The following is a 53,350-nucleotide window of genomic DNA, read 5'->3' as shown; positions in this document are numbered from 1 at the left end:
GCGACTCTGTCGCCGGCTTGTGTTGGCGTTAGGAGATACCAACCGCATGATGGGTGGTTGTGGTGACGATGTAGCCATTGGTGTCGGACGCGAGAACGTAGTCTACACCGGACGTGGTAACGATATTGCGCTGATGGTTGGCGCGAAGAATATCTGGCGTGACGACTACGGCTCCAATGTGGCGCTCGCGATTGGTACTGAAAATACCTTAGCTGGTGGCTTCGATAATGATGTGATGCTGGCAATTGGTAATGAGAACAACCTAGCTGGTGGCACTGGTGAAAACTTGATGGCAGCGATCGGTAACAAAAATACTATTAAAGGCGATACTGCACCCGGCCTTCCGGGGGTGACCTCGAAGAACGTCATTTTCGCTCTAGGTAATGAAAATACCGTGAAAGGTGGTTTTGCCGTAACAACCGCCGTTGTTGTGGGTCGTAAAAATAATGTCAGTACGACGTTTGAAAATGACTACGTGGTGTCCATAGGTGTGGAAAATACAGTCTCCTTACATAAAGGTAGTGACGTTGCTTTCGTGATGGGTATTGATAACAAAGTATATGGTGACTATGTCGATGAGTTTGGATCAGCAAGTGATGTGTTGTTTGCCGCAGGCGTACGTAACCTAGTCGATGGTGGTGGAGGTAATGACGGTATCTTTGTTGGTGGCCTGTTCAACCATGTTGTAGGTGGTAATGGTGATGACCTCATAGTTGCCATGGGCAGTAAGTCGGTTGTCAGCGGCGGTAGTGGTAATGATGTGATTGCTACTATTGGTGGTGCTAACACGGTGACCGCAGGACTAGGTGATGACTTTGCGATTAACATGGGACTGGCCAATGTGGTGTCCATGGGAGATGGCAATGACACCGTACTTAATATCGGTTTAGCTGGTGTTAGTTCTGGTGGTGAAGGTAATGATGTCTTCCTCAACCTAGGTTGGGAGACCTTCGACTTACTAACCTCAAGCGGCGCAACAATCATCAATAATGTGTTAGGTGGTATTACCGACTTTATGGGTAACGTTGTGAGCACCTTTGGTGGTGATAAGCACGATAGTATCGCTTCTCTGTTCAGCTTTGATGATCAGTCGGTATCTTTAGGGAACTCAGGAAATGACGTGTTCGTATCTGGATTCGGTAGTGCTCAAGTAACTGGTGGCGAAGGCAATGACAGCTATCGGTTTACATTGGGAAGCGGCCGTTTTGATATTTATGAGTCGGATATTGTGTCTGAAGTTGACTCGTTATTTATCAACAGCAACAACACTCAGAATGACCTGAATTTTACCTTGGATAACCTCGTTCTTTCTGAAGATCACTCTCAGGTCGATATTGTTTTTGGCAATGAGTCGCTTGGCGAAATTGGCTTAAACAACTGGGGCGATAACGACGTATTTGAAGTCGAAGGATTGTCCAGCCTAACCTTCGCACAGCTAAAACAGCACTGGGATAGTATGGATGCGTCGGCATCTGAACAGCTGCGTGGCTTTGCTGCTTTTGATTCAGTTGCAGCGTTAGAGGCAGGAGCTGAAGCAACGGTAGCTTGGTTACAAGATGGAGAGGCAAATAAGGTTGACTTTGGAGATGTAAACAACGAGCTGTCGAGCGTTGTGGAAACAATACTTGGCGACATGCACGATTCTAAATCGAAAATTGATAGCGCAGTAAGTCTTGCGTAATCGGGAGCCTGACTCAGTGATTGAGTCAGGCCTTTTTTTTCTAAATAAGGAAAGCAAAATCATGGCAGATCAACATTACATTGATGGTATTGAAAACGTCGCAATTATCGCGGGCAATATTCGCATGGATTTCTACACCTTTGCGGTGGATCCAGAGACTAGCGGTAAAGAGCCTCCAAAGGAGCATAACTTGCGATTGGTGATGTCTCCCGATGCGTTTTTACGAAGCTGGCAAACCCACACTCAGCTACTCGAAGAATTGAAAAGTAGAGGTTTGATTACTGAGAAGCCGGCCGAAGGTACAAGCAGCGACCAAGAGAAAAGCACATTAGCGCCAAGTTTTAGCTAATTGCATCATCACTGAAAATAGTAGGAATAGATTTGAACACAGCATTGGAGGCGTACGTTCTTATCGCTAGGTATTATCAGGTTTATCACTCTGTCGATACTTTAAAGCGGGATCATGAAATCAAGGAAGATGACATGAGTTCGCTTGATTTAACGCTGCTGATTAATCAAACTGGGCTTAATGCCAAATGCGAAAAACTGCGTTGGCGACAACTATCGAAGTTGGGTGCTGCGTTCCCAGTGATTCTTAAATTGAAGCACGGTGACTTTGTCATCGCTGCGGGCGTGCAGTCTACGTCTGAAGGCAAACTAGAAGTTCTGATTCAAGATCCTAAGGCGGAATCAACAGAATTGTTGTCGGTTGATGAAGCTACCTTTCGTCGCTGTTGGAAAGGAGATGTGATTTTTGTTAGACCTCTCGGTGTGGATGTTGGCATCGAACAACCCTTCGGTTTTGGCTGGCTGTTCCACGAAGCACTTAAGCAGCCAAGCTTACTTTACACTATAGGAGCAGTGTCTCTTTTTCTGCATATCATCGCCTTTGTCGTGCCGTTATTTTCCATGATTGTTTTCGACAAGGTTATTGGTTATTCCGGCTACGCCACTTTACACGTGCTGTTCATCGCTGCTATTGCCGCTCTTGCAATCAGTGGTGTATTGGCGTTCATCCGCAACCTGATCGTATTACACTCAGTGGCACGATTGGATATCGAAATAGCACACTTGACTTGTCGTAGGCTGTTTCGGCTACCGCTGGCTTTTTTCCACAAGGTGGCATCCGGCAAACTCGCCAAGCAAGTTCAAGAAGCCAGTGGCATTCGTGAGTTTATCACTGGCAACCTATTGTTTACTCTGATTGAACTCACGTCAGTGGTGGTGTTACTTCCTGTGATGTGGTTTTTCAGTCCTACGCTCACTTGGGTTGTGGTTGGGTTTTGCTGCGTCATTATGATGGCATTATTCGCAATTCTTCGGCCTTATCGACGCCAGCTAGAGGCGCTTTATCTCTCGGAAGCAGAGCGACAATCCATAGTGGTTGAAAATGTGAAAGGCATGGAAACCATAAAAAGTATGGCGATAGAAAAACGTCAGCAACAAGAGTGGCTGGATGTCACAGCTGATGTAGTGTCTCGTCAGCACACCGTTGGCCGTTGGAGTGGTTACATCAATGAGATCAGTGGCTTTTTGCAGAAAGTGATGTCATTGGTGATCATTTGGCTTGGTGCTCAGTTGGTATTAGCAGGGGAGCTGACGATTGGTACTTTAATTGCCTTTAATATCATGGCGAGCCGTATTGCAGGGCCTTTGGTGCAACTCATTGGACTGACGAGCAAGTTTCAACAGATATCCATTAGTGTTGATATGCTAGGTCGAGTGCTCAATAGTCCTCCAGAGCGGGTGAGAGAAGGAGGAGTGACGTCGCCAATCAAAGGGGAAATCGCCATCAGTCAGTTGGGATTTCATTACGCACCTGATTTACCTGCCGCAATTAATCAGCTCAGCGTACATATTCATCAAGGCCAGAAAATAGGCATTGTAGGCCCTAGTGGTTCAGGAAAGAGTACATTAACTCGCTTGCTACTCGGATTTTATCGACCGAATCAAGGCTCGATTCGTATTGATAACAATGAACTACGCGAATACGAACCGGGATATCTTCGCTCCCAAATCGGCATTGTATTGCAAGACAGCTTCCTGTTTCGAGGGACGATAAAAGACAATATCGCTAAAGCCAATCCGAGCAAATCGTTGGAAGAGATCATCGATGTTGCCAGACTCACTGGCGCCGATAGCTTTATCGATAAACTCCCTATGGGTTACGACACGGTGTTGGAAGAAAATGGCAGCAATTTGTCGGGAGGTCAGCGGCAGCGACTCAACTTTGCGCGTGCGTTACTAAACAGCCCTCCAATATTGTTAATGGATGAAGCAACGAGTGCACTTGATGCCGACAGTGAGCAGCACATACTTAACAACCTTCATGCGCTTGCTCGTGGGCGAACGCTAATTAACATTTCTCATCGTTTATCTTCCATGGTTTACATGGACAAAATCCTTGTTCTCAATGATGGAAAACTAGTAGATTTTGCACCTCATCAGGAGCTGTTAGCACGATGCGATTTGTATCAGCAATTGTGGCATAAACAGCATGCGTCCGTTGAGCATAGGTCTACACAACCCAGCTTCGATCTGCCTGAGGAGAGAGTGACCTCATGAATATTAAGCACAAGGATGAACTGTTAAAACATGCTCCCTTATGGCAACAAATTCGTCATTCTTACCCTAATCGGCTGGTTTCGCTTTCTGTTTGGGTGATTCTAGGCGCCTTATTTCTACTGATTATTTGGGCCAGTGTATCTCAGGTAAACACCTTTGTTGTTGCTCGTGGCCACGTTAAACCTATGGCACAAAATATAGTCATTCAAAGTCAAGCCGAGGGTGTTTTAGAGCAGTTTGTCGCTCAAGTTGGCGACCAAGTAACAAAAGGTGATCTTATTGCTGTTATCGATGGTCGAGCGATCGATTCGGATATTCACGTGACTCGATATCAAATGACGCGCCTTAAAGAACGCATTCGTCGCTTGGAAGCAGAGCTTGCCGAGACGCCTTACTTAATAGAAAACCCGCCTCGCTCAGCGCAGAAATTAGAAATGACTCTGTTTGACGCGAGAAAAGGGGCATACGGTGCCACAATTGCGGCCAAAAAAGAGACCTTGCTGTCGCTGGATGAACGAATCCAAAGCTTGCATCAAGAGCAATCGGTGGTTATCGAACAAATCAGTTTGCAAACGTCGCTAGTTAAAGAGAGGCGACGTTTATATGAGCAGGAAAAGGACAAGTACAGACGCACGGGACCAAAGCGCGAGGCATTCCTAGATTCTCAAAAGCAACTCCTGGAACTACAAAGAAAAAAGACGTCACTTCTCAGTGGCATTACCTCTCTGACTACTGAAGCAAAAACGACGCTTAGTGATCTTAAACGCTACATCAGTCAGCACAAAGTGGACGTTTCCGATCAACTGGTTAGTGCAACGCGAGAGTACATTGCGTTGAAGCAGCAATTAGTGTCGGCGCAAAGTCAGCAGAGACTTTCAAAAATCCATGCTCCCATTGACGGTATCATCCTCAAAGTCGCAGATAAGACTTCGGGAACCTATGTGGCAACAAATGAATTCCTATATGAGATTGTGCCTATTAACACGCGAATGGAAATCGTAGTTGATTTGAATCCAGCCGATATTAACCAAGTTACATTGGGGGATGAGGTGACTGTTAAGCTGGATTCGTTACCTTTTACCAAATACGGCACCATGCAAGGCAAGCTGCGTCAAGTAAGTGAGGATGTGTTAACTGATGATGTTTATGGGAAAGAAGGGTTAGCGTATCGAGGTTGGATTGATATCACTAGTGTTGAAGGTATTCGTAATAAACCAGATGAGTTTCGATTACAGCCTGGTCTGTCGCTTGAGGCTAATATCCAAACCGACAGAAGAACATTGATCTCGTACATTTTGTTCCCGATTGCGAGAGCGCTCGATGAGAGCTTTAGGGAGCCATAAATGAATAGATTATTGGTGGTAATGGTTGTGTTGCTTGCCGGGTGCTCAGTAACGCCAGACAAAGTATCTGATGAACAAATAGAGTTGCGAGTACTGCAGCAACTTAACTGGATTCAAAACACTCAGATAGAAATTAATAAGCCTCTCACACTGTCGGATGCGGTGATTTTGGCGCTGAAAAATAATCTGGAGATTGAGCAAGCGAGGTACAAGAATTTAATCGGTCAATCAGCGTTAAATAACGCCATGTTTGGCTTTTTACCCAAGCTAGATTCGAACTCCAATCGCTATGTGCGCAACAACGATGGTGGTGCAGTAGACGTACTTCCTCCTGCCCGAGACAAAAATACGTCATCCAATACTATTTCTTGGTCCTCTTTAGACCTCGGTCAAGCGTATTTACGTGCGCAGCAAGCCGGCAATGATCTATTAATGGAACAGCAACAACAAAGAAGAGTGATGAGCCGTATTGTTAGAGAAGTACTAAGTGCCTACCTAGTGGTTTCTGCCATGGAACAGGAAGTGTCGATCTCTCGCCAAACGTTGCAGACATTAGGTGAGATGTTAAAGCAAGCAAAAGCGCTGGAGCAGACAGAGTTGGTTGACCCCTTAGTCCTATTGCAATATCAAGAGCAAATATTAAGCCTTAGGGTACAGCTGCAAGATGTAGAGCAGGAATTTCTGAGCGCCAAGCAAGACCTCATGGTACTGATAAGTGCGCCAAGCCTAGATATTCCTCTTGAGCACAAAGGTGTCAACACGTTGGGGCTGAACATTGAGGATATTGCCCTTCCGGAGCTTGAACGATTCGCGCTCTATCATCGTTCTGACTTAATGGAGTCGATGTATCAAGTTCGCAACGCCGGTCTTGAGATCAAAAGAGCTTGGCTTGAGGCTCTGCCAAATTTCTCAGTGGGTTATTCTAGTTACTACGACTCTGATCCTAACTTGCGTAATAATGAGTGGTTTCAGGTAGATCTAAATTTAGCGATTAAGGTTATCGAGTTGCTGACATTGCCTGCAAAACTGGACGAGTTGGAGCAAAAACAAGCATTAGAGAAGTTAACCTCGTTAGCCAATGCGGTAGCGATCATCGGGCAAGTTCGTGCGGCGAATATTGATTACCAATCAGATAGGCTGCGATTGCAGATTCAATCTCAACGCGAAAAAACGTTAAAGGAAATAGTGCAGCTTCGTTCAGATCGTTTGAGTTATGAGTTAATGGATGAACTAGAAGTGTACAAAGCCAAGGTACAGCTGATCATCGCAAGAGTGAAAAAGGCACAAGCACATAGTAAATATCAAAGCTCGACTCTCAAAATGTTGGAGCAAGTTGGTGTCGACCTATTTCCCACCACATCCAATGTGGCAAGCAATGAACAGTTCAAACAAACCGTCGAGGCATGGCTCCATGACCTGCCAGTTCGAGTCTCAGCTATGCTCTCACAACGTACTCCACCTCTTACTTAAACACCAAACAATAGGATGTAACTTCAGAGGCGAAATGTTTTTTTGAATTTGTGGCTAGTTGAGTCACGGCCCTTTTTACTATTGAATAGAGCCGAGATAATTTAAATCATTCGAATCTGAGATAAATATTTATCAGTAAGCTAAATAATCACATTCCATATATTATCTTTATTTTCAATGTATGCCGAATGACAATCGCGTTCCTATATGAGGGATGTGTATGAAAAATAAATTATTAATAACAATGTTAGGCAGTGCGGTTAGTTTGGTTGGTTGTAATTACAGCGATGATGGGTACTTTGATACCCATAACAATCAAGGTGGTCAACACTCTAATTCTCATACGGGGCGAGCGATAAATGAAAAAAGTTTCAGCACTCAATATGAAGTTAGCCCTACTCAACTTCAGCGAGTGGATATAACTCCACGAGATATCATACCAATTGCTACACCTGATACGTTCGCATTCTCCGAGATGAAAATAGAGCAAAAAGGCGTAGATGCCCTATTGACGAACAGCACTCCGCAGCCGGTAAACCGCTTCATAGCAAGGATAGGCGACGACCAGCGTCTTGTCACAATTGTTTTGGACCAAGAAATTCCTGCGTATAGCCAAGCGAGACTGACCTCTGGAACGACGACACTAGAACATATCAAGGTTGTGAACCAAATGCGACTGTTTACACCTGAAGTGACCATGATCGGTGAAGATTGTTCTTTAAAGGGGCCTGGCCAGGCATGTTATGCCACGCCAACGAAAGAGCAAAGACAAGTTTATGAAACCATGCTAACGAATATGCATAATGCATTTAATCGTAAGAGCTTTTTAGACAACTTGAACAAATATTTCGCCACTCCAGAGGAGTGCCAGAAATATGATTGTAAGTCATGGACAGACAAAAAACTTAGCTATTCAGAAATGGCATTTTTAAAGTATGGCTCTAAAGGCCATCGCCTATCAATGCGTGTGATGACCGCTCACTATGCTGCTCACGGTATGGGCGGAGGAACGTCACCTGATATAACCAAAGCCTTGTCAAATGGGGGGGGATGGGCATCAGCTTGGTGGGAGGTAGTGGATCCAAAGTTTGATTCTAATCGACCTTATACGAATGAAGCTTACAATGTTATATGGCATGAAGTAGCTCATGCTTATGGTTTCAGTCATGAGTCTGGAATGACCTATGGCGCCCAAGCTTCATGGGCATGGAGTGCCATTACGGGAGATAAGTATGGGAAAGGCGAGTCTTATATGGAAACTCATGTTACAGAGCATGATAGAAAGAACGTAACCGAAATGAAGTTGCCTTCCGTTCTTATAGAGAAAAAGACGCTAGCAAAGAACGAAGTGATGCTAACCTTTTATCGACCAGTAGGTGAAGATGAGGATGACACAATTGATGTGGACTTTTTATCAGCGTCTGAAGTAAGTTTTCAATCTTCGTATTCCAAAGGAACTAACTCAGTAGTGCTCAAGTTCTCCAAACTACCGGAGGCTCCTTTGTATGTTAGAGCGAAAGGTAAGGAAGATGATTATATGGGGACTATTCTTATACAGAAAGATGACCTTATACCTTCTAAGACATACCTAATTGGAGATACAAACTATAAGGTTCTGGCCGATGAACTTTTGAATTATAAAGCCAATGCTTGGGACATTCGAAATACATGTAAGAGTTATGGTGGAATTCTCGCAGAGAAGGCTGAGTATCAAAAGCTATGGGACTTCCTAGAGGCTCATCAGTTAATTGCAGAACTCCCCAAAAACGTATTCTTATCTCGAGACGAGCCTCATGGGTATCGAGTTTGGCAATTGACTTTCGGTGATAACGCCATGGACGCAGTAGAGGTTCCTATGGGAGATCAATTAGGACAGAGTCGAGGTATTGTTTGTTTGTCCAAACGATTCAATTAGGCTCAGGCACACACTCCAGCTTTTCTTAAACATCAACCACTACTTGGTAATCACTTCTACAATTTACCAGACTCAGGGTACGTAAGGTTCGTACCCTGAAAACCCATTCTGTCCCCAATACTTGTTATTCGATTTTGCGTTAAGGACTAAAGCCTGAATGGTTTCCACGCGACAGCCTAGCTGTTGTGCTAATTCAAAGACACTGCCCCGAATCACCTCAGAAGTAGAAGTGTTAATTAAGCAATGTTCTTGCTGGTAATGGTTTGATTGTAAATCCATACATGCTCTCCTCTACGTTTGTGGTTCTGGGCGTGAGATCTGACGTTACAAGTATTGGATCTCGCATGGGAAGTTGTATAAATAACATACTATTAAATTATAAAAAATGAAACAAAATATTCCATTAAGTTAAATATTGGCTTAATTTGAGTGTGTTGATACGATGTAGATTAAACTGTATCAGTAAGGACTTCATGAAAAAGCCCGAGTGTATGAACTGTACGCTCGGGCTTTGTTTGTTGGCTGGCTTACTAATATCCCATCAACTGCAAGAGATTCTCAGCGGTGCTGATTGCTTCCTTACGATTTGCGATATTGAGCTTCTGATACAAATTACGGATATGTGTTTTAATAGTTGTACCTGCGACGTCCAGCTCTTGAGCAATCTGCTCGTTACTGAACCCGGAATATATCAAACCAAGAACCTGCCATTCTCTTTGTGTTAGAGGGCTAGTGCGCACTAACTCAGGGATATTTGGGTGGTTGATTAACTTTTCCACAAACTCTTCGTTAAAGTGGACGGAACGGCTACGCTGCGTGGTATTGATGTCTTTCATCAATAGTTGTGCGCGATGACGCTCCAAATCACCTAATTCAGACTTAGAAACCAGTTTCTCAAGCAGATGGCCGATGGTTGCACCGTCGACTAAGAAATTGCCAATCATGCCAGTTTGGTTCGTTAAGACTAACGCTTCTTTTAGCAGAGCTTTGGCGGTCTCTTCATCTTGGTTTTGCACATTGAGTACCGCTTCCACAATCAAGTTGCGGTTGCGATCGGTCACTAATTGATGGGCTTCTGCCTTGTCATTAAGATAGTTCAGGGTTTGCTGAGCTTGCTCGAATTGGCCTAGGTTGATTTGGGCACGAGCGATGTTTCGCCACTGAAGCTGCTCGAAGTGGTTACAAGCGTTGTCTGGTCGAATCGCAGTTTCTAGCCATTGTTCAATGGAGTCCACGTCACCGCGTGCTTGCCAGTAGAGGAGCAGTGATAATGAGGCGTTTGCGGTCCAATCAACATGGTAAGTTGACTGTTTCATCAGATGTTGGATCTGCTCAATGAACTTAGCGGCTTTATCGAGCTCCCCGCGACCAATTGCGATGCGTGCAATCATTGAGTAGCTATGAAGGTGCTTGCTCGGTGAATGGTTGCCAAGTACATCAAGCCCTTTATAAGCACACTCCTCAGCTTCATCCAATCGGTTCCAGCACCATAATACTTGCGCACGAACACGCAGTAAGAACTCATGCAATGGGACTTGATGTAGCTGCTGTTCTTCGATGAGTTTCAGTGCGCTATCCTGAATTTCGAACGCGGCTTGTACGTAGCCTTGTGCAATCAGAATTTCACTCTGCTGAAGCTGGGCCCACAGTGCTTGGTGATAGACATGGTACTGACGCGCGAGCTTTTCAGTCTGCTGCATCATCGACAAAGCACGGCTAAGCTGACCGATGACATGATTCACTTCACCCACCACCGAAGTTGCCACGATACGGCTGCGATAAACAGAATGGTCGAGTTCACTCAATGCTTGCTCGGCAAGCTCAAGCGCTTTTTCTGGTGAGTTTTGGTTAATGGCAACTTGAGCTAGCAGCGCGTGGAATTCACCTTCTTGCTTCTTCGAGCGCTCAACGTTGCGCGTTTCCATTTCTTTGTCGGCTTTAGCAATCAGCTCGCCAACATCGTTGTAGCGGTGCTGACTTTGCGCCAACCACGCCTGCAACATACACAGCTTTGGCTGGCTATATAATTGGTCTTGGGTCAGGACCGCAATGGCTCCTTCCAGAGTCGCAAGCTCACCTTGGTTGAACATTTTCCAGCCAAACTCGCTTAAGATTTTTGCAACCAACTCACTGTTATTGGCCAGTTGAGCATGACGCAGTGCTTGGTGCGGCACTTTTTGCTCTAGCCAAGCTTCGGCTGCTGCCAAATGAAGCTCGTGTTCCTGCTGAGGAATACGCGCTTTGCGCTCATGGGATAAGAACTCGGCAAACAAATTGTGGAATCTAAACCAGTTATTTTCTCCCTCGAGCGGGTAGATAAATAGGCCGAATCGGTTAAGAGATTCAATCATGCTTAGTGCATCGTCGCGTTTGGTTAAGGCGATAACCAGACTGTCATTGAAGTGATCGAGTACTGAACACTGCATCAAGAACTTGCGGGTATCTTTATCTAACAGGTCAAACACTTCCTCAACCAAATAGTCCCAAAGGTGTGCATGGTTGAATTGAGAAATAGTCTCGACCGATTGGGCAAGAGTACGTTTTTGGTGCTGTGCTTGTAGTGCAAATAACTGCAATGCAGATGGCCAGCCTTCAACGTAAGTACGCAATGAATCGGCGGTCTCATTATCGATATCGCTAGCGAGTCGTTGGCTAAAGAAACGCGTGGTCTCTTCGGTATCAAAAGCGAGTAGCTCGTTGCCAATCTCGATCATTAAGTCACGCACACGGAGGTTTGCTGTGCCTAAAGGAGGGTTGCCTCGACTGGTAACCACGAGAGTAACATTATCTGGCATGTGCTTAAGGAAAAAGCGCATCGCTTCGTGAATCTCTTCGTCAGTGATTAAATGGTAGTCATCAAGGACGATATAGCACTCGTTATGATAGCTCGTCAGTTCTGCAAACACTTCACTAAACAGGGAGTGGAGTGAAGAGAATTGACGACGCTCTGCCAAGGTTTGTGCATTTGGACACGTGTTATTCGTGGCTTTGTTGATGGCCTGCAATAGGTAGTTGACGAAGCGGAACGGGTCGTTGTCACTTTCATCGATGCTGTACCAGCCAACGTTTGGTTTATCTGATAGCCATTGAGCTGCCATCGTTGTTTTGCCGTAACCGGCGGGCGAGCGAAAAAGTACAAGCTTATAAAATGGAGCCTGTGCTAGCAGGTCCAATACTCGTGGACGCACAATCGCGTTATGTAAGCGTCCAGGTCGAGTTAGTTTTGAAGGAATCCACATAGATATTTCCTACCAATTTATTATGTTCTACTCCGTCGGGGAGTAGGGAGCGAGTCACCAAAGCTTTTTATTGCACGTTCGATGGTATGAGAGAGTGAGCTCTACATTTATTGATCGAGGGCTATATTTTGATTTTTAAGCTTTTTTCACAGCTACTACGCCTTATAAATGTGATTGATGTCACTTTTACTGCTTAGTGTGGAGTGTGAATGGCCTGTCATGTATACAAAAAAACCTTGTGATTTGCGGCTTTTTTCGAGGCTAATTGTGATCTGAACAGCAGAATTTGTATTTAGTCCGATAAGGGATAGCAAATGTTTCTTAATTAACGCTTAGAGTGAAATGTGAGCTTGGCGTGATCGTTATCACCAGAAAAAACAGAATGGTTAACCGGAATGGGAGATCGATCACTAAGTGGAGGGGAGTACGCCCTCTACGCCCTCCTCACTCATCCTCCATGGAGTCGGAACTAGGAGGATGTTTATGGAAACGTCACCATGCACGATATGGGACAGATGGATAAAAACTTAAAGTGAGATTTCTTAATGAAACCTACTCAGCAAAAACAATTTGATAAAGCTTCTTTCCAAGAAAGTGTTAAAAAGCACCTGTCTGCTACTTACGCAACGACTGTTGAGGCTGCTTCTGAGCGCCAATGGTATCTAGCAATGGGTCGAGCGTTAGCGGAATTAACTACGTTTGACCTTCTTGCCACTGAAGCGGACGAGCGCATCAAAAAAGCAAAAAGTGTTAACTACCTATCTCTTGAGTTCTTGATTGGTCGTTTGACGGGTAACAACCTGATCAGCATGGGCTTGTATGAGCAGATCACTGAAGCAATGGCTGAGCTAGGTCATAATCTTACCGATCTTCTTGAAGAAGAGCGCGACCCATCACTTGGTAACGGTGGTCTTGGGCGTCTAGCGGCATGTTTCATGGATTCATGCGCCGCTCAAGAATACCCAACGGTAGGCTACGGTCTGCACTATGAATACGGCCTATTTAAGCAGTCATTCAAAGATGGCCGTCAACAAGAAGCACCAGACGCATGGCGCGGTGTAGAAGGTTATCCATGGGAAGTGGCGCGTCCAGAACTTGCGCAAGAAATTGGCTTTTACGGTCACGTTGAAGTTGTCAACGAGAACGGTAAAGAAGTTCGTAAATGGGTTCCTGGCATGACAGTAAAAGCGATGCCTTGGGATCTACCTATCGTAGGTTACGAGTCAGAAACAGTGTACCCATTACGTCTTTGGGAATGTCAAGCTATTGCACCATTCTCATTGGCAAGCTTCAACAATGGTGATTACTTCGAAGCACAGCACGCGCTAATTGACGCGGGTAACATCACTAAGGTTCTATACCCGAACGACAACCATGAAAAAGGTAAGACTCTGCGTCTAATGCAGCAGTACTTCCACTCAGCAGCATCAGTGCGCGATATCCTGCGTCGTCATGAAGCAGCGGGTTACACGCTAGCATCTCTACCTAAGCAAGAAACTATTCAGCTTAACGATACGCACCCAACGATCGCAATTCCTGAACTAATGCGCATCCTTCTTGATGAAAAAGGCATGAGTTGGGATGACGCGTGGGCGATTTCTTCTAAGACATTCGCATACACTAACCACACACTACTTCCAGAAGCACTAGAGACATGGCCTGAGTCCTTAATCCAGCGTCTACTTCCGCGTCACATGGAAATCATCTTTGAAATCAACCACCGCTTCCTGCAAGAAGTACGTGCAATGTGGCCTGGTGATGGTGAGAAGCAAGCGAAACTGTCTATCATCCAAGAAGGCTTCCATCGCATGGTTCGTATGGCGAACCTATGTGTTATTGGTTCATACGCGGTTAACGGTGTAGCTGCACTTCACTCTCAATTGGTTAAGAAGGACCTATTCCCAGAGTTCGATGCAATGTACCCAACGCGTCTGCATAACGTGACTAACGGTATTACGCCTCGTCGTTGGTTGAAGTTCTGTAACCCTGGTCTATCTGCTCTGATTACTGACAAGATCGGTGATGAGTGGCCTGCGAAACTAGAACAGCTTGAAGGCATCGCTAAGTTTGCTGATGACGCTAAATTCCAGAAGGAATATATGGCTGTTAAGAAGCAAAACAAACAGCGCCTTGCGGATTGGGTTTCTGAGAACATGGGTATCGAGCTAGATACAAACGCTATCTTTGATGTTCAAATTAAACGTTTACACGAGTACAAGCGTCAGCACCTTGACCTTCTACACGTACTAGCGCTTTACCACCGCCTACTGAAAGATCCTTCTTTCGACATGGTTCCACGCGTTGTGTTCTTCGCAGCGAAAGCAGCGCCAGGTTACCACCTAGCGAAAGAAATCATCTTTGCAATCAACAAGATTGCTGAGAAAGTGAATAATGACCCACGTATTGGCGGTAAGCTGAAAGTGGTATTCATCCCTGATTACCGAGTAAGCATGGCTGAGATCATTATCCCAGCAGCAGATGTGTCTCAACAAATCTCTATGGCAGGTAAAGAGGCATCGGGTACAGGTAACATGAAGATGGCTCTAAATGGTGCTCTAACTATCGGTACGATGGATGGTGCGAACGTTGAGATTCGTGAAGAAGTAGGCGACGAAAATATCTACATCTTCGGCCTAGATGTTGACGGTGTTAAAGAAGTGAAGGCGGCGGGCTATAACCCTTACGACTACTACAACGCGGATCCTCTACTAAAAGCATCTCTAGACCTACTTCTAGGCGATGAGTTTACTCCAGGTCAACCAGGTCTACTGCGTGCTACCTACGATAGCCTACTAGATGGCGGTGACCCTTACCTATGTCTTGCTGATTTTGCTTCTTATGTTGAAGCACACGAAGCGATGGACGCGCAATACCGTGACCAAGCAGGTTGGGCTAAGAAAGCGATTCTGAACACTGCTCTAGTTGGTAAGTTCAGCTCTGACCGAAGCATCAGAGACTACGTGAATAACATTTGGAAACTAGAAGCAGTTTCTCGTTAACCACGATGACCAAGGTGCTCAGAGAGTGCCTTGGTCGCTTTAATTGCTTCATCTCTGTTTTAGCGTCATCCCTGCGCGGGCAGGGATCTTCTAACAGCGATAATGAATACTTTGAGTAGATTTCTGCCTGCGTAAATGCGCGATGAGCAGGAATGACGTAAATAGACTGTCGAGCGGCATAATAAGCTCGAATCAAAAATTACACTAACCCTACCGTTTTGAAGGTTAAAGAAGTCCTTCGGAGAGAGCGATGACAGAACAAACAGCATTAAAACAAGTTGCTGAAATGGCAAAAATAGCCGACAGCTACGTAAGTGCGTGGGGCAGTCCAGCGAAAGTAGAAGACGAAACAATTCTTCGTCTGCTAGCGTCTTTAGGCTATGACACCACAAATGATGAAACTTTGCTTAAATCTGCTGAGAAAAAGCATAAAAAAGAAGTGATTGAACCAGTTCTTGTTGTTAAAGACGAGGATGCGGTTGAAGTCGAACTTCATTTAGGTGTTAGCGCTCGCGAAAGCGATTTCAGCTGGCGTTTAGAGACCGAGCAGGGAGAAGTACTTGAAGGCTATCTTCAATCTCAAATCGTTCGTGATGAGCGTGCTGAGGGTGGCCCTTTAGTATTTTCGTTACCTAGTGACCTACCATGGGGTTACCATAAGCTTTACCTAGAGCGTAAGCGTCGCAAAGCCCCTTATGAAATGACACTGATTCGTACGCCACGTGCCTGTTTCAAACAGAGTGCCATTGACCATGGTAAGAAACTATGGGGTCCGAGTGTCCAGCTTTATACGCTACGCACTCAGCACAACTGGGGTATTGGTGACTTCGGTGATCTAAAACAGTTGGTGGCAGATATCGCTGCTCGTGGTGGTGACTTTGTTGGTTTAAACCCAATTCACTCACTATTCCCGGCTAATCCAGAAGGAGCAAGTCCTTACAGTCCTTCTTCTCGTCGTTGGTTGAACATACTCTATATCGATGTGAGCTCTGTTGCTGAATTCGCTTTGAGCGCTGATGCTCAGCAAATGGTCGGCAGCTCTGACTTCCAAGCTCGCCTTCAGAAGGCGCGTGATTCCCACTGGGTTAATTACACTGAAGTTGCGGATCTGAAAATGAGCGTGTTACCTCTTCTTTTTGAAGAGTTTAAATCTCGTCATTTGGATAAGCAGTCTGAGCGCGCAAGATTGTTCTTAGATTTTGTGGAAGAGGGTGGCGAAAGCCTTCTGCATCAGGCGGCATTTGACGCAATTCATGCCGAATTGCACGCAGAAGATTCAAGTGTTTGGGGTTGGCCTGTATTCCCTGAGAAATATCGCCGTTTTGAAAATAGTGCCACTCAGAAATTTATCGCTGATAACCGCGATAAAGTTCAGCTTTACATGTACTTACAGTGGATCGCTGATGTTCAAATCAACGAAGCACAAGCACTTGCCGAAGAAAAAGGCATGGCTGTAGGTCTATATCGTGACTTGGCGGTTGGCGTTGCAGATTCTGGCTCTGAAACTTGGGCAGACAATGGCAACCTTGTGATGGATGCAAGCATTGGTGCTCCACCTGATATTCTAGGTCCGCTAGGTCAAAACTGGGGTCTACCTCCACTGAACCCACAAGTACTGCAAGCGACATCCTATGATGCCTACATAAAGTTACTGCGCGCTAACATGAAACATTGCGGTTCACTGCGTATTGACCACGTACTAGGCCTGTTGCGTCTATGGTGGATTCCAAAAGGTGAAAACGCCACCAAAGGTGCTTATATCTACTATCCAGTGGAAGACATGCTAGCCATCTTAGCGCTTGAATCACATCGTCATCAATGCAGTGTGATTGGTGAAGACTTGGGTACGGTGCCAGATGAAATCGTTGAAATCCTTCGTGAAGCAGGCGTCCACTCGTACAAGGTGTTCTTCTTCGAAACAGCAGAAGATGGTGGTTTCATCTCACCAGCGCACTACGCCGATCAGTCAATGTCAGCACTGTGTACGCACGACATGCCGACATTACGTGGCTTCTGGCATTGTGATGACCTAAAAATGGGTAGCGAGATTGGTCTTTACCCTGATAAAGAGCAACTTGAAGGCTTGTTTGATGACCGCCTGGAATGTAAACAAGGCATTCTTGATAGCGTAGCATGGCACGGTTATCTACCAGAAGGTGTTGGTCGTGATGCTAGCCTAGTGCCGATGGACGCTTATTTAAGTGAAGCACTTCAGCTGCATGTTGCTGCGGGCGCATCAACGCTATTGAGTGTCCAGCTCGAAGATTGGTTAGAAATGGACAAGCCAGTTAACATTCCTGGTACGGTGAATGAGTACCCGAACTGGCGTCGCAAACTGTCGATGAACCTTGAGGAAATCTTTACTCAAGAAGGGGTGAATCGTATCGCGAAACGTCTAACGGAAGTGCGCGCTAACGCAAGCAAATAATCCGCCTCAAAATCGCTAATCAAGCACGGCTTCTTCAGAGATTTGTTCTGTCATCTCTGGGAGTCGTGCTTTTCTTTTTATCGCTTGTCACTATTGGGATTTATATTGTAAAGAAGTGCGTAAAAATACCGTATTGCACCCGAAAATTAGGGTTAAATCACTTCCCGTATAGGTGCAATCAAGTACAATGAAACCTTGCTGGTAGCCCGCGCTTTGCGGGCTTTTTTATAGTGCCTCAAACGTCAGTGAAACCAACGATTGGTTTCGAAAAAATAATCATGGGGCTATTTAAGGTCGAGGGAGATGAACGTTGAATAATAAAGGGCTTAAAAAACTAAAACAGGCGTACGATCGACTCTCGAGTGCATCGTTTGCTGATCCATTTTCATTCTTAGGACCTTACCTACAGGAAGAAGGTATTGCCTTAAGAGTATGGATGCCAGGCGCCGATGGGGTAGACGTTGAACTAGCATCAGGTGAAAGACTACCGATGGTGAGAGATGAAGCGTCAGGCTTTGTTCTCAAATCTGATTTGGATCTGAGATTTACTTACTATCAGTTAGCGGTAGATTGGAATGGCACAGAGCAAATGCTGGACGATCCATATCAATATCACGCTTTGTATGCTGAATACGATGAGTTACATACACCGAAAGAGATGTATCACCATATGGGCTCACAATTTATCTCGCTTGAGCGAGATGGTGAGAACATTGAGGGGACGCGCTTTTTGGTTTATGCCCCACATGCTACAGCTGTCAGTTTAGTCGGTAGCTTCAATGCTTGGGATGGGCGTCGTAATCCAATGCAGCGACTGGATTATGGAATTTGGGGTATTTTTATTCCAAATCTGCCAGAAGGAGCACAATACAAATTTGAATTGAAAGGACCAAATGGGGAAGGCTTACCGCATAAAGCGGACCCTTGGGGCTTCTACTCCGAGCAATACCCTTCTTTTTCATCAGTGACTTACAATCATAACCGCTACGATTGGCAAGATGAAAAGTGGCAGTCTCGACCTGTCACCGAAAAGCGTAAAGAGGCGCTGTCGTTTTATGAGTTGCATGCAGGTTCGTGGAAGCGCAATGACAATGGCGATTTCCTGACTTATCGTGAATTGGCCACCGAACTTATCCCTTATTTGACCGATATGGGTTATACCCATGTTGAACTAATGCCAGTGTCTGAACACCCATTCTACGGCTCTTGGGGCTATCAACCAGTAGGGTTGTTTGCACCGACGAGCCGCTTTGGTTCCCCTGATGACTTTAAGTATTTCGTAGATCAGTGCCACCAAGCAGGCTTAGGTGTTGTTCTGGATTGGGTACCTGCACACTTCCCATCAGATGATCATGGCTTGGCGAATTTCGATGGTACGCCTCTATTCCACGATCCTGATCCGCGTCGCGGCTGGCACCAAGATTGGAATTCTTATATTTACGATTTAGGTCGTGAACATGTTCGTCGCTTTTTAGTGTCCAATGCGCTTTATTGGTTTGAGCAGTTCCATATTGATGGTATTCGCGTTGATGCCGTTGCGTCGATGTTGTATCTAGACTATTCGCGTAGTCACGATCAGTGGATTCCAAACGTCGATGGCGGTCGCGAAAATTACGATGCTATCGCAACCCTTAAGTGGATGAACGAAGAAGTTTACAAGCACTTCCCGAATGCGATGACCATTGCTGAAGAATCGACCGCATTCCCAGGCGTATCGGCTCCGACCTTTATGGGTGGTTTAGGCTTTGGGTTTAAATGGAATATGGGGTGGATGCACGACAGCCTTTCTTATATTCAAGAAGATCCTATTAACCGCAAATACCATCACGATACCATCACGTTCCCGCTTGTTTATGCCCATAGTGAGAACTATGTTCTTTCACTATCACACGATGAAGTGGTATACGGTAAGCACTCTATTCACAATAAAATGCCGGGTGATGAGTGGCAGCAAACTGCCAACTTACGAGCGTATTTAGGCTATATGTATGCGCAACCGGGCAAGAAGCTTAACTTCATGGGGGCTGAGTTTGGGCAAACCGGTGAGTGGAACCATGATGACCAGTTACAGTGGTTCTTGTTAGACTTTGACCGTCACCTGGGCGTGCAAGCTCTAACGCGTGACTTAAACAAACTGTATCGTAATGAGAAATCACTGTTCGAACTCGACTCAGAACCTAAAGGCTTTGAGTGGCGCCTTCAAGATGCGGCAGAAGCGAGTATTCTCGCTCATGAACGTATCAGTGAAGAAGGCGAACGTATGTTAGTGATCAGCAACTTTACCCCTGTACCTCATGAAGCTTTCCGCTTGGGAGTGCCGTTAGCGGGTAAGTATAAGCTGATGCTAAATACCGATGATTCTATCTATGCCGGTAGTGGGTTTGGTGCGGTGCAAACTGCATTGACTGAGCAAATGGAAAGTGAAGCACAACCACAATCGTTGTCGTTACGCTTACCACCGCTTTCAACGATATTCTATAAGTACTTAGGTTAGCGATCATTTTGACTTAATGATCTAAGCCCAGCATTAGCTGGGCTTTTTTGTATCTGGAGAAACTAGCTGAATAGTCTACACTCACTAAACCTAACTCAATAAAAAATAAGGTTTATTAATGATCACTGCGCTGTACGCCTCTCTTTTAGCTTGCCTTATGCTTTGGTTAGCTTTTCAAGTAATCAAACAACGACGAATTAATCAGATAGCGTACGCAGATGGTGGTGTAGAAGGGCTCCAAATTGCCAGAAGTGCTCAAGGCAATGCGATGGATTATATCCCCATTACGCTGATATTGATGGCGTTGGTAGAGTACAATGGGGCTCCCGCTATTTGGATTCATCTAACGGGACTCAGCTTTGTTATTGGTCGTATTCTACATGCTCATGGCATTCTAAATAAGCGCTTTAAAGGGCGTGTTCTAGGCATGCAAGTCACCGTGTTGGTTATCGCAGGACTTATCTTATCTAACCTCGTTTATCTACCGTTCGATAGGTTGTTATAGTCTATGAAAGTCGCACTTCCTCCCGCTTGGGTAATGGTTTCAGTTGGGTTAATTCTTAATATTACGGCCATCATTTTATCGAGTCAGGTGCTTGATAAAATGTCTGGGGAAGTCGCGATGCTTCAGGAGCGTAAAAACAGTAATCTATACTCCATCCAACTTGCCTGGAACCAAGTGGAAACATTGGAACGAAAGCGAGAAACTTTGCAGCTTCATCTCGCTCAATCTCAAACTATCACGCCAGAAATTTCTCAATTACTAAGAGGACAGCTCGCTCGATGGGTAAACGCTGATGTCCCAGAAATAGAGTTAGCTAACCTTTCTGAATTGATGCGTTTGATTAATAAAGCACAGCAAGGACAACGCAACATTATCGATGAACTATACTTGGATAACCTGTCGCTGACTGAAGCGATTCAATTTGTGGAAGAAGAAATGGCGTATTATAAGAATATCGCGCTGTTTTTGCAGATCTTTGGTTTAGCGTTGATTCTAGCTCGGGACTTGTCTGTTCGTTGATAGGGAAACGGGGTCCTTGATAACCTCCCATTCTTGAGTTTGATCTCAGGCTAGTTCCAACTTAGCCCGAGATTCCACGATAACTAGACAGGATAGTTGTGATAACCCAACTGTTCAGAAATGGTCCGTCCTGCATTGTGCAGGAGCATGATGTATTCTGCTTTTTTCTCTTCGTCGAAACGGATGATGGGGAAGGAGACAGAGACTGCAGCGATAGCATGGCCGAAACGGTCGTAAACTGGGACAGCGATGCAACGTAGTCCCGGCTCTTGCTCTTCGTTGTCTTCACCATAATGGCATTCACGAACGGTGTTCAGCTCTTCAATCAGTTGTTCTGTGTTCTCGTGAGTTTTGTCTGTGTGTTTGATGAATTCGACCGTGTCTAATATTACACGAACTTCTGCGTCAGAAAGGTGGGAAAGTAGCACTTTACCTATCGCTGTGCTGTAGAGTGGATTGCGGCGGCCTACCCGAGAATGCATACGTAAGTGATAGCTTGAATCTATTTTGTGTAAATAGATGATCGAACCATCGTCAATAGAACCCAAGTGAACCGTTTCATTAGTCACTTTATTAATCTCACGCATTTCTTTATCTGCAATATCAATAAGGTCGACAAACTCCAATGACTTCGAACCAAGTTCGAACATTTTAAGAGTAAGAGCATACTTATCTGCTTCTCCTTCCTGAGAAACGTAACCGAGCGTTTTCATGGTTTGTAGGAAACGATAGGTCGTCGCTTTTGACATCATGAGTCTTTGTGACAGTTCTGAAACGCCAATTTCCTTTTGCTCGCCCAAGGCTTGCAGAATATTGAACACTTTGAGTACCGAGGACACGGCTTCTGGCTGCGTGGACTTATCCATCTATCTTCCTTTGATTTTTTGTTGTGGGCGCGATTATAGCCTTGCAACCTTACCATGTCAGTAATTTCAAAAAGGCTTTTCATAAAAATCAGAACCGAATAGTGCGATTGCGTTCACAAACTTGCATAAGCTAAATATAAAAATGAAACAGCATTTCAAAAATAACTTTAATGTGATTCATTTTTTGTGTATGGTTAATTTAACAACAGTGAGAACTCTCTAAGGTTCGTCCTCGAATACATCTATGAAGGAATAAAAAATGATTCTTGATTCATTCAAATTAGACGGGAAAGTCGCAGTCGTAACTGGCTGTGATACTGGTTTGGGCCAAGGTATGGCATTGGGTCTGGCTAAAGCAGGTTGTGATATCGTCGGAGTGAATATTGTTGAGCCGACAGAAACCATTGCTCTTATGGAAGAAACGGGCCGTAAGTTTATCGACATTCGTGCTAACTTGATGAAGTTAGACGACATTCCAGGAATCGTAGACCGTGCAGTTACCGAATTAGGTCGAATTGATATCCTAGTTAACAACGCAGGTATCATCCGACGTAACGATGCTATCGATTTCTCAGAGCAAGACTGGGATGACGTGATGAATATCAACATCAAGTCGGTGTTTTTCATGTCTCAAGCAGTCGCTAAGCAGTTCATCGCTCAAGGCGAGGGCGGTAAGATTATCAATGTTGCCTCCATGCTTTCGTTCCAAGGTGGCATACGTGTTCCATCATATACCGCTTCAAAAAGTGGCGTTATGGGTGTAACGCGTTTGATGGCAAATGAGTGGGCCAAAGAAGGCATTAATGTTAACGCAATTGCACCTGGATATATGGCGACGAACAATACTGCGGCGCTACGTGCAGACGAAAAACGTAACGCAGAAATTCTAGAGCGCATTCCTGCAGACCGTTGGGGTACGCCAGAAGATCTAGCTGGTCCCTGTGTATTCTTAGCTTCACAAGCATCAGACTATATTAATGGTTATACCATTGCGGTTGATGGTGGATGGTTGGCACGCTAACCGAAGACAATTAGGTGATGGACGCGTACATTGTCGGGCAGATACTAGGGTTTGTAAGTTATGGTTTAGGTATTTCTACCTTTTACCAAAAAAACGACAAACGACTGAAGATTTTGATGCTGGCACTGAACGTTAATCACCTTATCCACTTTGTATTGTTGGGTTCGTTAACTTCTGCGTTAGCTGCTGCACTCTCTGCGGTCAGAACAACTGCTGCCATTTACACAAGTTCCAAAATCGTCGCTCTGATTTTCATTGCGTTGAGTCTTCTCTTAGGTAGTGTGATAGCCGAAAACTTATCGCAGCTTTGGCCAATTTTAGGGGCGGCAATTGGTACGTATTCGCTGTTTATGCTTCAGGGCATTGCGATGCGAATCGGTTTTTTATTAGGTGCAGTGTGCTGGTTAACAAACAATATTATGGTGGGTTCAATTGGCGGCGTCCTGCTCGAAGCTACGCTTCTATTAACAAATTTATTGACCATTTTTAGATTAGCTCGCGATGGTCAGCGCACGGTTCAAGATGTTTGAGCCGTAGCATGGCTAACGTATTGGTCGACAACACAGTTATTTAGTTTTAGGAAAATTCGCGGTTAGTAAGGCCGTTGGGGAAAGAACATGAAAATTGCACTGATGATGGAAAATAGCCAAGCACCGAAAAATGCTATGGTAGCGGCTGAATTAAATACAGTAGCGGGCGGTTTAGGCCACGACGTATTTAACGTAGGTATGATGGATGAAAATGACCATCACCTTACCTATATTCACCTTGGTATTATGGCGAGCATTCTACTGAATTCAAAAGCGGTGGACTTTGTCGTGACTGGCTGTGGCACAGGACAAGGCGCGATGATGGCAAGCAACCTTCACCCAGGAGTAGTATGTGGCTACTGCCTAGAGCCATCTGATGCATTCCTTTTCAATCAAATTAACAACGGTAATGCGATTTCACTGGCGTTTGCGAAAGGCTTTGGTTGGGCCGGTGAACTGAATGTACGTTATATCTTTGAAAAGGCCTTCACTGGTAATCGCGGCGAAGGTTACCCTATTGAGCGTGCAGAACCTCAACAGAAAAATGCTGCGATTTTGTCAGAAGTAAAAGCTGCCGTTTGCAAAGATGTTGTGGTGTCACTGCAGGCCATTGACCAAGAGTTAGTGAAAACGGCGGTCGGTAGTGCTCAGTTTCAGGAATGCTTTTTCTCCAACTGCCAAGAACCGGAACTGGCAGAGTATGTACGCACACTTATCGATTAATATACTGTGCATTGAAGTTTTAAAAGCCGACGTTTGGTCGGCTTTTTTGTACTGAGAAGCGGCTCATTGTTTACACAATAAACGCTTGTCGACATTTAAGAAGCGTTTTACTTTGGTATTTAACTTAAAGAGTAATAACGAGTAATTTGATGCAATCTATTTATTCGCTTTCGGAGTTATTCCCAGCAGTAACAGTCCATTCCCTTGAGCAAGGTGATGGATTTTCGGAACGCTCTCCAATGAAAGTAAACGATTCGCAAACTCCGCTCCGCTATCCCCATCGGCTCATTTCCGATATATGCTCCCCTGAACTGCTTGAATTTCCGCCTGAGCGAAGCAATGGTCACGCTATTCTCATTATCCCTGGTGGAGGCTATCAAATTGTATCGATTGATAACGAAGGCGTAGAGGTGGCAAAGTGCCTTAGCGAAATGGGTTATCATGCGTTCTGTTTAAATTATCGACTGCCTATTAAAAACAATGGCTCTGACATAGAAAAGCTTGCGCCCATCGTCGATGCAAGAGCAGCATTGACTTTGATTCGCCAGCTAGTCCCCATGGCAAGGGTAGGTATCATGGGCTTTTCCGCAGGTGGTCATTTAGCCGGATGGTTAAGTACCGATACGCTTTCTAACCGACCAGACTTCACTTGTTTAATGTATCCTGTGGTATCGATGACCTCTGGTGTCGCTCATTTGGGTTCTTATGAGAATGTCGTTAAGGCCTTAAACGATGCGCAGCAAATAAGTTTGTTGTCTATTGATGAGCGTATTTCCCCAGATGTTGCCCCGATGCTCATTATGCACGCTAAAGACGATGATGTTGTTGTAGCTGAACATAGCCTTAAGCTGCACAATGCACTAGTGGCAGCATCTGTGTCTAGTGAACTCACATTATTTGAGCGAGGTGGACATGGGTTTGGCGTCTATGTCCGAGAAGGAAGTGATGCCGACGATTGGCTACGACGTTTTGATGATTGGGTACGCAAGTTGGATTATTGTCAGTAATGATGCACGAGAGCGATGTTGCAAGTTAACGTTATTTCTACAAAGTAGCGTTATTCACACAAAGGTATCGTTGCGCTAATACAGGTCACCAAATTCGCGTAAAAAAATGTAAAGTCGTCTCAAAGGCTATTGTGTGTTGCAACTTGGATAGGTATCTTCAGACTCAGAATTTTTAAGTGTTTTTTCTACTTACTTGAATGAGACGTTGTGATGCTCGCTAAAAGCGTATCTACAATCTGTAGCTTGCTCGCGATCCTGGTAATACTCGTATTATCCAGTGGTGCTGTGCGTGCAGATGTCTCGTCACCGCAATCAACACTGAGCATGGCGCAAGTCATGCATGTGAAGTTCTGCGGTATCACCTCCGATACATTGCAAACTGAGGACTCAGGCTGTTGTGAGCCTGGAGGAACCTGCTTCGAAAAGCAGTGTTGTTCCCATGGTCACGCATCAGGCTCTGCTTTAGTTGAGACGCCACAAGATTCTCGCCTTGCTCCGTATCGTTATGAACTCACACAAAGACTGGCTAGTCTTTATACGAGCGCAGATATGCACTCGCTCTACCGACCTCCCATCGCCTAGTTCCTGTCTTACAGCGCTTCGCTGTTAACAATTTTATTGCGTGATTACTCACGCGGACTTGTTGTGCGTGCAAATAAAGCTATTTGCACCATCCTGTGATGGGAATAAAAAATGAAAACTAAATCCAAAGCTTGTGGCAAGCTCAATGCCACGCCTCTGTGCTATCTCATTCGTTGTAGTAAATTAGGAGGTTGTGATGTCGCATAAACAGCTACCTATTTTACTGTTTGTCTCAGTGTGCCTTATTTGGGGAACGACGTGGTTTGCAATGGAGGTGGCCGTTGAGACTATTCCACCAATTTTCGCAACGGGCATGCGTTTTCTCATCGCTGCGCCTCTATTGGTGATGCTGGCGAAATACCTAAAACAACCGTTATTCTTTCCTAAAGGAAAGCGAGCGTGGATGTATGTGGTCGCAATTTTCTACTTTGCGATTCCGTTTACGTTGATGATATTTGGCGAGCAATATATTTCCTCTGGGTTGGCTTCGATTATCTTCGCCAACATGCCAATTGCGGTGATGGTTATGTCGAGCTTGTTTCTTGGTTTACGCCTGCGAAAAGTTCAAATCGCAGGACTGCTAGTTGCGGTGTTAAGCCTCATTCTGATTCTGGCGACAGAGATGAAATTGGGAGGCAAAAACTACTTGGTTGGCTTTGCTGCCCTAGGTGGTGCGGTAGCGATTCATGCAGTTATGTATGTGTTTGTGGAACGGTTTTGCAAAGGCACGCCAGTGCTTACCTATAATGCGGTACCAAGCTTTCTTGCGTCATTGTTTTTGTTGTTCACTTCTTGGGTGATTGAGCAACCAGACATAAGCCTGTTCACATTGGACTCGATGACAGCGGTGTTGTACCTAGGGTTATTTGCCAGTGTCGGCGGCATTGTGGCGTATTTCAAATTGGGCCAGGTGTCTACGCCGTTTACTGCTTCGATCTGTTTTCTGTTCTTTCCGCTTATCGCATTGAGTATTTCTACATGGATTGCTGGGAACTCGATCTCGTTAGTATCTGTGGGTCTACTTTTACCTTTGCTTGGTGGGATTTTTGTCACCAAAGCCGAACCTGAGTTTTGGTTAAAGTATCAGCGAACAACACCGAAACCACAGTTGTGTGAAGTGTGTATGAAGGAAATGATGGACTAAGTTTCACTAACGTTTAGCAAAAAAAAGCCGCCCAGAGAAGACTCTGCGCGGCTTTCTGTTGAGTTCAATGATTAGCTCGCAATTTGCGCTTTTTTCGTTGAACCAGATTTAGATGCGTTAACCAATAGGATTCCCACAGTCAGTACCATTGAACCGCATAGTAGGAACAATAGGCGTCCTGTTGGTTCATTTGGAATTAGAGCCATAGCAAGGATACCGAAACCAGCCACACTGATAAGTTTACCTAGCATTGAACGCTGTTTAGTATCTAGATTTTGCTGCTCTTCACCTTCTGCAACAATCGGGGTATTCCAGTTGGTAAATAATTGTTCTACTTCTTTCTCACGCTCAGGCGATAGTCCTCGGTAGAATTTAGTCGTTAGGATGAAGAAGCCACCAGTGAACACAACGTGTGCTGCTAAACTTAATCCAACTTTAAGATCTCCCCACTCACGACCTGTTAGAGCTTGCTCCAAACCGAATAGGTGCTCGATGTCTTCTGCTTGTAGTGAGATACCGAAGATGTAAGAAACGAAGCCACCGACGATAAGTGTTGCCCAACCAGCCCAATCTGGCGTTTTGCGAATCCACATACCAAGTAGCACAGGGATAAGCATTGGGAAGCCGATAAGCGCTCCAACGTTCAATACGATGTCGAATAGGCTCAGGTGACGCAACGAGTTAATAAACAAACCGATACCTATGATGATAAAGCCCATCATGATAGTGGTAAGTTTACTTACTATAACTAGCTCTTTTTGAGACGCGTGAGGGCGAACAATAGGGCTGTAGAAGTTCATCACAAAGATACCAGCATTACGGTTTAGACCAGAGTCCATCGAAGACATAGTCGCCGCGAACATAGCTGACATAAGTAGACCCACCATGCCTGCTGGCATTACGTTCTGCACAAATGCTAGGTATGCCGCGTCACCGCCTACTGAACCATATTGCTCAGCAAAGTCAGGCATAAATGCTGCTACGTACCATGGTGGTAGGAACCAAATTAGTGGGCCAACGACCATTAGGATACAGGCTAGACCAGCCGCTTTACGCGCGTTCTCACTGTCTTTAGCACATAGGTAACGGTAAGCGTTGATGCTGTTGTTCATAACACCGAACTGTTTAACGAAGATGAACACTACCCAAAGGATAAAGATGCTCACGTAGTTCAGGTTATTACCCATCATGAAGTCGCCTTGGAAATTATCTACGATATTTCCTAGACCACCACCGTGGAAGTACGCTGCAACTGCACAGGTGATTGTCACAGCCATGATGACCAACATCTGCATGAAGTCAGACGCTACGACCGCCCATGAACCACCTGTTACTGCCATTAGCATCAGTACTAGACCAGTAACAACGATTGTTGCTTCCATTGGGATGTTGAATACAGCTGCCACGAAGATTGCTAGACCGTTCAACCAAATACCGGCTGAGATCAAGCTGTCTGGCATACCAGCCCAAGTGAAGAACTGCTCTGAAGTTTTACCGAAGCGTTGACGAATCGCTTCAATTGCCGTTACTACTCGTAACTGACGGAATTTTGGTGCGAAGTAGAGGTAGTTCATGAAGTAGCCAAATGCATTGGCTAAGAATAGGATTACAACAACGAAACCGTCGTTGAACGCGCGTCCTGCGGCACCTGTAAACGTCCATGCTGAAAACTGTGTCATGAAAGCGGTAGCACCTACCATCCACCATAACATCTTACCGCCACCTCTAAAGTAATCACTGGTCGACGTGGTGAATTTACGGAACATCCAACCGATAGCGATCAGGAAAAAGAAGTAGGCGAGTACTACAAGAGTATCAATAGTCATGTTTCAGCCTTATATCATTCATACTGACGATTATAGTAAATAATCCTCTTGTAGTTTTGTATTACAATAAGCTTAAAGTGTGATGGGAGACGCATCTTTATTTTGTGTGGAAAACGATACATAAATCCTCACAAATTAACTCTAATACAAATCAACGAGTTATGAACGAGTTATATTTGAATTTGCTTTGCCTATTGTGCGGTTGTTACGCCTATGCTTTTTCAAACGGTGAAGACTTCAAGTGAAAGTGGGCAGATATGCACTTATTGTGGGACAAAAAAAGCGAGCCAATGGCTCGCTAATTCCCGAATTAAACTGCAAGGTCAATACGGATTAGTTTACGTGTGCAACTGCATCTTTAACCAGTTGACCGAGTTCTTCCCAGCGACCTTCGTCTATTAGGTTGGTAGGAACCATCCATGTACCGCCACAAGCCAATACTGACTTGATAGACAGATAGTCGTCGACGTTCTTTAGGCTTACACCGCCTGTAGGCATGAATTTTACTGGGTAAACCGCCGTAAGTGCTTTTAGCATGTTTACGCCACCTGAAGGTTCTGCAGGGAAAAACTTAAGTGTACGTAAGCCCATCTCCATTGCTTGTTCAACAAGGCTTGGGTTATTTACGCCCGGTACAATTGGTACGTTTTTATCCAAACAATATTGGACTGTTCGTGGGTTAAAGCCAGGACTTACGATGAAATCAACACCCGCTTCAATTGCTTGGTCAACCTGCGCGTTAGTCAGCACAGTACCTGCGCCGATAAGCATTTCAGGGAACTCTTTACGCATTACAGCGATAGCTTCAGCTGCACACTCAGTGCGGAACGTAATCTCAGCGCATGGCATACCGTTGTCAACCAACGCTTTGCCTAGTGGAATAGCGTCTTCAACTTTGTTGATGGCAATTACTGGAATTACTTTCAAGCTTGCTAGCTGTTCGTTTAATGTCGTCATTTTATTTGTCCTACTAATCAAGAGTTGGTGTTGCGTTCTTGGGAATAATGGCACCGCGATGCTGAATAACCGTACCTGCGACTTTGTGACCCATTGCGGCTGACTTTAGAGCATCGCCGCCAGTTAGGCGTTTCGCTAGGTAACCTGCGCTAAACGAGTCGCCAGCTGCAGTGGTGTCGATAATATTGTCAACTGGTTTAGGTGCGACGTAATTAGCCTGATCGTTCACAATAACCAAACAATCTTTTGCACCTCGCTTAATAGCAATCTCTGAGACGCCAGCTTCGCTTGTGCGTTCAATACATTGCTCAACAAACATGTCACCAAACAAGGCCTGTTCATCTTCAAATGTTAACAAGGCAGTATCGGTATAGCTAAGCATCGCTTTGTAAGTATTGATTGCTGTGAGCTGATCTGCCCACAATTTCGGGCGGAAGTTGTTGTCAAAGAAGACATGCCCGCCTTTTTCTTTAAATGCTTTTAGGAAGCCGAACAACTTATCGCGTCCTGAATCAGTCAGGATCGCAAGGGTAATACCACTTAAGTAAACCGCATCGTAACCTAATAAGGTGTCGATGAGTTGTTCTGATTCTTGTTGGTCGAAAACGAATTTGGCCGCTGCATCATTTCGCCAATAAAAGAAGGTACGCTCACCAGTTTCATCGGTTTCAATGTGGTATAGGCCTGGCATTTTGTCATTAAGGCGCAGAATTAAGCTTGTATCGATACCTTCTTGATTCCAGCTCTCTATCATCTCAGCAGAGAACGGATCGTTACCTAGTGCTGTAATGTAACTTACTTTAATGTCGTGAGCATGAGTTAGCCGAGATAGATATAGTGCAGTATTGAGCGTATCACCGCCAAAGGCTTGTTTTAAAAGGTCACCTTTGCGCTGTAGTTCTACCATGCATTCGCCGATGATGGCGATTTTGTATTGGTTCATTGTGTGCGATCCCACTTTGGAGTGATTAACTTAAAAAGTCTTCACGTGAAGGAGAAAAAATATCGAGTAGAACACTATCTTGTTCTAGTGCGGTGGTGCCATGGTCAAGAAGCTTTTTCACCATAAATGCATCACCCGCCTTTAACTCACGCTTTTGCCCATCGACGATAGCTTCAAAACGGCCACTAACGACATAAACAATCTGATCGTGTATTTCATGCCTATGTATCGTACCGCTTGCTCCTTTGTCGTAACAAAGATGCATCGCCATCAGATCATCGGTAAAGCCGACAATCTTACGTTTGATGCCTTGACTCACCTGTTCCCACGGGTGTTCATCAGCAGAGAAAAAACGGTGCACTAACTGCCTCCTAGACCAAGTTAATGTCTACTCTTAAATTCGTTGACGTCATAATAAGCAGATTTGTTAATTTGTAATACAATAAGCTTACTGCAATGTGATCTTGATCTGTTTTATTATTAAAACGCCGTTTTAATAATGTGTAATTTACCAGTTTGTGCCCGTAAATAGTAGTGTTCATATCGCACATCCTTGGTTAAATGTGACTAATGTCCACTTTTGTCTGATTTCTTGTATGACAATAATGCATATTGTATTACTTTATATGGGTCGGATTTATAGATTCAATAGATTTTGAGGGTGAAAATGTCCACATTGGTTCAACCCATACTGTTAAACGAAGACGAAATAGAGCAATTACGAAGAGAGCTCGGTCGCGATACCTTAATGGGTAAAGCGATTGCAAAAGCCATCAAAGATGTTGAAGCATTCATGAAGCTTCCTCTTGAAGTACCAGGTCATGGTGAAGCGGGTGGTTACGAGCACAACCGCCACAAGCAAAACTATACCTACATGAACCTAGCGGGTCGTATGTTCCTTATTACGGGTGATGATCGTTACGCTAAGTTTGTGCGTGATCTACTGGCAATGTACGCAGACCTATATCTCACCTTCGATTTTCATGTTCAAAAGAACACCAACCCAACAGGGCGTCTGTTCCACCAAATTCTAAACGAACACGTATGGCTAATGTTTACTAGCCTTGCTTACTCATGTGTTGCTGCAACCATGAGTGAAGAAGAGCGCCAAAACGTGGTTGACCGTCTGTTTAACCCAATGCTGGACATGTTCACGGTGAAATACGGCCATGATTTCGATCGTATTCATAACCACGGTGTTTGGGCAGTAGCGGCCGTTGGTATTTGTGGTCTAGCGGTTAACCGTCGTGAGTTCCTAGAGAAATCAGTTTTTGGTCTTGAGAACAACGGCACGGGCGGTTTCCTAGCGCAGATCACTCAACTGTTCGCTCCGTCGGGTTACTACATTGAAGGTCCTTACTACCACCGCTATGCGATTCGTCCACTGTGTGTGTGTGCTGAGGTACTTCATCGTCATATGCCAGAACTCGACATCTTCAACTACAAAGATGGTGTGATTGGTAATACGGCTGAAGCCATGCTTGCAACGGCCTACCCGAATGGTCAGTTCCCAGCACTTAACGATGCATCTCGCACGATGAGCATCAATGATGCGGGTGTACAGGTCGCAGTAAGTCAGTACGCCAAGCACTATGGTATCAACGATAACCTACTCGGTATGGCGAAGATCCAAGACTCTGTGTGGGTGCATGGCTGTGGTCTAGAGCTATCACAAGCGTTTGAAAAAGCGACGGATGTGGGTCTTCCATTCTGGCCAAGCGTTGAGCTAAACGAAGGACCAAATGGTGACCGCGGTGCGCAAGGCTTTATGCGCGTGCAAGACAAGAATAAAGACGTATTCCAGCTAGTGATGAACTATGGTCAGCACGGCATGGGACATGGCAACTTTGATACGTTGGGTATTTCTTACTTCAACCGAGGTAAAGAAGTGCTTCGTGAATACGGCTTTGGCCGCTGGGTAAACGTTGAACCTAAGTTTGGTGGACGCTACCTAGACGAGAACAAAACTTATGCTCGTCAGACGATTGCTCACAACGCAGTGACGGTTGACGAAACGTGCCAAAACTACTTTGACGTAGAACGCGCAGACAGCGTACACGGTCTGCCACACTTCTTTGCAGCAGACAACGAGCAGATCGTTGGTATGAGTGCATTTGCTAATGAGCACTACGATGGTGTTCAGCAGCAGCGCAGCGTGTTCATGTTTAAACATGATGATCTTGAAGCGCCATTACTCATCGATCTATTCCGCCTAACAGGCGAAGGCGAGCACCAGTACGATTACTCGCATCAGTTTGATGGTCAGGTGATCCGCACAAACTTTGAATACCAGGCACATAAAGAGCTTAACGTATTGAGCGAAGAGCTTGGCTATCGCCACCTTTGGAATGTAGCACAAGGCGAAGCAAACGAGACGGCGCTAGTCAGCTGGCTACAAGAAGACAGCTACTATACTTGGCTAGGTACCAGCTCGAATGACAATGGCGAGATTATCTTCACTCGCACGGGCGCCAATGACCCAAGCTTTAACCTACGTAGTGAGCAAAGCTTTATTCTTCGCACTAAGGGTGAAGACACTCTATTCGCATCGGTAATTGAGACACACGGTTACTTCAACGAAGAGTTTGAGCAATCGGTCAGTGCCCGTGGCAGCGTTAAAAATATTCAAGTTGTTGGTCACAACGCGCAAGCGTCAGTGGTAGAGATTGAGACGGAAACCTCTCGCTTTACGCTAATGGTGAGCAACAACCCACAAGTTACTAAAGATACAACCAACAATGCTGAGATCGCAGGCAAAACCTACTCTTGGGTTGGCTGTTTCGCGATTGAGCAGGAGACACTATAAATGAGCTATCAACCACTACTATTGAACTTTGAGGAAGCAGCGGAGCTGCGCAAAGATCTAGGTAAGGAAACCTTGCTAGGTAAGAAACTAGCGCGTGATATTGCTCAAGTGAATGACTACATGGCTGAAGTGGGCATTGAAGTCCCTGGCCACGGTGAAGGCGGCGGTTACGAGCATAACCGTCATAAGCAAAACTATATTCATATCGACTTAGCTGGTCGTTTGTTCCTTATCACTGAGGAAACTAAATACCGTGACTACATCGTAGAGATGCTAACCGCGTACGCGAATGTTTATCCAACACTGGAAAGCAACGTTAGCCGTGATACTAACCCACCGGGTAAAATCTTCCACCAAACGCTAAACGAAAACATGTGGATGCTTTACGCGTCTTGCGCATACAGCTGCGTGTACCACACGCTTTCGGATGAGCAAAAGCAACACATCGAAACAGACCTATTCAAACAGATGATCGACCTTTTCGTTGTGACTTATGGTCACGACTTCGACATCGTCCACAACCACGGTCTGTGGGCAGTAGCCGCTGTGGGTATTTGTGGCTATGCGATCAACGATCAACAGTCTGTTGATAAAGCGCTTTACGGTCTGAAGCTTGACAAAGTAAGCGGCGGTTTCCTTGCTCAGCTAGACCAACTGTTCTCGCCAGACGGCTACTATATGGAAGGTCCTTACTACCACCGCTTCTCGCTGCGTCCAATCTATCTGTTCGCAGAAGCGATTGAGCGTCGTCAACCAGAGATCGGTATCTATGAGTTTAACGACTCAGTGATCAAGACGACTTCTTACGCGGTATTCTCTACAGCTTTCCCAGACGGCACGCTACCGGCACTAAACGATTCGTCGAAAACCATCAGCATTAATGATGAAGGCGTTATTATGGCGACAAGCGTGTGCTACCACCGCTATGAGCAAAGCGAAACGCTGCTTAGCATGGCAAACCACCAACAAGATGTTTGGGTTCAATCAGCAGGTAAAACACTGTCTGACGCAGTCGATGCCGCGGATGAAATCAAACCGTTTAACTGGGGTAGCCTGTTTGTTACTGACGGCCCTAAAGGTGAGAAAGGTGGACTTACTATTCTCCGTCATCGCGATGCTCAAGACGATGATACGATGGCTCTTCTATGGTTTGGTCAACACGGCTCTGATCACCAGTATCACTCTGCTCTTGACCACGGTCATTACGATGGGCTTCATTTAAGCGTATTTAATCGTGGACAAGAAGTTCTGCACGATTATGGTTTCGGTCGTTGGGTAAACGTAGAGCCTAAGTTTGGTGGTCGATATATCCCTGAGAACAAGTCGTACTGTAAGCAGACGGCCGCGCATAACACAGTAACAGTTGATCAAAGAACGCAAAACAACTTCGACACGGCAACCGCGGAGTCTCGTTTTGGCTCGAAGCAGTTCTTTAAAGCTGATGATGCAAAACTGCAAGGTATGAGCGGTAAAATCAGCGAGTACTATGAAGGCGTGGATATGCAGCGTTCAGTGCTACTGGCTGACATAGAAGAATTCGAGAAACCATTGGTTATTGACGTTTACCGTATCAAAGCGGACAAAGAGCACTCTTACGATCTCCCCGTTCACTTTTCTGGTCAAATCATTCGTACCGACTTTGAATACAACACAGAATCTACATTGCGCCCAATGGGTGAAAACTTTGGTTATCAGCATCTATGGAACTTAGCTAGTGGTAACGTTGAAGGTAGCTCTCTTGTATCTTGGTTACACGGCAACAGCTACTACAGCTTGATAACAAGTGCAGTAGCAGATTCAAAAGTGTACTTTGCGCGCCTAGGTGCTAACGATCCAGATTTCAATCTACGCAGCGAGCCTGCACTTATCTTGCGTCAATCTGGTCAGAATCATGTATTTGCTTCTGTACTTGAAACTCATGGTTATTTTAACGAAGAGTTTGAGGCTTCAGTGGGAGCCCGTGGTCTTGTCGAAGCGGTGACAACGTTGGCTGATAATGACGATGCGACTGTCATTGAAGTGACAACCACAACAGGTAATGCATATCGATTTGCCATCAGTAACCGCGAAGCGGGGCAACAAGAGTTATTACATGAAATGACGATTGGCGACGAAAGCGTGAGTTTTACTGGCTCGTTTGCTCAACTCTAACTCTATATCTATTTCTAGCCGGGCATTGCCCGGCTTTTTGCGTTGACGATTTTAGCAATTTAAAAGGGGAACTATGGACACTCTTGATGGTGTGATTGTCATTGGCTATTTTGCTTTTGTGCTGTTCGCTGCGTTAGCTTTCAAGCGTTTTACTACTGACTCATCTGGCTTTATTCGTGGTGGTGGAGCGATGATGTGGTGGATGGCTGGCGCGACGGCCTTTATGACTCAGTTCTCCGCGTGGACATTTACTGGTGCTGCGGCAAAAGCTTATGAGGATGGCCTAACTGTGCTATTTATCTTCTGGGGCAACGCACTCGGTTTCTTTGTAGCGGCTTGGTATTTTGCCGAACGCTATCGAAAGCTACGCGTTGAAACGGCGATGGAAGTGATTAAGGTTCGTTTTGGTCGTAGTTCAGAGCAGGTCTACACTTGGATTTCTTTTCCTCTTACCATTTTATCTGGTGCAATATGGCTCAATGGCTTAGGGATCTTTGCTTCTGCGGTATTTAATATCGATTTAATGGTTACCATTATTGGTGTTGGTTGCTTGGTGACGTTTATTGCGGTGAGTGGCGGCTCATGGACGGTATCAGCGACGAATGTGATTCAACTGATTTTGCTGGTGGCTATTACGATGGCGGTTGGCGTTTACGCACTCATTGAAATTGGTGGTCCATCTGAACTAATTAATCAATACCCGACTGAAACGTATATGGGGCATGACATCAGTTATTGGCAGATCTTCTGGTTATGGGTCGTGGTTATGATGATGAAGCAAACCATGAACACCAATAACGCATTATCCTGTTACCGCTTTTTGGTGACAACCAATGAGAAAGAAGCGAAAAAAGCGGCTCTGGTTACGGGTATTCTTTTCATTGTTGGACCTGTTATGTGGTTCGTGCCGCCATGGGCAACAGCAGCAATGGGTGTTGACTTGATGGCGTATTATCCAACGTTAGGCACGAGTGCCAATAACGCTGCATATGTTTACTATATTGACCACTTCTTACCTGCTGGGATGTTAGGTTTGGTATTAGCTGCAATGATTGCTGCGACGATTTCTCCAATGACAACAGCATTGAACCGTAATGCAGGCATTTTCGTGCGTAATGTCTATCAATCCATTATTAAACCTCAAGCTAACGAAGTAGAGCAGCTTCGCGTGGGGCAAGTAGCCACATTAGTGAATGGTGTGCTTTGCGTTCTTGCTGCCTTGATGTTTGCGTCGATTAAAGAATACAGTTTCTTCGATATCATGATGTTATTTGGTGCGCTACTACAGACACCACTTTCTATTCCATCGCTGTTGGCGTTTGTGACGTTAAAAACACCAGACTGGTCTGGCTGGGCGACTATTGCTGTGGGACTCTGTGTGTCAGCATTTATGCAGTTCATATTCCAAGTGGATTGGTTGTTACCACTGTTCGATACAGCAAGCTTTAGCCATCGTGAAACAGTGGATCTGCAAGTCGCAGCGACCATGTTAGCTCACCTCTTTATTACCGGCGGGTTCTTCATGATGACACGTTATTTTTATCAAAAGCCGATTGGTGCGAGATTAGGTGAGTTGAATACGCTGAAAAAGAATTTACTCACGCCGATTAGTAAAGAAGAAGAGGCACCTGTAGATTTTCGTCAAGGCGCTTATCTAGGAAGAATGTGTCAAGTGCTAGGATTGCTGGTGGTGCTTATTTCAATGACGACTGACTCGTTACGTGATGGCAGTATTTTTGTTGTCATTGGTGCTCTTATAGTGTTGGCTGGTACTCATTTATATCGAACCAGACATAATGACGACAAGTTAGAAGATGCGACTTCACATTAAAATTACCGTATTAACAATACATTAGTTGAATTTTCACTCTAGGATAGAATTTAAGTGAGTTTTATTTATCAGAGTGGCTAGTGTCGGTAAAGATCTATCATCTTGAGGGGCTGAAATAGTTGCTTCACTATTGAGATCCTTTTCCTCATACAGTTTTGGCATTATGGAAATATTTCAGCAGCAACACGAAGCGATTGCTTTCATTGGATTAGCGTTAGCTTTTGTTTGTGGATTTTCAGCAGTGTTTTGGCAAGCTCATCAATAAGGCAAATACATGTTCGATGTCCCGACTCTAGAAGCGCTAGCATTGGTATTGGTTGTCTTTATCTGCGGTTTTGTTTACCGCTCGAAAATTGAAGACTAATACGCATTGTCACGACGATCCAAAAGGCCCTAGTCATCACTGACTAGGGCCTTTGCTTTTATACTTGATTAGGTGTTTAGCTTAAATAGAGAAACTTCCGACACTAACTCTTCCATTCTTTGTTTCACAATGTGCATTTCTTTGTTCATTTTCTGAATATTACTATCGGTTTCCTCCACCATAGAGAGCAGGTTATCGATATCTGATTCAACCGATTGTGTGGTTTGTGCTTGTTCTTCAGTCGCTGTCGCGATACTGCTGTTGTAGTCTGTGATCTTCTTGGTGGTGCCAATAAGTGTTTCGATCATGGCATTGGTTTCCGATACCATAGATTGTGCCGAATAACTGGCATCACGACTTTGCTGCATGTTCTCAAATGAGGTTTTCGCGTTACTAGAGATATCATCCAGAAGGTTGCGGATGACTTCAGTTGATTCTTTGCTGCGCTGAGCAAGTGAACGAACCTCGTCTGCTACCACGGCAAACCCACGCCCTTGCTCACCCGCTCGTGCTGCCTCAATAGCGGCATTCAGCGCCAGCAAATTGGTCTGCTCAGAGATGGCATTAATGTTGTCGAGAATCTCAGACACGTTCGCCATCTTCACTTCCAACTGTTCTAGACACGTGTAAGTGTCGTCAACACTCGAAATTAACTTGGTCGTGGTCGAGAGTGAATGTTCCCCATGGCTTTGACACTGCATTGCATCATTCTGAGCGCTATCAGCGCTTTGTTGGGCTTCTACGGTAATGCCCGCCATTTCTTGACTGGTTTGGGCCATTTCTGTCATAGCCGTTGCGATATTGTCACAACGCAGATGAGTTTGCTGACTCACGGTTTGAGTCGAGGCGACCAACCTACTCATTTCTGCCATTTCTTGCTCAGTTTTTTGTGCGACGTCGAGAGAGGTTTGTAATGCCGACGCAAAGCTGCTCGTTAGCTGATTAAAGTGGTGCGCGATGTTGCCAAGCTCATCTTTTTGCTCGCAAGGCAGTTTTAGGCTCAAATCCTTGCTGCGTGCAATGGTGTCGATTTGTTCGACAAAACGACTAACACGACGATGCAGGCGATTGGTTGACATGAATGCGATGATGGAGAGAGGTAGCACCACAAATAATGTTAAAGCGATATACGCATAGACTAGTTGCTGTGCTTGTTGCTGGTTTTGTAACGCCAGTGCTGTCATATCGTTGGCAATGGAATCGGCCATAGACTTAATTTGTCCGATACGCTTAGTAGCAAGTTCAAACCAAAGAGAAGCACTTGGTCCTTGCAAGTTGTCCAGCGTTGTTTTCTGTGACAGGTAATCTTGTTGAATGGCATTCACGTCACGCCAGTTTGAACTGTTAGTCATTGCGGATAGCTGATGAGCTTGCTCGGCGGAAAACAGAAGCGTTGCTTGACGAAGGGCATAGGCTTCGGTTGCGATATAACTGGTGATGTTGGCGTATGCATCCAGTGTTGAACGTTGTCCGGCAAATGCACCATTGAGAGCGCCACGAGCTTTACCGGCTTCCTCTTTCATAGCTAGTAAGGCGTGTAGACCACGTAACTGCTGTTCAAGTTTTGGTGCGTCAACCTGAGTTAAAATTACCGATAGATTATCAAGCGCCATGCGGTTGATATTGGAGTAAAACGCAAAGGGTGAATCCTTGATATTCAGAGTATCAACTTGCTGGCGAATGCTATTGCGTTGTTCCAACTGTTGCCGAACATCCTGGCTTAAACGGTCTATCAGTTGTTTGTCCAACACTTGTGGTGCAAAGGCCAATAGACTTTGATACGCCTGATCGGCTTTCACCCTTTGCTGTTTAAGTGCTGTGACTTGCGGCCCTTGTCCTTTGGATGCTACCACACCTGCCGTCAATCCTCGTTCAACAGCAAATTGATGAGCAATGTTATCGAACAGATGGAACAGCTCGACCGCTTCTTGTGATGCTTGAGCATGGTCGGCACGTTCTTGGGCTTTGAAGATCTGGGTAGCGATGAGTCCCATCAAAAGTGTTGTTGGAATTAGAAAAACCAAGAGAATGGTGTTTTTAATATTAAGTAACTTAAGAAGGTTAGGCATTGTATAAACCGTGTATAAAAAACTGGATGCGTAACCTAAAGATTTTACAGAGTTCAATACACGTATTACACGTCAGGGTATTAGAACTTTGATACGATACGAGAAGCGTCAATGGTTTGATGAGTGTCAATTTTTTGGCTACCACTTTGTGATTATAAAACAAAGTGATAGCCAATAAAATTGAGAGATTCTTCCAAGCTTCAACAAGGAGGAGATCATTTCTTGGCCATGTTAGGCTGCCTGGTGAGTACTAAAGTTACCTAACAATGCGTCATAAAATTCGCTGTCATCGAGAATGCCAACGACTCTACCAGACTCAACCAACAAAATCGGTAACCCACTACGCTGCTTAAGTTCTATTGCCTCTCTCATACCGATGTCTGGACTGGCGACCACGACGGTACTTTGATCAATATGGGTCAGATCACCTCGATTTGCATCCCAATGGACGAGCTTTAGTTCCTCGTCTTTAACGATGCTGAGTTTGCCATTCGCTTGATTGACCCAAACCGATTGATCGGAACAGATCTGCAAACGATCATGTTCTTGCTTTAACTCACTTGCTGGTTGCATTAATGAGCGGCCTTTAAGTACGTTAAGCGGGTTAGTGTGAGCAACAAAGTCACGGACGTAGTCGTTTTCTGGTGTGAGGATAATTTCTTCTGGCTTCGCATGTTGAATTAGTTTGCCAGATTCCATAATGGCAATATTGTTGCCTATTTTTAGAGCCTCATCCAAATCGTGACTGACGAATAGAATCGTCTTATTGAGTTTCTCTTGGAGAAGAATCAGCTCATCTTGAAGCTGGGTTCGAATCAATGGATCTAGGGCAGAAAAGGGTTCGTCCATCAATAAGATGTCAGTATCCATGGCAAATGCACGAGCGAGTCCAACACGCTGCTGCATACCACCTGATAGCTCATGCGGGTACTTATCTTCCCACTCAGAGAGACCAACAAGCTCTAGCTGCTCGCGTGCTTTGTTTCGCCTTGTCGACTTCGACATGCCTTGTAGTTCAAGTCCAAAAGCTACATTGTCCAACACGGTTAGCCAAGGCATCAAAGCAAATTTCTGAAAGACCATAGAAACACGATGAGTACGTAGGTGACGTAACGTTTCGTCATCACAAGTGGCTAAATCAACATAATCGTCACCATTTTTCAGCGCTAATGAGCCTCGGGAGATGGTGTTTAAGCCGTTGACTGCACGGAGTAAGCTGGACTTACCTGAGCCTGAAAGTCCCATCAGGACGCAAATCTCACCTTCTTTTACGCTCATCGACACATTGTCGACCCCGACGACTTGCGAGGTTTGGTCGATGATTTCTTGACGAGTCTTGCCTTGGTCAAGTTGCTCAAGCGCTAATTGCGGTTTATCACCGAAGACAACGTCTAGGTTTTTAATCGTAATGGCATCCATGACTAGGCTTCCTTTTGATTCGGCGATTTACAGAGTCGGTCTAGGATAATAGCAACTAGGACAATCGCTAATCCGGCTTCAAATCCTTGAGAAATATTGACCGTATTTAGGGCTCGAACGACGGGTTTACCCAGTCCATCCGCACCGACGAGAGCGGCGATGACCACCATGGATAAAGACAGCATGATGCATTGGGTCACGCCAGCCATGATGCTGGGCATGGCCGCTGGCAGTTCTACTTTAAACAACAGCTTCATTCGTGTGGCACCAAATGCCTTGCCTGCTTCCACCAACTCTTCCGGTACTTTGGTGATGCCAAGGTAAGTTAGTCTAATTGGCGCGGCGATGGCGAAAATAATGGTGGAGATCAATCCAGGAACAATACCCAGCCCAAACAGAACCAAAGTTGGAATCAGATAGACGAAAGTGGGGACGGTTTGCATTAAGTCGAGAATGGGGCGCAGCAACGTATACAGCCAAGGGCGGTGTGCTGCCATGATGCCAAGAGGTACGCCAATTAATACAGAAATCGTTGTCGCGGCAAACACCAAAACAAAGGTTTCTAGCATTTCTTGCCAGTAGCCAAGGTTCAAAATCGTCAGCAAAGCACCAATGACAAATAGTACCAAAGGGATACTACGGTGCAGATACCAAGCAATGGCTGCGGTCATAATGATCGGCATTGCAGGTGGCATCCATTTAAACACATCAACGACGAACAAAATGATGGTTTCAAGGAAGATAGAAATTGCGTCGAACAGGCCTGCGGCATTGAATGTCAGCCAGTCGACACCTGCTTCCATCCATTGACCCAGAGGGATTTTGTTGTCAGTAATAAAATTCACAATACAACCTTAGTGTTTTCGAGTGGACAGTTATGCCCACTCATTTTGAATTACGCTTTTGAGTCGATGTAGCTTTGTACTGCTGCGTTTGCGTCTTCACCCGATAGAGTTGTTACGCCAGATAGCCAAGCTTCTACTTGCTTTGGATTTGCCTTCATCCATTGTTGTGCCGCTTTTGACGGTTGTACATTTTGATTTAAGATGGCTTCCATCAATTGGTTTTCCATCTCAAGGCTGAACTCTAGATTTTTCAGCAGTTGACCCACGTTTTGGCATTCAGATAGATAGTTGGCACGCACGTTGGTGTAAACGTTGGCACCGCCGTAGTTAGGACCGAAGTAATCGTCACCGCCAGAGAGATACTCCATTTCGATATTGCTGTTCATTGGGTGTGGTGCCCAACCCAAATACACAATCCATTGGTTGCGGCGTGCAGCGCGAGAAACTTGAGATACCATGCCCGCTTCACTAGATTCGACTAAGTTAAAGTCCTTGAGGCCGAAAGCGTCACTGTCGATCATGGATTGAATAAGGCGGTTACCATCGTTGCCTGGTTCAATGCCGTAGATACGATCGCGGAATTTGTCGGCATGTTTGGCTAGATCAGCAAAGCTTTTTACGCCAGCGTCATAGACATATTTAGGCACGGCTAGGGTGTACTTAGCACCTTCTAGATTGGCACGAACGGTTTCTACGGTGTTGGCTTCACGATATTTAGCGATATCTCCCTCCATCGTAGGCATCCAGTTGCCAAGGAATATATCGATATCACCGTTCGCCATTGAAGAGTAAGTGACAGGTACTGACAGAAGATCGGTTTTGGTTTTATAACCCATACCTTTTAGTAGTTCCGTAGTGACCGCAGTGGTTGCAGTGATGTCTGTCCAACCAACATCGGCAAAACGTACCGTTTCACATTGGTTGGCATAGGCGTTCATCGCCAGACTACTAAGAGCGAGTGCTGAGAGTGTTTTTGTCATCGTTGACATGCTATTTCCTTTTTATTTTTGGCTGACTTTGGTGGACTTAGTCCAGCTCTCTCAATGGAGAGCCTATTCGTTGTGTTTGTTCCCAGTTCGGGGCGAGCCAAACAGGTTGTTTGTCTTGTTGAAGAGGCTTGCCCAAGATGATGTCGGCAGCGCGCTCGGCAACCATGATGGTTGGACCGTTAAGATTGCCGTTTGGAATCGTTGGGAAAATGGAAGAATCGACCACGCGTAGTGCTTTGATACCGCGAACGCGGCACTGCTCGTCGAGTACAGCTAGTGGGTCATCATCGGCTCCCATTTTGCAGCTGCAAGAAGGGTGATATGCGCTTTCTACGTTCTGCTTTACCCACTCATCGATAGCGTCGTCGCTTTGAATATGGAGCCCAGGTTGAATCTCATCACCGCGGTAGGCATCCATTGCGGGTTGATTTAGAATCTCACGAGTCAGGCGAATGCAGTCTCGCCAATCTTGGCGATCTTGCTCGGTCGAGATGTAATTGAACTCAATTAATGGCTTGTCATGCGGATTTGCCGAACGAATCTCTACGGTGCCACGGCTCTCGGGTTTATTAGGCCCCACATGCACTTGGAAACCATGCCCATCAAACGCCGCTTGCCCGTCATAGCGCATGGCAGCTGGAAGAAAATGGTATTGAATGTTGGGCCACTTCAGTCCTTTACGAGAACGAATAAACGCGCAAGATTCAAAGTGGTTGGTCGCACCTAAGCCTTTGCGAGTAAGAATCCATTCTGCGCCAATAAGCCCTTTGCTCACCAAACCGAGTTTGCTGTTTAGCGTGATTGGTTGAGAGCAGTGGTATTGGAAATACACTTCAAGGTGGTCTTGAAGATTAGCACCTACACCAGCGAGGTCATGTTCTACCGTCACGCCTGCGCGCTCCAACACCTTCTTAGGACCGATTCCGGAAAGCTGCAAGAGTTGCACTGAACCGATAGAACCAGCACTAGAAATGACCTCTTTGTTTACTTTGGCATCGACGACAATACCAGACTTTTCATACTGGACGCCGACAGCTTGCTTTGCTTCCAATAAGACTTTATGAACCACGACACCTTTAATCAGCGTGAGGTTAGGGCGCTTGAGGGCACGTTTTAGATAGGCATTGGATGTAGAAGCTCGGACCCCACCATCAACGGTCATATGCATCGGACCAAAGCCTTCTTGCTGATAACCGTTATAGTCTTGAGTTTCAGGGTAACCGGCTTCTTTGCCTGCATCGATGAAGGCTTGATAGAGTGGGTTACGAGTCATGTTATTGCCATTGCAAGTGCCAACTGGGCCGTCCCCACCACGATACTCATCGCTGCCACCATCCCAAGACTCAGCGCGGCGGAAATAGGGTAAACAAGACTGGTAGTTCCAACCTTTTGCACCTTGCTGTTCCCATTGGTCGAAATCACAAGCATGCCCGCGAACATACACCATTCCGTTAATGGATGAGCTACCGCCAAGCACTTTACCGCGAGGACAATGTAGCTTGCGTCCATTTAGACCCGCCTCTTCAGTGGTTTCAAATTGCCAAGCGTATTTTTCGGTGTTCATTGGGTAAGAGAGGGCTGTTGGCATCTGAATAAAAATACTTTTATCGCTGCCACCTGCTTCTAACAGTAATACAGAGTGCTCACCGCTTTCCGTTAGTCGGTCTGCCAAAACACAGCCAGCCGATCCCGCGCCGACGATAATATAATCGTAGCGTTGTTCCATAATCTGTCTCCGTAAACTCATCGTTAGGCGTAAGGGCTGACGTATTCGCCAAGCTCGATTAAAACACTCTTAGTTTGGGTGTAATGCCTTAAGGTCTCAGGTCCATTTTCACGGCCAATACCAGAATGCTTATATCCGCCTACGGGCATTTCTGCTGGAGAATCACCCCATGTGTTCACCCAGCAAATACCAGCTTGCACTTGATGAATAACGCGATGTGCTCGTGCTAAATCTTGAGTGAAAAGTCCGGCGGCCAATCCATAATCGGTGTCGTTAGCGCGTGCAATAACATCTTGTTCGTCATTGAAAGTAAGTACTGACATTACAGGTCCGAAGATCTCCTGCTGTACATGCGGCATGTTGTCGTCACAATCGACGAAGACAGTTGGCACGACGAAGTTACCTTTGTCTAACCCATTTTCAGTCACCTGATAACCGCCAGTCAGTAGGGTTGCGCCACTTTTCTTAGCACTTTCAATGGCGTCTAAAACTTTAGATAAGTGTGTTTTTGAAATGAGGGCACCAACTTGAGTTTTGCTGTCCATCGGGTCGCCAACGATCAGTTTTTCAGTGCGGGATTTCAGCTGCTCAATAAAGGCTGAGTATATAGATTGATGTACAAAGACGCGGGTGCCGTTAGTGCAGACCTCGCCTTGGGTATAGAAATTCGCGACCATAGCGGCAGATACTGCGTCATCCAGTTTAGCGTCTTCAAAGATGATCATTGGAGACTTACCGCCAAGCTCCATGGTGACGTGTTTAAGGGTTCGAGCACTATCAGCCATGACTTTCTTTCCTGTACCTGATTCACCGGTAAAGGAAACTTTGGCAATATCAGGATGTGCTGTCAGCATCTGACCAACCCGATGATCACCCTGAATCACATTGAACACACCATCTGGTACTCCCGCTTCACTATAGACTTCCGCAAGCTTTAGTGCGCTTAGAGGCGTTTCTTCCGAAGGCTTGAAAATCATGGCATTACCCGCAGCAAGTGCCGGTGCAGACTTCCACATAGCAATTTGAATCGGGTAGTTCCAGGCGCCAATTCCCGCGCAGATGCCTAAAGGTTCACGTCTGGTGTAGAAAAACTGATTCTCGCTAAGTGGTTGTTGCTCACCTTGCAATGCTGGAGCGAGACCAGCGTAGTATTCAATGACATCGGCACCAGTGGCAATATCCACTTCAAGGGCTTCTTGTAGTGGTTTTCCGGTGTCAGTAACTTCGAGAGCAGCGAGTTCAGAATTGCGTTCGCGCAGCAATGCCACTGCCTTGAGAAGAATTCGACTGCGTTCAATGGGGCTCATCGCAGACCAAATGGCGAAGCCTTGTTTAGCAGATTCAATAGCAAACGCTAAGTCCTCAGAATTTGCTTGGACGATTTCAGCTAAGGGCTCACCGTTAGCAGGATTATAGGTAGTAAAGTATTCGTCGGATGAGCCTTGTTGAAGTTGTCCGTCGATGTAGAGTGTTTTCATATCCATTTGAAAGTCTGACTTATGATTATTTTAATGAGTAGAAAGTGAGTTGCTTATCTAGATAATCGTTGATGATGAAACGGGCTTTTTCAGCGTCAATACCTTCTGGGGTCAAGGTGCCTCTTAGCCAAATTCCATCGATAAGCGCAGCGATACCGTTAGCAACGACATCGGCTTGTTCCGGTGTGAGCAAAGTGTTGAGTTCAATCTTAAGGTGCGATAACAGGCGTTTTTCATTGACACGTTGTAGGCGCTTCAACTGGACGTCGTGCATTGAATAAGACCAAAACGCTAACCAAGTTTTCGCCACTTTATTTTCTGCCTGAAATCCTACGAAATTGGCGTCAATAATGGCATTGATACGTTTGACATGTTCTGTTTTGGGGATTCGACTCAGGTGAGATGTCACGGTTCTAGAAAGCTGCCTTAGGATCTCTCGCATGGTCTCTTCGAGAAGGCCGTGCTTACCACCAAAATAGTGATTGATGATACCTGTAGAGACGCCGGCTTCCTTGGCAATTAAAGAGATACTCGCGGCGTGCAAGCCCACACGATCTATAACAGACATGGCTGCTTGAACTAGCTGTGGTTTCCTGACTAATGGCATGCCAACCTTCGGCATTTGAACTCCCTTTTATTTTTAATTGAACGTTCAGTTAAATATAAAATGCCTGAAAAAAGATTTGAGTTCAAATTAAATCTCTCTTTTTTCGTAACCAGTAAGTAAACATTTTTTAACACAACCAAAGAGTGGGTTTATCATTCGACACCAAAGAAACAGGTCAATAAAAGTGCTAAACCAGTCTGTATAGTTGATTTGTTGGTGTCTAATTTATTGATTTAAAATGATTGCTTTGGCTTTTAATTTGTCTGGGAGTGAAAGGTTTGGAATTTCGGTTCAGCGGAAAAACCATATTGAGTAGGCTGACTTGGCTCAATAAATATTTAGAGTACGAACTATTAAGAAATAACAACGCAAGAGAGTCACTAAGAAGGGGCATTTGGAGAAGCGCAATGGGCAGTTAAGAGAGTCTCTACTGCCCATTGCGTTAGCGTTTAAATGAAGTCTTTACGCATTGGGGTAAAGTTATCAATTAAGATACCGGCTTTTAAGCACTTACAGCCGTGCATAATGTTTGGCACTTTATAAACAGTATCTCCCGCTTTGACGATTTTTGTCTCTTCACCTACTGTGAATTCAAATTCACCAGAGACAACATAGGTAATTTGCTCGTGAGGGTGGTTGTGCATTGGTGCAACCGTTCCATCTTCGAAGTGTACTTCGACGGTCATCATGTTTTCACAATGCGCCAACACTTTGCGGCCTAGGCCGCCACCTTGATCTTCTAATGCTACATCTTTGTTGTATACGAACATTGCTGTTTCCTCTAAATCAGGTTTAAACTGCCTCTAATAGGGCAAGTCTTTGGTTGTGATCATCTAATAATTGGCGTGATGCGACTTTTGCAGAGTCTGCATCGCCAGTCATAATTGCGTCGTAAATATCCCCATGCTCTTCAATACAGAATCGCCCGCCCACGGCAGCTTCATCGATAAAAGTCTTAAAAAGCGATTCAAGAATATTGGCAAAAGGGACGTAAAACGGATTAGCTGTCGCTAAGAATATCGTTTTGTGAAAGGCATGATCGTTATGTGTCCACGCTGTGTAGTCGTGATTAAACGCGGCCTGTTTCATGTTTTGAAAACAGACAGACAGTGCCTTGCGATGCTCGATAGAGGCATTTCTCGCTGCCATGGAGCAGGCTTCTGGTTCAATCGCTTTTCGAAGTCCCAAAAATTGGGTGAGGAAGCGTTGGACATTATCAGTGTCTTTTACCCAGTCAAGAAATTGAGGGTCGAGAAAGTGCCAATGGTGACGAGCTGTCACATTGGTCCCGACTTTAGGTTTTGACTCGATTAAGCCTTTGGCAGAAAGCAGTTTAGTGGACTCACGAAGTGCAGTACGGCTGATGCCAAACTTCTCGCAAAGTTCTAACTCGCTCGGCAACTTCTCACCTTCTTCTAATTCACAGGTAAGGATTTTGCTGGCGATTTCTTTTGCCACTTGAACGTGAATTCTTCTGCTAGAGTCTGCCACGGTATGGAACGTAGCCATAGTTCTGACCTTGTTGGTTGTTAGGTTCACACGTCAACTAAGTTCACGTGTGTTTGTGTAATAACTATATAATCATACAATATCACTTAATGGCGTCAATGGACAAAATAGTAAAAAAACAATTCTAGGTCGCAAACTGAGCATGAGACTCGGATTATGTGATGGGCAACACGTAAATTAGCCGGTTATTGGGTAATAGGGTGGTTAATTGGGGCAAAACGTAAGACATTTACACTGAATAAATGCGATGTATCACATCTATTCTGGAAAGTTTAGTGATAGAATAGCTGCTAAAATAATACATAAACACTTTAAGTAAGCGATAAAGATATGTCAGGTAAGTTTAATTCTATTACGGGTTCAAAGCGCAGTATCCACGTCCAGGTCGCTCGTGAAATTGCTCGAGGTATTCTCTCTGGTGATTTGCCGGAAGGTTCAATTATTCCAGGCGAAATGGCGTTGTGTGAACAATTTGGTATCAGCCGTACTGCACTTCGTGAAGCAGTTAAGCTATTGACGTCAAAAGGCTTGCTTGAATCTAGACCTAAAATTGGTACACGTGTTGTTGATCGCGCGTACTGGAACTTTCTCGATCCACAGTTGATCGAGTGGATGGATGGTCTTAACGATGTAGAACAGTTCTGCGGTCAGTTTCTTGGACTGCGCCGTGCAATTGAACCAGAAGCATGTGCGTTAGCGGCCAAGTTCGCGTCTGCAGAGCAACGAATCGAGTTGTCTGCGACCTTCCAAGAAATGGTCGAAGTGTCTAAAGAAGAAAACTTTGAGCAGTCTAAATGGTTAGATGTTGATACTCGTTTCCACAGTTTGATTTTTAATGCGACGGGCAATGACTTTTATCTCCCGTTTGGCAATATTCTTACCACTATGTTCGTTAACTTTATCCAGTTCTCTTCAGACGGCGGCTCGACGTGTATCAACGAACACCGAGCTATTTACGAAGCGATCATGGCAGGGGATAGTGACAAAGCTCGTGAGGCGTCAGCAAACCATCTACGCGAAGAAAACCACAGGCTTCCTGTAGCAAGTTAACACCAAGAGATGAGCGCGCTTGTTAACAATTTGAAGAAAAAGGCAGCATATAAGCTGCCTTTTTTGTATCCAAAGTGCACCATTGTGAAATTTCTATTGATATAATAATACAAAATGTCAGTTGGAGACTTTACATGCCTCACGCGCTTCTACCCAATATCACGCAATTTCTATGTAGCGTTGATCCGTTCGATAAACTTCCCAAAGAGCTGGTTCGTAAGGTCGCTGCAGAAATAAAAATCACCTATTTGGGTAAGGGTGAGGTGATTGACCCATGTAACGGGCAATCTGGGCTTAGTGGAGAAGGGGAGAGTTTGCCGAAAAGCCAACAGAAGTTTCTATATGTCATTCGAACTGGCTCTATGGAGCAACGCAAACCCGATGGCGTTCTTCGCGCAAGACTGGGAAGTGAAGATTTGTTTGGCTTTACTTTTCTCGATGATCAAGTTTCTAAAGAGGCGGGTTATCAAGCGGTTGCCATCGAAAATACGCTTCTATATTTAATCCCTCATTCTACGCTTGAAACCATCTTTAAACGTAACCCAGAGTACGCGGAACACTTTGCTTCTCAAGCGCAAGTTCGCCTTAAATCTGCACTAGATGTTGTTTGGTCCAATAAAGAAAAAGGTCTGTTTATTAAAAAGGTGTCTGACGTGGCGAGTGGAGTCATTGCGATTGTTGATGCCTCTATGTCGATTAAAGATGTCGCACACGAAATGCGAGTTGTTAAACGATCTTCAACCGCGGTGGTGTGTGACAACGGCAAGTTAGTTGGCTTGATGACGGATCGTGATATGACCAAACGAGTCATCGCAGAAGGCCATGATAACAGTGCTCAGATTAGGGATGTGATGACGCCTAATCCACTAACAGTTAGCCCAAACGATCTGGTTTTGCATGCCGCATCATTGATGATGCAACATAATGTTCGGGGGTTACCCGTTGTTTCCGAGGGTAAAGTGGTGGGCTTGCTGACCACTTCGCACTTGGTGCAGAATCATCGCATGCAAGCGATATTTCTTATCGAAAAAATCAAATACGCTACCAGTGTTCGTAACATGGCGAGTTTCACCACGGAACGTCAGGCCATATTTGAAGCTCTAGTAGAAGGAAATGTCGCACCTGAGACCATAGGTCGGGTAATGTCGATGATTATGGATGCGTACAATCGTCGAATTATTCAGATTGCGATTGATAAACTGGGGGAGCCACCATGTCAGTTTTCGTGGATAGTTGCAGGCTCTCACGCTCGAAATGAAGTTCACATGCTTTCGGATCAAGACAATGCAATCATTCTTAGTGATGAGGCGACCGAGAATGACAAAGTCTACTTCCGGCACTTATCACAGTATGTCTCAAATGGGCTTGCTGCTTGCGGATATCCCTTGTGTCCAGGTAAATATATGGCAGCTACGCCCAAATGGTGTCAGCCATTGTCGACATGGAAACACTATTATAAAAAATGGGTATCGAACCCTGAGTACGAAAGACTTTTGAATATCAGCGTGTTCTTGGAAATTCGCTGTGTTTATGGTGAAGCGAGCTATGCCGATATATTACGCGATGAACTTCACTCTAACATTCGTAGCAACCGTGAGTTTTTAGGGATCTTGACTCGAGATGCTATTAATACGTCACCCCCTCTTGGTGTTTTTAACAGCCTCGTGCTGGAAAAAACAGGCGAGAACAAGAAAACTCTGAATATAAAAAAATACGCGATAAACCTCGTTATTGATTTAGCGCGTATTTACGGTCTTGCCGTAGAATGCGACTCGTCGAATACCGACGAACGATTCACTCAAGCCAATGAGCAAGGCATGTTAAGTGATGACTCATATAAAAACATTATCAATGCTTATCATTACATTCTTATGTTTAGACAGCATCATCAGCTACAAGCGCTAAAACGAGGTGAGCAGCCGGATAATCACATCAATCCCGATTCATTTGGCAGTTTTGAACGTGGCAACTTGAAAGATGCATTTAGAATCATTTCTACGTTGCAAGAAGCGGTTAAACTCCGGTTTGGTGGGAGGTTGTAACTAGTGGCTGGTGTTTTGAAAAGCGTGATGAATCAATTTCACGTTTATAACCATTATCTCAAGCAAAGGCAGCGATATCTCGCCAATCAAAAGATACCCAATGAGTTGAGAAATTTGTTAAGTGAGCAACCGCCGAGAATGGAGGTATTAGCAACAGACGTCGAGTACCTAGTGTTGGATTTTGAAACGACTGGGTTAGATGCCAATTCCGACACCATTCTTAGTTTAGGTTGGGTAGATATTGCCAACTTTACGGTCAATGTTGCTAGTGCAAAACAGCTGTTTATTGAGTCGCCAAATGAGGTTAAGGCGGAAACCGCGGTCATAAACCATATTATGCCTGAAATGTTGCAAGATGGAATTTCATTAGATTCTGCGATGACACAGTTATTTCAAGCAGCAAAAAACAAAATACTGATTGCACACGGTTCGATGATTGAAGCGGCATTTGTTGATGAATATTTAACTCAGAAGTATGGAGTGTCAGATCTGCCAGTGATGTGGCTGGATACACTAGCTATTGAAAAGTCGATGGCGTTAGCGGTGAATAAAGATGTTGAGATCGATGTTCGTCTGTCTGAGACTAGGAAGCGATACGGACTACCTGAGTATAATGGACATGAGGCCTTAATTGATGCCATTGCAACTGCAGAGTTATTTTTGGCTCAGTCGACTCGACTTTTCAACAAACAGCACCCTTGTATTGGAAAATTGTACCGACTGAGCCAATAAGGGGGTAAAAAAAGAGGTGCCTATCAAGACACCTCTTTTTTACTGATTCTTGAATTACGTCTTAGAAACTGTATGTGACACCCAGTCGGCTACGTAGTTCGCGGCGATCTGTGACAGAATCGACGTTCACATCACCAAACTCAACGTACGGTGCCCATTGGCCGAAGCTACGACGTGCTGTGGCGTTTAGCTCGTAGTTTGTGTCTTTGCCGTTGTACAAGATATAACCATCTGTTGCTGATTTATAATAGTTACCTTCAAGTCCAAAGCGCCACTCGTTTACTGAATAATTGATGTTAGCCGTTAGACGATGACGGCGTTCATTTTGTGCGTCTTCACCGTTGTTTTGACGAATGTCATAACGATAACGACCACTTAAGCTGAGTCCTTCAACACTATCCAGTGCGTAAGTCACGCGAAGCTGTGGTTTGTAAGTCATACCCGCCGAACGAGCTTCGATAGGCATACCTGGTTGGATAGTCCAGTTGTCGTTAATCTTAAAACGATAACCTAAATCCAGCTCCCAACCATTATTTTGCAAGTCTTTAAGAAACGCGCCATCTTCTCCTTTGAACTTTAACTCACCGCTATAGTAGAAGTTACCGATGCTGTCTCCCATTTTGATGCGCGTCGCATGTTGCTCCGTTGTGTGCTTGTACTCAGTACGTATATCTAAAGAAGCTGCGCTTACCGCTGCTGTCGCGAACACAGAAACTAATGCCACTGTTACTTTGTTTAAAGTGCTCATCTTATTAAACCCTTAAGATTTTTAGTTTGTGGTAATGTATAACAAATATGATAAGAGGTTTTCTATGTTTTTAATGTGATACGGATCGGGATTGGCCGTCCTTTGGCAATGCCTTTCATACGGCTTACTGCAGGAAAATGACTTATATTATTGATATATAAGTTTTTATCTGTTGTTGTGTAGTTGTGCCTCTATCGAATTTAACAATAAGATATGTGATGTAGGTC

General features: G+C 45.0%; 40 protein-coding genes. 23 read left to right on the top strand and 17 right to left on the bottom strand.

Annotation, left to right across the window (positions count from 1 at the left end):
* From HW45_RS14055 to HW45_RS14030, 6 genes are all read left to right on the top strand, one after another.
* Window positions 1-1,681: calcium-binding protein (locus HW45_RS14055; protein WP_200874579.1), on the top strand; the 1,681-nt coding region annotated here is incomplete at its 5' end.
* A gap of 61 nt (window positions 1,682-1,742) precedes the next feature.
* Entirely contained in the window at window positions 1,743-2,030 is a 288-nt protein-coding gene (locus HW45_RS14050) for a hypothetical protein (protein ID WP_038227542.1), read from the top strand.
* 32 nt (window positions 2,031-2,062) lie between these two features.
* The gene (locus HW45_RS14045; protein WP_081875822.1) at window positions 2,063-4,246 is read left to right on the top strand and encodes a peptidase domain-containing ABC transporter; all 2,184 of its coding nucleotides are present in this window, start codon (window positions 2,063-2,065) and stop codon (window positions 4,244-4,246) included.
* A complete protein-coding gene (locus HW45_RS14040; protein ID WP_038227541.1) occupies window positions 4,243-5,589 on the top strand; it encodes an HlyD family type I secretion periplasmic adaptor subunit in 1,347 nt (448 codons plus the stop codon). Before HW45_RS14045 ends, HW45_RS14040 begins: the two co-directional genes overlap by 4 nt.
* Entirely contained in the window at window positions 5,590-7,059 is a 1,470-nt protein-coding gene (locus HW45_RS14035) for a TolC family protein (protein ID WP_038227539.1), read from the top strand.
* A gap of 220 nt (window positions 7,060-7,279) precedes the next feature.
* Window positions 7,280-8,974: a hypothetical protein gene (locus HW45_RS14030; RefSeq protein WP_038227538.1), complete on the top strand. Its 1,695-nt coding sequence runs from the start codon at window positions 7,280-7,282 to the stop codon at window positions 8,972-8,974.
* Window positions 8,975-9,046: 72 nt separating this feature from the next.
* Here the strand turns inward: HW45_RS14030 and HW45_RS14025 are convergent, their stop codons facing one another.
* Both HW45_RS14025 and malT read right to left on the bottom strand, forming a co-directional pair.
* On the bottom strand, window positions 9,047-9,253 hold the full coding sequence (locus HW45_RS14025; protein WP_038227536.1) for a hypothetical protein: 207 nt from the start codon (window positions 9,251-9,253) through the stop codon (window positions 9,047-9,049).
* Window positions 9,254-9,504: 251 nt separating this feature from the next.
* Window positions 9,505-12,213 (bottom strand): HTH-type transcriptional regulator MalT, encoded by a 2,709-nt coding sequence (gene malT, locus HW45_RS14020; protein WP_038227535.1) that lies wholly within the window; start codon window positions 12,211-12,213, stop codon window positions 9,505-9,507.
* A 545-nt stretch (window positions 12,214-12,758) separates the two neighbouring features.
* On the opposite strand from malT, the gene HW45_RS14015 reads away from it, so the two are divergent.
* The 5 genes from HW45_RS14015 to HW45_RS13995 all read left to right on the top strand — a co-directional run bounded on the left by HW45_RS14015 (window position 12,759) and on the right by HW45_RS13995 (window position 21,158).
* Window positions 12,759-15,212 (top strand): glycogen/starch/alpha-glucan phosphorylase, encoded by a 2,454-nt coding sequence (locus HW45_RS14015; protein WP_038227534.1) that lies wholly within the window; start codon window positions 12,759-12,761, stop codon window positions 15,210-15,212.
* A 250-nt stretch (window positions 15,213-15,462) separates the two neighbouring features.
* On the top strand, window positions 15,463-17,640 hold the full coding sequence (gene malQ / locus HW45_RS14010; protein ID WP_006069833.1) for a 4-alpha-glucanotransferase: 2,178 nt from the start codon (window positions 15,463-15,465) through the stop codon (window positions 17,638-17,640).
* A gap of 310 nt (window positions 17,641-17,950) precedes the next feature.
* Window positions 17,951-20,134 carry a 1,4-alpha-glucan branching protein GlgB gene (glgB, locus tag HW45_RS14005; RefSeq protein ID WP_038227533.1) on the top strand — a complete coding sequence of 728 codons (2,184 nt, stop codon included), beginning with the start codon at window positions 17,951-17,953 and terminating at the stop codon, window positions 20,132-20,134.
* 118 nt (window positions 20,135-20,252) lie between these two features.
* On the top strand, window positions 20,253-20,639 hold the full coding sequence (locus HW45_RS14000; RefSeq protein ID WP_038227532.1) for an MAPEG family protein: 387 nt from the start codon (window positions 20,253-20,255) through the stop codon (window positions 20,637-20,639).
* Window positions 20,640-20,642: 3 nt separating this feature from the next.
* On the top strand, window positions 20,643-21,158 hold the full coding sequence (locus HW45_RS13995; RefSeq protein ID WP_038227531.1) for a hypothetical protein: 516 nt from the start codon (window positions 20,643-20,645) through the stop codon (window positions 21,156-21,158).
* 83 nt (window positions 21,159-21,241) lie between these two features.
* Here HW45_RS13995 and kdgR read toward each other — a convergent pair whose 3' ends face one another.
* A complete protein-coding gene (kdgR, locus tag HW45_RS13990) occupies window positions 21,242-22,024 on the bottom strand; it encodes a DNA-binding transcriptional regulator KdgR (protein WP_038227528.1) in 783 nt (260 codons plus the stop codon).
* A gap of 259 nt (window positions 22,025-22,283) precedes the next feature.
* Between kdgR and kduD the strand changes: the two genes are divergently transcribed.
* The 6 genes from kduD (at window position 22,284) to HW45_RS13960 (ending at window position 27,031) form a co-directional block, all read left to right on the top strand.
* The gene (gene kduD / locus HW45_RS13985; RefSeq protein ID WP_038227527.1) at window positions 22,284-23,045 is read left to right on the top strand and encodes a 2-dehydro-3-deoxy-D-gluconate 5-dehydrogenase KduD; all 762 of its coding nucleotides are present in this window, start codon (window positions 22,284-22,286) and stop codon (window positions 23,043-23,045) included.
* Window positions 23,046-23,062: 17 nt separating this feature from the next.
* The gene (locus HW45_RS13980; protein ID WP_038227525.1) at window positions 23,063-23,575 is read left to right on the top strand and encodes a YgjV family protein; all 513 of its coding nucleotides are present in this window, start codon (window positions 23,063-23,065) and stop codon (window positions 23,573-23,575) included.
* 87 nt (window positions 23,576-23,662) lie between these two features.
* Window positions 23,663-24,298, top strand: a complete 636-nt coding sequence (locus tag HW45_RS13975; protein WP_038227524.1) for an RpiB/LacA/LacB family sugar-phosphate isomerase — start codon at window positions 23,663-23,665, stop codon at window positions 24,296-24,298.
* A gap of 149 nt (window positions 24,299-24,447) precedes the next feature.
* A complete protein-coding gene (locus HW45_RS13970) occupies window positions 24,448-25,305 on the top strand; it encodes an alpha/beta hydrolase (protein WP_051868079.1) in 858 nt (285 codons plus the stop codon).
* A gap of 210 nt (window positions 25,306-25,515) precedes the next feature.
* The gene (locus HW45_RS13965; protein ID WP_006069858.1) at window positions 25,516-25,887 is read left to right on the top strand and encodes a hypothetical protein; all 372 of its coding nucleotides are present in this window, start codon (window positions 25,516-25,518) and stop codon (window positions 25,885-25,887) included.
* 196 nt (window positions 25,888-26,083) lie between these two features.
* Window positions 26,084-27,031, top strand: a complete 948-nt coding sequence (locus tag HW45_RS13960; protein ID WP_038227522.1) for a DMT family transporter — start codon at window positions 26,084-26,086, stop codon at window positions 27,029-27,031.
* Between the two features lie 71 nt (window positions 27,032-27,102).
* On the opposite strand, the gene HW45_RS13955 is transcribed toward HW45_RS13960, so the two are convergent.
* The 4 genes from HW45_RS13955 to HW45_RS13940 all read right to left on the bottom strand — a co-directional run bounded on the left by HW45_RS13955 (window position 27,103) and on the right by HW45_RS13940 (window position 31,118).
* Window positions 27,103-28,857, bottom strand: coding sequence for a sodium:solute symporter family transporter (locus HW45_RS13955; RefSeq protein WP_006069860.1), 1,755 nt, complete (start codon window positions 28,855-28,857; stop codon window positions 27,103-27,105).
* A 333-nt stretch (window positions 28,858-29,190) separates the two neighbouring features.
* Window positions 29,191-29,814 carry a bifunctional 4-hydroxy-2-oxoglutarate aldolase/2-dehydro-3-deoxy-phosphogluconate aldolase gene (locus HW45_RS13950; RefSeq protein WP_006069861.1) on the bottom strand — a complete coding sequence of 208 codons (624 nt, stop codon included), beginning with the start codon at window positions 29,812-29,814 and terminating at the stop codon, window positions 29,191-29,193.
* 13 nt (window positions 29,815-29,827) lie between these two features.
* Entirely contained in the window at window positions 29,828-30,757 is a 930-nt protein-coding gene (locus HW45_RS13945; protein WP_038227520.1) for a sugar kinase, read from the bottom strand.
* Window positions 30,758-30,782: 25 nt separating this feature from the next.
* Complete coding sequence (locus HW45_RS13940) at window positions 30,783-31,118, bottom strand: cupin domain-containing protein (RefSeq protein ID WP_031496039.1); 336 nt, start codon at window positions 31,116-31,118, stop codon at window positions 30,783-30,785.
* Between the two features lie 306 nt (window positions 31,119-31,424).
* Here HW45_RS13940 and HW45_RS13935 point away from each other — a divergent pair, with 306 nt between their 5' ends.
* From HW45_RS13935 to HW45_RS13925, 3 genes are all read left to right on the top strand, one after another.
* Complete coding sequence (locus HW45_RS13935) at window positions 31,425-33,563, top strand: heparinase II/III domain-containing protein (protein ID WP_038227518.1); 2,139 nt, start codon at window positions 31,425-31,427, stop codon at window positions 33,561-33,563.
* Complete coding sequence (locus HW45_RS13930; protein ID WP_038227517.1) at window positions 33,564-35,714, top strand: heparinase II/III domain-containing protein; 2,151 nt, start codon at window positions 33,564-33,566, stop codon at window positions 35,712-35,714. It begins immediately after the preceding gene.
* A gap of 73 nt (window positions 35,715-35,787) precedes the next feature.
* Window positions 35,788-37,545 (top strand): sodium:solute symporter family transporter, encoded by a 1,758-nt coding sequence (locus HW45_RS13925; protein WP_006070261.1) that lies wholly within the window; start codon window positions 35,788-35,790, stop codon window positions 37,543-37,545.
* A gap of 432 nt (window positions 37,546-37,977) precedes the next feature.
* On the opposite strand, the gene HW45_RS13920 is transcribed toward HW45_RS13925, so the two are convergent.
* From HW45_RS13920 to HW45_RS13880, 9 genes are all read right to left on the bottom strand, one after another.
* A complete protein-coding gene (locus HW45_RS13920) occupies window positions 37,978-39,978 on the bottom strand; it encodes a methyl-accepting chemotaxis protein (protein WP_038227516.1) in 2,001 nt (666 codons plus the stop codon).
* A gap of 231 nt (window positions 39,979-40,209) precedes the next feature.
* Window positions 40,210-41,397: a choline ABC transporter ATP-binding protein gene (gene choV / locus HW45_RS13915; RefSeq protein ID WP_038227515.1), complete on the bottom strand. Its 1,188-nt coding sequence runs from the start codon at window positions 41,395-41,397 to the stop codon at window positions 40,210-40,212.
* A gap of 2 nt (window positions 41,398-41,399) precedes the next feature.
* Complete coding sequence (gene choW / locus HW45_RS13910; RefSeq protein WP_006070265.1) at window positions 41,400-42,242, bottom strand: choline ABC transporter permease subunit; 843 nt, start codon at window positions 42,240-42,242, stop codon at window positions 41,400-41,402.
* Between the two features lie 50 nt (window positions 42,243-42,292).
* Window positions 42,293-43,231: a choline ABC transporter substrate-binding protein gene (locus HW45_RS13905; RefSeq protein WP_038227514.1), complete on the bottom strand. Its 939-nt coding sequence runs from the start codon at window positions 43,229-43,231 to the stop codon at window positions 42,293-42,295.
* Window positions 43,232-43,268: 37 nt separating this feature from the next.
* A complete protein-coding gene (gene betA / locus HW45_RS13900) occupies window positions 43,269-44,957 on the bottom strand; it encodes a choline dehydrogenase (RefSeq protein WP_038227513.1) in 1,689 nt (562 codons plus the stop codon).
* 23 nt (window positions 44,958-44,980) lie between these two features.
* Window positions 44,981-46,441: a betaine-aldehyde dehydrogenase gene (betB, locus tag HW45_RS13895; protein ID WP_038227512.1), complete on the bottom strand. Its 1,461-nt coding sequence runs from the start codon at window positions 46,439-46,441 to the stop codon at window positions 44,981-44,983.
* 19 nt (window positions 46,442-46,460) lie between these two features.
* Window positions 46,461-47,057, bottom strand: a complete 597-nt coding sequence (gene betI / locus HW45_RS13890) for a transcriptional regulator BetI (protein ID WP_038227511.1) — start codon at window positions 47,055-47,057, stop codon at window positions 46,461-46,463.
* A gap of 434 nt (window positions 47,058-47,491) precedes the next feature.
* Window positions 47,492-47,812, bottom strand: coding sequence for a cupin domain-containing protein (locus HW45_RS13885; protein WP_038227510.1), 321 nt, complete (start codon window positions 47,810-47,812; stop codon window positions 47,492-47,494).
* Between the two features lie 22 nt (window positions 47,813-47,834).
* A complete protein-coding gene (locus HW45_RS13880) occupies window positions 47,835-48,551 on the bottom strand; it encodes a FadR/GntR family transcriptional regulator (protein WP_038227509.1) in 717 nt (238 codons plus the stop codon).
* A 330-nt stretch (window positions 48,552-48,881) separates the two neighbouring features.
* Between HW45_RS13880 and HW45_RS13875 the strand changes: the two genes are divergently transcribed.
* The 3 genes from HW45_RS13875 (at window position 48,882) to HW45_RS13865 (ending at window position 52,375) form a co-directional block, all read left to right on the top strand.
* A complete protein-coding gene (locus tag HW45_RS13875; protein ID WP_006070272.1) occupies window positions 48,882-49,601 on the top strand; it encodes a FadR/GntR family transcriptional regulator in 720 nt (239 codons plus the stop codon).
* Window positions 49,602-49,735: 134 nt separating this feature from the next.
* Window positions 49,736-51,643, top strand: coding sequence for a DUF294 nucleotidyltransferase-like domain-containing protein (locus tag HW45_RS13870; protein ID WP_038227508.1), 1,908 nt, complete (start codon window positions 49,736-49,738; stop codon window positions 51,641-51,643).
* Window positions 51,644-51,670: 27 nt separating this feature from the next.
* On the top strand, window positions 51,671-52,375 hold the full coding sequence (locus tag HW45_RS13865) for a 3'-5' exonuclease (protein ID WP_200874578.1): 705 nt from the start codon (window positions 51,671-51,673) through the stop codon (window positions 52,373-52,375).
* A 61-nt stretch (window positions 52,376-52,436) separates the two neighbouring features.
* On the opposite strand, the gene HW45_RS13860 is transcribed toward HW45_RS13865, so the two are convergent.
* Complete coding sequence (locus HW45_RS13860; RefSeq protein WP_038227507.1) at window positions 52,437-53,123, bottom strand: oligogalacturonate-specific porin KdgM family protein; 687 nt, start codon at window positions 53,121-53,123, stop codon at window positions 52,437-52,439.
* Between the last annotated feature and the right edge of the window lie 227 nt (window positions 53,124-53,350).

The sequence above is a fragment of the Vibrio sp. ER1A genome (assembly GCF_000733315.1).
Classification (GTDB): Bacteria; Pseudomonadota; Gammaproteobacteria; order Enterobacterales; family Vibrionaceae; genus Vibrio; species Vibrio mediterranei.
Note: the sequence above shows the minus strand (reverse complement) of the source record. Positions and strands in the feature narration are given on the sequence as shown.

What these genes read in the sequence shown, in the direction of transcription:
- HW45_RS14050 (WP_038227542.1), top strand. Translation starts at nt 1,743, where the DNA reads ATGGCAGATCAACATTACATTGATGGTATTGAAAACGTCGCAATTATC.
- HW45_RS14040 (WP_038227541.1), top strand. Translation starts at nt 4,243, where the DNA reads ATGAATATTAAGCACAAGGATGAACTGTTAAAACATGCTCCCTTATGG.
- HW45_RS14035 (WP_038227539.1), top strand. Translation starts at nt 5,590, where the DNA reads ATGAATAGATTATTGGTGGTAATGGTTGTGTTGCTTGCCGGGTGCTCA.
- HW45_RS14030 (WP_038227538.1), top strand. Translation starts at nt 7,280, where the DNA reads ATGAAAAATAAATTATTAATAACAATGTTAGGCAGTGCGGTTAGTTTG.
- HW45_RS14025 (WP_038227536.1), bottom strand. Translation starts at nt 9,253, where the DNA reads ATGGATTTACAATCAAACCATTACCAGCAAGAACATTGCTTAATTAAC.
- malT (WP_038227535.1), bottom strand. Translation starts at nt 12,213, where the DNA reads ATGTGGATTCCTTCAAAACTAACTCGACCTGGACGCTTACATAACGCG.
- HW45_RS14015 (WP_038227534.1), top strand. Translation starts at nt 12,759, where the DNA reads ATGAAACCTACTCAGCAAAAACAATTTGATAAAGCTTCTTTCCAAGAA.
- malQ (WP_006069833.1), top strand. Translation starts at nt 15,463, where the DNA reads ATGACAGAACAAACAGCATTAAAACAAGTTGCTGAAATGGCAAAAATA.
- HW45_RS14000 (WP_038227532.1), top strand. Translation starts at nt 20,253, where the DNA reads ATGATCACTGCGCTGTACGCCTCTCTTTTAGCTTGCCTTATGCTTTGG.
- HW45_RS13995 (WP_038227531.1), top strand. Translation starts at nt 20,643, where the DNA reads ATGAAAGTCGCACTTCCTCCCGCTTGGGTAATGGTTTCAGTTGGGTTA.
- kdgR (WP_038227528.1), bottom strand. Translation starts at nt 22,024, where the DNA reads ATGGATAAGTCCACGCAGCCAGAAGCCGTGTCCTCGGTACTCAAAGTG.
- kduD (WP_038227527.1), top strand. Translation starts at nt 22,284, where the DNA reads ATGATTCTTGATTCATTCAAATTAGACGGGAAAGTCGCAGTCGTAACT.
- HW45_RS13980 (WP_038227525.1), top strand. Translation starts at nt 23,063, where the DNA reads ATGGACGCGTACATTGTCGGGCAGATACTAGGGTTTGTAAGTTATGGT.
- HW45_RS13975 (WP_038227524.1), top strand. Translation starts at nt 23,663, where the DNA reads ATGAAAATTGCACTGATGATGGAAAATAGCCAAGCACCGAAAAATGCT.
- HW45_RS13970 (WP_051868079.1), top strand. Translation starts at nt 24,448, where the DNA reads ATGCAATCTATTTATTCGCTTTCGGAGTTATTCCCAGCAGTAACAGTC.
- HW45_RS13965 (WP_006069858.1), top strand. Translation starts at nt 25,516, where the DNA reads ATGCTCGCTAAAAGCGTATCTACAATCTGTAGCTTGCTCGCGATCCTG.
- HW45_RS13960 (WP_038227522.1), top strand. Translation starts at nt 26,084, where the DNA reads ATGTCGCATAAACAGCTACCTATTTTACTGTTTGTCTCAGTGTGCCTT.
- HW45_RS13955 (WP_006069860.1), bottom strand. Translation starts at nt 28,857, where the DNA reads ATGACTATTGATACTCTTGTAGTACTCGCCTACTTCTTTTTCCTGATC.
- HW45_RS13950 (WP_006069861.1), bottom strand. Translation starts at nt 29,814, where the DNA reads ATGACGACATTAAACGAACAGCTAGCAAGCTTGAAAGTAATTCCAGTA.
- HW45_RS13945 (WP_038227520.1), bottom strand. Translation starts at nt 30,757, where the DNA reads ATGAACCAATACAAAATCGCCATCATCGGCGAATGCATGGTAGAACTA.
- HW45_RS13935 (WP_038227518.1), top strand. Translation starts at nt 31,425, where the DNA reads ATGTCCACATTGGTTCAACCCATACTGTTAAACGAAGACGAAATAGAG.
- HW45_RS13930 (WP_038227517.1), top strand. Translation starts at nt 33,564, where the DNA reads ATGAGCTATCAACCACTACTATTGAACTTTGAGGAAGCAGCGGAGCTG.
- HW45_RS13925 (WP_006070261.1), top strand. Translation starts at nt 35,788, where the DNA reads ATGGACACTCTTGATGGTGTGATTGTCATTGGCTATTTTGCTTTTGTG.
- HW45_RS13920 (WP_038227516.1), bottom strand. Translation starts at nt 39,978, where the DNA reads ATGCCTAACCTTCTTAAGTTACTTAATATTAAAAACACCATTCTCTTG.
- choV (WP_038227515.1), bottom strand. Translation starts at nt 41,397, where the DNA reads ATGGATGCCATTACGATTAAAAACCTAGACGTTGTCTTCGGTGATAAA.
- HW45_RS13905 (WP_038227514.1), bottom strand. Translation starts at nt 43,231, where the DNA reads ATGTCAACGATGACAAAAACACTCTCAGCACTCGCTCTTAGTAGTCTG.
- betA (WP_038227513.1), bottom strand. Translation starts at nt 44,957, where the DNA reads ATGGAACAACGCTACGATTATATTATCGTCGGCGCGGGATCGGCTGGC.
- betB (WP_038227512.1), bottom strand. Translation starts at nt 46,441, where the DNA reads ATGGATATGAAAACACTCTACATCGACGGACAACTTCAACAAGGCTCA.
- betI (WP_038227511.1), bottom strand. Translation starts at nt 47,057, where the DNA reads ATGCCGAAGGTTGGCATGCCATTAGTCAGGAAACCACAGCTAGTTCAA.
- HW45_RS13885 (WP_038227510.1), bottom strand. Translation starts at nt 47,812, where the DNA reads ATGTTCGTATACAACAAAGATGTAGCATTAGAAGATCAAGGTGGCGGC.
- HW45_RS13880 (WP_038227509.1), bottom strand. Translation starts at nt 48,551, where the DNA reads ATGGCTACGTTCCATACCGTGGCAGACTCTAGCAGAAGAATTCACGTT.
- HW45_RS13875 (WP_006070272.1), top strand. Translation starts at nt 48,882, where the DNA reads ATGTCAGGTAAGTTTAATTCTATTACGGGTTCAAAGCGCAGTATCCAC.
- HW45_RS13870 (WP_038227508.1), top strand. Translation starts at nt 49,736, where the DNA reads ATGCCTCACGCGCTTCTACCCAATATCACGCAATTTCTATGTAGCGTT.
- HW45_RS13865 (WP_200874578.1), top strand. Translation starts at nt 51,671, where the DNA reads ATGAATCAATTTCACGTTTATAACCATTATCTCAAGCAAAGGCAGCGA.
- HW45_RS13860 (WP_038227507.1), bottom strand. Translation starts at nt 53,123, where the DNA reads ATGAGCACTTTAAACAAAGTAACAGTGGCATTAGTTTCTGTGTTCGCG.